This is a genomic window from Blautia segnis, assembly GCF_014287535.1.
Taxonomy (GTDB): Bacteria; Bacillota; Clostridia; order Lachnospirales; family Lachnospiraceae; genus Blautia_A; species Blautia_A acetigignens.
The window spans coordinates 57,672-115,342 of the sequence record NZ_JACOOT010000009.1 but is presented as its reverse complement, the minus strand read 5'-3'; the positions used below and the strand labels follow the sequence as shown (position 1 = coordinate 115,342).

The window sequence follows — 57,671 nt, the reverse complement described above, 5'->3', positions numbered from 1 at the left end:
CATCTGCACATCGCAAAGTGCACTGATCAGCTGTTCCTTCATTCCCGGAACCTTTACAAAGTATGTAAACAGCTTCTTCTCATCATCTGTAAGAGTTTTCTCCCTCGGAATAATATCTGACGGATTATTTTTCTTCTTCGGCTGGATGGAATCGATGAACTGCTCCAGTTCCTCTTCCTCACTAAGAGGTGCCTTCTCAGCTTCTTCTTCCTCATCTTCAGACTCGTATTCGGAATCCTCGTCATACTCATCGTCTTCAGAATCATCATCCACTTCTTTCGCATCCTCTACGGCTGCAATATTGGGAACTTCGTCTTCATCCTGTCCCATGCTTTCCTTAAGCATATTGGCAATGAACTCGTCCTCAGACATAGCTTCATCTGCATTTCTGCGTCCAGCTGGTCCGTTCATGAATTCATCCTCTGCTGCCTGAAGATCTTCCTCACTTAAAAATTCCTCTTCTTCAAGCTGTACAACAGGTTTTTTCTTCTTATGGGATTTCTTCGGAACTTCTTTTGCAGCCTCTGCAATTTCCTCGTTCTCTTCCTCTATTTTTGCTTCATCCGGATGCTCGTCCGGAATCTCAATTCCCTGTGCGGATGCAGCAGCAAGGATGGTATCCTCAAGATTGAAATCCTTCAGATCAGCTTCCGGCTTCTCTTCTTCCGCTGCTTCCTCTTTTTCTTCAGAGTCATCGCCAAAAAGATTATTCTGTGCAGGTGCCTTTGGAATTTCCACTTCATCCGGATTCATATTCTTCATGGATTCCGGAATATTCAGGGTCGGCATTTTCAGAGGTGCTGCCTCCTGGGACTCCTCTTCTGTTTCTGTGGTGTCCTGCTCTGCTTCAACCGATTCTTCTGCAGTTTCTTCAGCATCTGTTTCTGCTTCAGCAACTTCCTCTACAGCTTCTTCTGTATCCTCAGTAGTCTCAGGCTCTTCAACACTTTCACCTTCCGCAGCCTCATCTGCACTGCTGTCGGCATCAGCCTCAGAATCCTGCTCTGCTGGATTCTCCTCAACTTCAACCTTTTTCTCTTCTTTCACCTTTCCGGTCTCCGGCTCAAGCTCCGGTACGCTTGCGTACTCTTTCTCAGTTGCTGGATCACGGAGCATTTCTTCCTGAACTTCTTCGCTTGTCACAGAAGAAGCCATGCTGTCTTCTGTCTCTTCCATCTTGCGGCTTCCGAAAATATCGCGAAGACCTTTGGAAATCTTATCCTGGAGACTCTCCACCTCATCCAGCTCTTCAGACTTGATCTGAATGCTCTCGATTTCCTGCTCACCTGATTTAGTCTGAGGCTCAGCAGACTTTTCTTCTGCCTCTACCTTGATGCTGTCCACATCCTCAGGCTTCAGAAGCTTGGGCACAAACTGCTGCTCATAGCGCTCTTTCTCTTCACCCTTAAGGGCACCCATACGCTGCTTCAGGTCCATGGCTTTCATAACATAGCTGCCTTCATTAAACCAGAGGATGATCTCATTGCAAAGCTCAAGACATTTCTCTTTGTCTCCGTCCTGATAATACAGTTTGGCAAGCTCATAGGACCATTTCTCGGTAAATTCCTTCTCCTTATAGTCCTCCAGAACCTTGATCTGCTCTGCGAGAGGTGCTTTCTTCTCTCTCAAAATTTTGTACTTCAGAATGTACTGGGTATTGTCATTCGGCGCAACCTCTCTATACTCCTCATAGTATTCCACCGCATCGGAAACATCTCCCATTTTCAGTGAAACCTCTACCAGGCGATAAAGAATATTCTTGCCAATAGAAGCTCTGTGATAAGCAAGGAGGAAAATTTCCTTACTGTCCTCATAGCGCTTATTGGCTGCGTAAATCTCACCAACCACACAAAGTGTCCGAACATTTTTTACCCGGCGCCAGTCAATGCTGTCGACTACATTCATAGCGCCTTTATAATCTTTCTGTTCTACTAAATGGTTAATCTCTTCAAGTTTAACCCGAAATTCTTCTTTATCCAAAATTTTCACCAACTTTCCATAGTTACTGCAAGTTTAGCATAACCTATTCTACTTCGCAAGCTTATTTATGCGGCAAATAAACCTGTCCCGCCACAACATGAAAAACTTTATTGATCTGAAACTGATGACTGATAAAATCATCCAGGCCAGTGCATGTGATCATGGTCTGGATATCGTGTATGCTTTCAAGAAGATAATTCTGCCTGCTGCTGTCCAGCTCGGAAAGCACATCATCCAGAAGCAGTACCGGTTTGTCGTGAACGATCTTCTCCACCAGATAAATCTCCGAAAGCTTCAGGGAAAGCGCAGCCGTCCTCTGCTGCCCCTGTGAGCCATACTTGCGGATATCAATTCCATTTACCGAAACCATCAGGTCATCCCTGTGCGGTCCCGAAGATGTCATTTTCATCCGAAGATCCCGGTCACGGTTCCGCCAGAGACTCTGCTCCAGCTCTTCACTCTCCACACTTGGCTCATAGATCACTTCTATATTCTCAATGCCGCCAGTAAGATTCCGGTGAATTTCCCTGATGATCTCATTCAGCGCTTCCACGAATTCTCTTCTTTTTTCAATAATTTTCCGTCCATAGGTAACCAGCTGCATGTCCCATACATCCAAAGTGGAACCAAGTTCTGGCTGCCTGTACATGTCCTTCAGAAGCTTATTTCTCTGATTCAGAACGTGGTTGTAGTCTGCAAGATCCGTGAGATACAGCTTATCCAGCTGGCAAAGCTCTGCATCCATAAACCTTCTTCGCTCTCCCGGTCCGTTTTTGATAATGTTCAGATCCTCCGGGGAAAAGAAAACCAGGTTCACCACTCCCAGCAGTTCCCTGGCCTTCTTGATGGGAAGTCCGTTGATTGCCACACCTTTGGCTTTATTTTTCCGAAGGTGCATGTCGATCTTGTAGGTCATGGAATCCTTTCCTACCATCATCCGGATATGGGATTCCTCCTGGTCAAACCGAATAATTTCTTTATCCTTGCTTCCTTTGTGGGATTTGCTCGTCCCGCAAAGATAGACAGATTCCAGAATGTTTGTTTTTCCCTGGGCATTGTCCCCGTAGAAAATATTCGTTCCTTTGTCAAAAGAAAGCTCCAATGACTCATAGTTTCGAAAATTGCTTAATTTTATGGATTCAATATAAGCCATATTACTCGTTTCCTGACAGAACCTTCACATCCTGGCCGTTATAGGAAATAACGTCACCGCCATAAACCTTGCGGCCTCTTCTGGTGTCCACTTCTCCGTTTACTTTCACAAGCCCGTCGTTAATCACATATTTGGCTTCAACACCATCGGAAACAAGGTCAGCCAGTTTCAGTGCCTGGCCCAGCTTGATAAATTCATCTCTGATTCTGATTTCCAAAAATATACCTCCTGCTGCCCTTTCGGCAGCCTTTCCTGTCTTACCAAAAGCCAGCTTTATCTTGCCTGGTTCTGATTTATATTAACTGGTAAGATTAGATATGTGTAAGTTTCCTCTTCATCTCTGATAAAGCACGGTGCCTTCGGGTTTACCAGATAAATGTCGATCATTTCATCATCAATAACCTTAAGGGCATCGATCAGGAACTTGGGATTAAATCCAATCAGGATATCTTTTCCCTCTTTCTCAATATCAATGTCCTCATTCATGGAACCCATAGCGGAATCAATCTTCAGCTCCATATTGTTATCTGTGATATGAATAATGATTGGTTTCTTGTCTCCCTCTCTTACAAGAAGTGTGGCACGATCGATACAATCCAGAAATTCCTTTTTGTTTATGGAAAGCTTGGTCTCATAATCACTGGAAAGCATCTGGTCAATACGGAAATATTCGCCCTCGATCAGACGGGAAACTACCATTGTCTGGTCAAATTCGAATAAAATATGGTTATTTGTAAAGTAAATACTTACCACATCATCCATTTCTCCGGATAAAATCTTGCTGATCTCGTTCAGAGTCTTGCCAGGAACCACAACTTTGCGGTCAGAATAGTCTTTCTTGAGAGGCATTTTGCGGATCGCAATACGGTGTCCATCCAGGGAAACAATTTTCAGACAATTGTTCTTAATTTCAAACAGCTCACCAGTCATTAATTTGTTGTTATCGTTGACTGCAATTGAGAATATTGTCTGATAAATCATATTCTTTAATGTATATTGAGAGATAGTTAATGGGTCATCTCGCTCAATCATCGGTAAATATGCGAAATCTTCACCAGATTTTCCTGGAATATTGAATTTTGCTTTCTCACAAGTGATGGTTGCAGTGTATTTATCATCTGTTTTGATGGTAACATCGTTGTCTGGAAGTCTGCGGATAATCTCATAAAAGATCTTTGCATTCAGAGCAACCATACCTTTTTCTTCTATAGAACCTTCAACAATTGTTTCGATTCCAAGTTCCATGTCATTGGTTGTAAACTTGATCTGGTTAGCAGTTGCATCAATCAGAATACATTCCAGAATTGGCATTGTTGTTTTGGAGGGTACAGCTTTTAATGAAATGCTGACGCTCTTCAACAGGTTTGTTTTGGAGCAAATGATTTTCATAATGTGTATAACTTCCTTTCTGGAGAAAATGGGTTTTTCATTAAATATATTTAAGAAGATATCCGCAGTATCCGCCGTAGGGGGTGTGAATATGTGAAAAACTCCCTTCCGCCCAGTGATTAAAAGGGTTTCGGATATGGATAACTTCGTGTAAAACTATTGGATTAGGGTGTGAATAACCTGTGTAAAACCACATTCGCGATTTTTAAGGCAAAAGTTATTCACATTAATACACATAGTATCAACATCTTATACACATGAAATGTGGAAAAAATGTGTTAAGTTTGTGGATTAATTTTTTTCTTTAAAGTATCGATTGTGCTCTGCAGCTGTTCGTTGGTCTGGAGCTCCTTTTCAATCTTCTCAACACCGTGCATAACGGTTGTATGGTCACGATTTCCAAGATACTGTCCTACATTTTTCAGCGGGATCGCCAGAATTTCGCGGCAAAGGTACATGGCAACCTGCCTTGGCATAACAATCTTGGAACTTCTCTTATTTCCGCAAAGGTCTGCAGTGCTTACATTATAATGCTCTGCTACCATAGATATAATGTAGTCTGCGGTAATCTGTTTGGTTTCATTGGGGGCGATGATATCCTTCAGTGCCTGCTCGGCCAGCTCAAGAGTTACCTCTTTTTTCTCAAGCTTTGCATATGCAACTACTTTATTAAAGGCACCTTCCAGCTCACGAATGTTGGATTTGATGTTATTGGCAATATATTTGATAACATCTTCGCTTACGTTGTAGCCGTCCATGTCTTCCTTCTTATGAAGAATAGCCATTCGGGTTTCGTAATCCGGTAAAGTAATGTCTACGATCAGGCCCCATTCGAATCTCGAACGGAAGCGCTCGTCTAAAATCTCCATATCCTTCGGCGGTTTATCGGAAGATATGATAATCTGCTTGTTAGCACTGTAGAGACTGTTAAATGTATGGAAAAATTCCTCCTGAGTGGATTCTTTTCCTATAATAAACTGAATATCATCAATAAGAAGGACGTCGATGTTACGGTATTTCTCACGGAATTTGCTCATAGCGGTATTGTTTCCGTTACGGATCGTCTCGATTAGCTCATTGGTAAATTCCTCGCTGGTAACATAGAGAACCTTGCTGTCATCATCATTTTCAATAATAAAGTGGGCGATGGAATGCATAAGGTGGGTCTTGCCCAGTCCTGCTCCACCGTAGATAAACAGCGGATTGTAGGTATTTCCCGGAGATTCCGCTACGGCCAGGGCTGCTGCCTGTGCCAGCTTGTTGTTACTGCCCACAATAAAGGTATTGAATGTATATTTCGGGTTCAGATTTGCTTCTTCGCATCTGTCCTTAAAACGGTTATTCTGATCAGGTGTGGATTCGGAAGTGGATTTCTTGGTGGGAACATCTTCTGGAAGGATAAATTTAACTTCACAATCCGTCATTCCGGTAACTTCGCTTATTGTAACCTGCAGAGGCAGCTTATAATTCTTATTAATATAGCTTAAACGTACCTGATCAGATGCGATAATGGTAACCACGTTTCCACTTACATCGAAAACCTTCAGGGGTTTCAGCCAGGTATCGAAGCGAACATCGGAAAGATCGTGCTCCTTTTTCACAATTTCCAGGATTTCATCCCATTTTTCTATTACTGTGCTCATGTTTTCCTCCCGTAACACATCTGATTTATAAACATATCGAGGGAAATAATCGGTTTCCCCGATACAGAAGCCATTAAAGGACATAAATATCCTTATATATATTATAATAAATCACGTTTTTTAGCAATGAGAAATTCTTATATAAATAAGAAAATTATGCACATTTTCCGGATTTTTTACGAAAAAATGGAAGAGTAATCCACATAAAGGTGGAAGACCTGAGGAGATAGGGTAAAAATGTAGCAGAACGCGGAAAAAAAGAAAAAATAAAGGAAGAATCGTGTAGAATTGTCCACAATACATCCACAATTAAAGAAAAATACAGTGGATAATGAAAAATTCCCATGGAAAACCAGGAGGATATCTTGTGAATAACCTGCAAAGTTATCAACATTTTGTGTGTGGATAAATGTGGATAACAAGGTTGATAACTAAACTGGTTACCATAACATGGTTTTACAGGTTTCAATAATTGAAATTTATGTGCATAACTCTATCCACTGTCGAAACCCCTCGAAAGATGCTGTTTTTTGTAATAAATGCGTAAAAATCAACATTAAAAAGTGGATAGTTTTGCAGAAAATCCACGGGTTATCCACAAGTTATCCACAAAATGTGGATAATGTTACGTAAACCTCAAAATTAGGACAAGTTATGCACAGTGTGGATAAATAAGTGGATAACTAAAAATATATAAAAATTTTAATTTTGCAAGAATTTTTGCTTGACGAGGGACGCATTTATGAATATAATTGAAATGATGTTCTGATTAGGTTAATAATTTTAAATTCCATATAGATAAAGGAGGTGCTTTACCTATGAAAATGACATTTCAGCCGAAAAAAAGATCAAGAGCGAAAGTCCATGGCTTCAGAGCTCGTATGAGCACAAAAGGCGGACGTAAAGTATTAGCTGCCAGAAGATTAAAAGGAAGAAAGCAGTTATCTGCTTAAGACCGTTAAGACCGCAGTTTCTGTGGTCTTTTCTTCTATAAAGAAATAATCAGAATATGTCGCCTTATACAGCTAAGATAAAGCGAGTGCGGCATTATGAAAATAAGCAAAAGGAGAATCAGATGGAATACTCAGACTCCTTAAAGAAAAATAACGACTTCCAAAGAGTATACCGAAAGGGAACATCACAGGCAAATCGGTATCTGGTGATGTATGTGCTTGAGAACCATGACAGGCACATGGAGAATCGTCTGGGAATATCAGTAAGCAAAAAAGTAGGGAATAGTGTGGTACGCCACAGAGTCACCAGACTGATCAGAGAGAGCTATCGCCTGAATGAGAGATCATTTCGTCAGGGTCTGGACATTGTAGTGGTCGCAAGGCCAAATGCCAAGGACAGGACCTACCAGGAGATCGAGAGTGCACTTATGCACCTTGCAGGAAGAATGAAGATCCGCCGTGAGGCTGAGGTTCATTCAGAAGAATCAGAGAACGGATCAGGTCAGGCAGGAGAGCAGTAGTACTTGCAGATCGTTCCGTGGGAGGGTCATATTATGAACAGATGGAAACCTAAAAATATTATGATCAGATTGATTCGTCTCTATCAGAAATATATATCGCCGATGAAGAGAACAAAATGTCCTTATATTCCCACATGTTCTCAATATGGTTTAGAAGCAATCGAGAAATATGGTGCGCTTAAGGGCGGGCTTCTTGCAGCGTGGAGAATTCTGCGCTGTAATCCTTTTTCACATGGTGGATACGACCCTGTACCATAAAAGGTGCTGTAAAGTGTTCTTTTTACAATGATAGATTTATAAGACAATATTTTTACAATAAAAGTACAATAAATGACATTGTAAGCCGGAATTATATACAGCAAAACATTGACAATTGAATAGTTAAAGCCTAGGAGGAAACAAACTTGGATATGATTTTATTAACGAAGAGCAGTATTCCTATTATTGGTCAGCTGGCTTCAATTATGGGCTGGATCATGGATGGAATTTACAGAGTCCTGGATCTGGTGGGTATTCAGAACCTGGGTCTTTGTATTATTATCTTTAGTATTATTATCTATTTGCTTATGACACCGTTGCAGGTTAAGCAGCAAAAGTTCTCTAAGTTAAGCAGTGTTATGCAGCCAGAGCTTCAGAAGATTCAGAAGAAATACAAAGATAAAAAAGACCAGGCATCCATGCAGAAAATGCAGGAAGAAACTCAGCTTGTATATCAGAAATACGGTGTTTCACCTACCGGAAGCTGTGTTCAGCTGTTAATTCAGTTTCCTGTCCTGATGGCATTATGGCAGGTAATTTACAAAATTCCGGGTTATGTTGGAAGCGTAAAGACTGTATTTACAGGTCTTGTCGATCAGATTATTGGCGTAGGCGGATATACAGATCTGATTCAGAATTTTATTACAGACAATAAAATGACCCGTGTACAGCTTGCATTGGATAATGGTAAGGCTACCAGTGATTCTGTGATTGACTTCCTTTATGCATTGTCTCCTTCTCAGTGGAAGGATCTTGCATCTATGAATCAATTCAGCGGATTTTCAGACACTATTAATACTACAGCTGCTGAGATTTCAAAGATGCAGAACTTTTTCGGACTTAACATTGCAGACCAGCCATTGAATTACATTAAGGCTGCTTTTGAAGGAGCTTCCATAGCTCTGGCAATTGCTGCAATTATGATTCCTGTTCTTTCATGGGCTACTCAGGTGATAAGCTATAAGCTTATGCCGCAGGCAGCAGCTTCTGGTGACAGTAATGATACTATGCAGGCTTCCATGAAGACTATGAATACAGTTATGCCGCTTATGTCAGCTGTATTCTGTTTTACTTTCCCGGTAGGTCTTGGTATTTACTGGATTGCCAGTGCAGTTGTAAGAAGCATACAGCAGCTGGTGATCAACCGCCTGTTGGATAAGATGGACATTAATGATTTGATTAATGAAAACATGAAGAAGCTTGAAAAGAAGCGTACCAAAGAAGGACTTCCACCGCAGAAGATTACCAATCAGGCAAATCAGTCTACAAAAAATATTAATACCAAGATTGACAAAGGCTCCAGCAATGCAAATGCAGAAGAAAGAGCCAGAAAAGTTGAGGAATCCTACCAGAAAGCAAGAAATGCGAAGGCTGGAAGTATTACAGCAAAAGCAAATATGGTCAGGGATTTTGACGAAAGAAACAAGAAGAAGTAACGGTCGGGAACGGAGGGTTTCATAGATGGAGGAGTTTATCCAGTTTTCAGCAAAAACGAAGAATGAAGCAATCACCAAGGCGTGTATCGAATTAGGTGTGTCCAGTGATCAGCTGGATATTGAAGTGGTTTCTGAAGGTAGTTCCGGATTTTTTGGTATCGGAAGCAAACCGGCAATTATCAAAGCACGCAAGATCAATACTGTTTCTGAAGAGGATGAAATACAGGAAATCGTAGATACTGTTAAGGTTGATGCGATTAAAGAAGAGCACAATAAAAAGCCACCTAAGGCTTTTGCAAAAGCTGAGAAGCCGGCTCAAAAGAGTGAGATGGTGAAAGAAAAAGCTCCTGTAAAAGAGCCGAAAGAGCCAAAACCTTTTAAAGATACAAAGGAAAAACAGCCGCGCCCTGCAAAAGAGAAAAATTTTAAAGAACGTCCGGCAAAAGAAAAACCTGTAAAAGAAAAAATGCCAAGAGAAGAGAAGCCAAAGCAGTCCAAGCCTGTTGAGATCATCACCGATCCGGCTGAGATTAAAGACATTGAGGACAGAGCAATTGCATTCCTTCGCGATGTATTTGCATCCATGAATCTTGGCGAAGTGGAGATCACTTCCAAATACAACACAAATGACGGATGCCTTGAGGTTGCATTTGAAGGAGAGGATATGGGAATCCTGATCGGTAAGAGAGGACAGACCCTTGACTCCCTGCAGTACCTTACAAGCCTTGTTGTAAACAAGGGCAAGACCAATTATATCAGGGTGAAGCTTGATACAGAAGATTACCGCAGACGCCGCAAGGAGACTCTGGAGAATCTTGCAAGAGGAATTGCCTACAAGGTTAAGAAGACAAGAAAGCCAGTTGTACTTGAGCCAATGAACCCATATGAGAGAAGAATCATTCACTCAGCACTTCAGGGCAACAAGTATGTGGAGACTGTCAGCGAGGGCGAAGAGCCATACCGCCACGTTGTAGTAAAATTAAAAAGATGGTAAATGATTAAGTTATTCCAGGTGAAAGATGGAAGAACGGAAGCATTAGGCTTTTGTTTTCATGTCTTTCCCTGGGATAATTTTTTTTGTATAATAAGAGAAGCAATCAAACATGGAGGAAATCACATGAATACAACAATTGCAGCGATATCTACTGCTGTGAGTGCTTCGGGAATCGGAATCATCCGAATCAGCGGCCCGGAAGCCATGGACGTTATATCCCGCATTTACCGTTCCAAGGGCGGGAAAAAGAAGATCAAAGAAGTACCCACCCATACCATTCACTATGGCTATATTTATGATGGGGAAGAAGCGGTAGATGAAGTTCTGGTTATGGTTATGCGCGCGCCCAAAACATTCACAGGAGAAGATACCGTAGAAATTGACTGTCATGGCGGTGTCTATGCCATGAACCGTGTGCTGGAGACCGTCCTGAAAAACGGTGCTAAAATAGCCGGCCCGGGAGAGTTTACCAAGAGGGCATTCCTCAACGGCAGACTGGACCTTTCCCAGGCAGAGGCTGTTATGGATGTGATCCAGGCGAAGAATGAATATGCCCTGAGAAGTTCCATGAGCCAGCTGAAAGGCTCTGTCCAGAAGACAATCAAGGAGATCCGGAATGATCTGATTTATGAAATTGCTTTTATTGAGTCAGCACTTGATGACCCGGAGCACATCAGCCTTGATGGATATCCACAGAAGCTTCTCGGAATTGTGGAAAAAGAACAGAGATCCATCGACGGCCTGTTGAAAACTTCCTCAGACGGAAAGATCATCCGAGAGGGAATTGAGACTGTTATCGTAGGAAAGCCAAATGCCGGCAAGTCTTCCCTTCTGAACCTTCTGGTTGGGGAAAATAAGGCCATTGTAACGGATATTGAGGGAACCACAAGAGACATTCTGGAAGAGTACATCACTCTTCATGGAATCACGCTGAAAATTGTGGATACTGCGGGAATCCGTGAAACCCAGGATGTAGTGGAGAAAATCGGCGTATCCCGTGCCCGTGAGGCGGCAAAAGATGCGGACCTGATCTTGTACGTGGTTGACAGTTCCACACTTCTTGACGAAAATGATGAAGAGATCATAGAGATGCTGAAAGGCAGAAAAGCCATTGTGCTTTATAACAAAACAGACCTTGCGTCTGCAGTAAGCATGGAGGCGCTGGAAGAGAGAACTTCTCATCCAGTGATTCCCATTTCTGCCAAAGAAGAGACTGGAATCACCCAGCTTGCTGAGACGATTAAGTCCATGTTTTTCAGCGGAAAGATTTCTTTTAATGATGAGGTTTATATTACCAATGCCCGCCACAAGGAGGCACTGGAGGAGGCAGCCCAAAGCCTTTCCATGGTGCGAAGAAGCATCGAGGACGGCATGCCGGAGGACTTCTTTTCCATTGATCTGATGGCTGCCTACGCAAGCCTTGGAAAGATTACAGGAGAGGAAGTTGGCGAGGATCTGGTGAACGAGATCTTCAGTAAATTCTGTATGGGAAAATAATGGATGTGTAGATTATACGAGGAGATTGATCATGAAAACACTGGAAGAAAATTATGACATTGTAGTGGTTGGTGCAGGTCATGCAGGCTGTGAGGCAGCACTTGCAGGCGCAAGACTGGGGCTCGATACCATTATGTTTACAGTCAGTGCAGAGAGTATTGCACTGATGCCCTGCAATCCCAATGTAGGGGGCAGCTCTAAGGGCCATCTGGTACGTGAACTGGATGCCCTGGGCGGCGAAATGGGAAAAAATATTGACAAGACCTTCATTCAGTCCAAAATGCTGAACTGTTCCAAGGGTCCGGCTGTCCACTCCCTTCGCGCCCAGGCCGACAAGCAGGCATACAGCAACGAAATGAGAAAGACTCTGGAGAATCAGGAGAACCTGACTATCCGCCAGGGAGAAGTAACCAAGCTTCTTGTTGATGATGGGAAAATCACCGGAGTGAAGACTTATTCTGGCGCAGTTTACCACTGTAAGGCAGTTGTTCTGTGTACCGGAACTTACCTGAAGGCAAGATGTATTTACGGTGATGTAAGCAATTATACAGGCCCCAATGGACTTCAGGCGGCAAATTATCTGACCGATTCCCTGAAGGAGCTTGGAATCGAAATGTTCCGTTTCAAGACCGGAACACCTGCCAGAATTGCAGGAAATACCATTGATTACAGCAAAATGGAAGAACAGTTCGGTGACGAAAGAGTGGTGCCGTTTTCCTTTTCTACAGACCCGGAGGACGTGCAGATTGAGCAGAAATCCTGCTGGCTGACTTACACCAATGAGACTACCCATGATATTATTCGCGCGAACCTGGATCGTTCCCCGCTGTATTCCGGTATGATCGAGGGAACTGGTCCACGTTATTGTCCGTCTATTGAGGATAAAGTAGTTCGTTTTGCAGATAAAAAGAGACATCAGGTGTTTATCGAGCCAGAAGGCATGTACACAAATGAAATGTATATTGGCGGTATGTCAAGCTCCCTTCCGGAGGATGTGCAGGAGGCAATGTACCACAGCGTACCAGGCCTTGAGCATGCCAAAATCGTGAAAAATGCTTATGCGATCGAGTATGACTGCATCAATCCAAGACAGCTTTATCCAACACTGGAATTTAAGAAAATCAAAGGACTTTTCAGCGGCGGGCAGTTTAACGGAAGCTCTGGATACGAGGAGGCAGCAGCCCAGGGACTGATCGCAGGCATCAATGCGGCCATGGAAGTACTGGGAAAAGACCAGCTGATCCTGGATCGTTCTGAGGCTTATATCGGCGTTTTGATTGATGATCTGGTTACCAAAGAAAACCATGAACCGTACCGTATGATGACCAGCCGTGCAGAGTATCGTCTGCTTCTCCGTCAGGATAATGCGGACCTGAGACTTCGCAAAAAAGGCTGGGAAGTAGGTCTTGTGGATGATGAAACCTATGCAAAAGTAGTGGAAAAAGAGCGCCTGATCAAAGAAGAGATCCAGCGTGTTGAGAATACAAATGTAGGTATGACAGAGGCTGTTCAGAGCCTTCTGGAAAGCAAGGGAAGCACCCCTTTGAAGTCCGGAATCAGCCTTGCTGAACTGATCCGCAGACCAGAGCTTTCTTATGAGGATGTGGTTCCTATTGACAAGAATCGACCGGAGCTTGCCTGGGATGTGCAGGAACAGGTGAATATTAATATTAAATATGACGGCTATATTCGCCGCCAGATGAAGCAGGTAGAGCAGTTTAAGAAGCTGGAAGCTAAGAAGATTCCTGAAAATCTGGACTATGAGAAAGTAAAGAGCCTGCGCATTGAGGCGCGCCAGAAACTGGAACTTTACAGACCGGTTTCCATTGGACAGGCATCCCGAATTTCCGGCGTTTCCCCGGCTGATATTTCGGTACTGTTAGTGTATATGGAGCAGTACGGGAAGAATCATTAATTTGGTACGTTTTAACGGATAAAAATAAAAAGCAGTTTAACGTAAGGAGACATATATGGAATACGATTTAACTCTCTTTGAGAAAGGCCTTGAAGAGCTTGGAATTACCCTTTCCCAGGACCAGAAAAAGCAGTTTATCACCTATTATGAGTACCTTGTGGAGAAAAATAAGGTGATGAATCTGACTGCAATTACCGAGTATGAGGAAGTAATTCTGAAGCATTTCCTGGACAGCCTTTCGATTGTAAAGGTAAGTAATTTTGACCAGAATAAGCTTGCAGGAAAATCTGTCATTGACATTGGAACCGGCGCCGGATTCCCTGGAATTCCACTGAAAATTGCCTTTCCGGAGCTGAAGATTACCCTTCTGGATTCCCTGAACAAAAGGGTAAATTTCTTGAATGAGGTAATTGAAATGCTGGGGCTTAAGAACGTAACCGCAGTCCACGGAAGAGCTGAAGACTACGCCAAACAGAAAGAGCACAGGGAGAAATACGACTTCTGCGTCTCCCGCGCTGTAGCCAATTTAAGTACTCTTTCCGAGTACTGCATCCCCTTTGTAAAAGAAGGCGGAAGCTTTATTTCCTATAAATCCGGTAAGATCGACGAGGAACTTACCCAGGCCGAAAATGCCGTAAAAATCCTCGGCGGCAAAGTTCAGGACGTGGTAAAATTCCCACTTATGGACACTGATATGGACCGTTCTTTCGTCGTAATCAAGAAGGTAAAACCAACTGCAAAGAGGTATCCAAGGAAGGCTGGATTGCCCTCTAAAGAGCCGCTGGCGTAAGTCTTAAAAAGAAGATTCCGGGCAGATTTTGCTGCCTGGAATTTTTTACTTTCCAAAACACATTTCCAACACAAAATAATCACACTTTTCTCACACAATCATCTAAATTTCCTCACAGTTTGTACATAGAATTATCATAGAAAGTTGTCAGGGATACTCCTGATGCTTGCAACTTGAAGGAGGTAAAGAAACTTGATTGAAGTAAAAAATCTGGTAAAACGCTATGGCGACCATACCGCTGTAGACCACCTTTCTTTTGAAATTGAGAAAGGTAAGATTTACGGATTTCTGGGTCCTAACGGCGCCGGAAAATCCACAACCATGAATATGATAACCGGATATATTGCATCCACCGAGGGAACAGTAGTAATTGATGGTCATGATATTCTGGAAGAACCTGAGGAGGCAAAAAAATGCATCGGATACTTACCCGAAATGCCGCCCCTTTATTTTGATATGACAGTTCTGGAATATCTGAAATTCGTTGCAGATCTGAAGAAAATTCCGAAAGCTAAAAAAGCATCCATGATCGAAGAAATTATGGATATGGTAAAAATCACAGACATGAAAAACCGTCTGATCAAAAACCTTTCCAAAGGTTACAGACAGAGGGTTGGTATTGCACAGGCTGTGCTTGGATACCCGGAAGTCATTATTCTGGATGAGCCAACGGTAGGCCTTGACCCGAAACAGATCAACGAAATCCGAGAGCTGATCAAAGGCCTGAAAAAGAAACACACCGTAATCTTAAGCTCCCATATTCTTTCCGAAGTCAGTGCAATTTGTGATTACGTGCTGATTATTTCCCATGGAAAGCTGGTAGCCAGCGATACACCTGAGAATCTTGGAAAACTGGCAGCAGGCTCCAACAACCTGAATCTTCTTGTCAAGGGTCAGAAAGACACCATCAGAGCCGCTTTAGAGAGCGTAGAAAGCGTGAAAGAGGTTACGGTTAAGAAAGATACAAAGAGCACAGAAGAAGGCGTATACAGCGTCACAGTGGGCACAGAGGAGAATACGGATGTACGTGAGAAAGTATTCTACAGCATGGTAAATGCTGACTGTCCGATCCTTGAAATGCAGTCTAAGAAAGTATCTCTGGAGGAGATTTTCCTTGAACTTACGGAAAGTGAGAAGAAAGATAAAAATCCGGAGAAAAAGAATTCAGGAAAGCCGTTTTTTAAAACCGCTGCAGATGCAGAAAACTATCTGAATGAAAAAGATTCTGGGGAAAGTGAAGCAGAAGAAAACGGATCCGATGAGGAAAAGGAGGAAGAGTAAACCATGCTTGCTATTTATAAAAGGGAGCTGAAAAGCTACCTGACTTCTATGGTTGGATATCTGTTTATGTTCTTTGTACTGCTTATTGCGGGAATTTATTTCTCCGCATATCAGCTTACAGCAGCATATCCAAAATTTGAATACACATTAAATGCTATGACCTTTGTGTTCCTGATCGCAGTGCCGATCCTGACCATGCGTGTACTTGCTGAAGAAAGAAAACAGAAAACCGATCAGCTGCTGCTGACCTCTCCGGTATCTGTGTTCGGCATTGTAATGGGAAAATATCTGGCACTTGTTACCATTTATGCAATTCCTGTTGCAGTTCTGGCAACTTATCCGCTGCTTATGTCAAAGTTCGGAACAGTAGCTTTTGGATCCGCATACACAGCGCTCCTTGGATTTTTCCTTCTGGGCTGCGCAAACATTGCAATCGGCGTATTTTTCTCAGCAATTACTGAGAGCCAGGTAATTGCTGCGGTTCTGACTTTTGTATTTTTGTTCGCATTTTATATGATGAACGGTATTTCATCCTTCTTTTCACAGACCGCAATGTCCACATGCGTAACATTTGGACTTCTGATCATTGCATTGAGCCTTATGATTTACAGCATGATCAAAAATGCAGTGATCTCAGGTATTATTTGTGTAGCTGGCGAGGCTGTGCTGGTGATTATTTATGTAGTAAAATCCAGCGTTTTTGAAGGTGGAATCCAGAAAGTACTTGAAGTATTTAATTTAAGCTCTCACTTTGAAAATTTCACAAACAGTATTTTTGATGTGACTGGAGTATTGTACTTTGTATCTGTAATTACAATCTGCATATTCCTTACCATGCAGACAATACTGAAGAGACGCTGGAATTAAGGAGGTGGGAAGAAATGTTTTTTAGTAAGAAAAATAATAACAATAACAACATAAACGAAGAAAATACGGAAAGTGTAGAGAAGATAGAAAACAATAACAATAGTAGCAAAAAACAAAGGAAAAAGTTTAAAGATACAATTAACAAAAAGTATCTGAAAAATGGAAGCTACAGTTCTATTATGATTGTTGTATTTGCTGCTATCATTATTGTTATAAATATGATAGCTGGAAATCTTCCTTCTAAATACACCCGGCTTGATATCAGCTCCGAAAAACTTTATACAATCGGAGATGAAACAAAAGCAATGCTGAAGGATCTGGACAAAGATGTGATCATATATCAGATTGCCCAGAGCGGAAGTGAGGACGAAACCATCAGCAACCTGCTTCAGAGATATGCAGATGAGTCTGATCATATTACTGTAGAACAGAAGGACCCGGTGGTAAATCCGAAATTTATCAGTGAATACACAAGTGATAATCTATCATCCAACAGTCTGATTATTGTATGCGGTGACAGGAATAAAGTTGTAAATTATAACAATATATACGAATCATCCCTTGATTACAACACATACAGTTATAAGACAACAGGGTTCGATGGAGAAGGACAGATTACAAGTGCCATTGCATATGTAACCAGCGAGAACCTGCCGGTGATGTATACATTAGAGGGACATGGAGAGCAGGATCTGGATTCCACAGTGAAGGAAGACATTGAGAAAGCCAACATGGAGATTAAGTCCCTGAATCTGCTTACAGAGGGAAGCGTTCCAGAGGATGCGAGCTGTCTGTTGATTGATGCGCCTACAACCGATATCTCAGAAGATGAGAAAACAGCGCTGATCGAGTATCTGGAAAATGGAGGAAAAGCAATGATTTTCTCTGATTACACCGGACAGGAAATGCCGAATTTTGACGCTGTACTTGAAAATTATGGTGTAAATCGAGTAGATGGCCTGGTGTTTGAGGGAGATTCCCAGCACTATGCGGCACAGATGCCATATTATCTGGTACCTACCATAAATAGTACAGACATTACTTCTGATCTTGTTTCTTCTGGATATTATATTCTTATGCCATACGCACAGGGAATTCAGAAATCAGAAGATGTAAGAGATACTGTAACGATTGAAAGTCTTCTCACAACCTCTGATAGTGCTTATTCCAAGACGGATGTGAACAGCGGAACTCTTTCAAAAGAAGATGGAGATGTTGATGGTCCGTTTGATCTGGGTGTAAGCATTACAGAGACTGTTGATACTGATAAAGAAACGCACATTATTTATTATTCAACATCAAATTTACTTCAGAGCCAGGTGAACCAGATGGTTTCCGGCGGAAATGAGAAACTGGTAATGGCTTCCTTAAGTGCTCTTGTTGACACGGAGGACAGCACAACAGTCTCTATCCCGTCCAAGAGCCTGGAAGTATCTTATCTGACTTTGACAGCATATGATGCAAGCTTCTGGAAGATCTGTGTGATTGGTTTGATTCCGGGAGCATTCCTGTTAGTTGGATTTATGATCTGGTTAAAGAGGAGAAAAGCCTGATGAAGAAAAAATCTGTAAATCTTATTACAGCAGTGGGCGTTTTGGTTGTTCTCAGTGGAGCTTACGTAGGTGTAAAAACCTACGTGGCGAAGCAGGATGCCGAAGAGGCAGAAGCCGATGAGGAGGAATCTCAGGAGATTATTTCCATTGCGTCCGATGATGTAAAATCTGTTAAATTTGTAATGGATAAAAAAGAAGTTACTTTTGAGAAAGATGGAGATTCCTGGGTGAAAAGCGATGAGACTGCTTTTCCTGTAGACCAGGATAAAATGGATACTCTGATCAGCTCCCTGAGCTCTGTGAAAGCGGAACGAACACTGGAAGATGTGGAAGACGCTTCTGAGTACGAGCTGGAGCAGCCGGAAAATACAATCACAGTGACAATGGAAGATGGAAGTGAAACGGTTATTCGCGTTGGCATGGAGAATGATTCTACCAGCCAGGAATACATTGACCTGGATAAAGATTCCTCCACTGTTTATGTAGTTAGCAATTCCACATTCCAGTCCTTTGAAGGAACCTTGTATGACTTTGCTGAGAGCGGAACTTTCCCAACAGTGGATTCCTCCACAATAAGTAAAGTGTCTGTGGATGGAAAAGATTCTTCCTATAGCATTGAAAAGGATGAAAATAACTTCTGGAATATAACAGAAAACGGCAACACGGAAAAGGCAGATTCTGCAAAAGCTACATCCCTGACAAGTGCCGTTTCTGGCATGGCATATGCAAGCTTTGTTAACTACGACTGCTCAGATGAAGAGCTTTCTCAGTATGGTTTGGATAAGCCTTATGCTGAAATTACGGTGGATTATCAGGAAGAAGTCGAGAAAGACTCCGCTGATGAGAAAAATGAGGCTAAAAACGGCTCAGAGGACGCTACAGAGGCACCTGAGAATGCGAACCAGGATGAGAAAAAAGCTGCCGATTCTGAGGAGAGCACGGCGGATGACACAGCAGAAAATGATGATGCAGAAAGTGCGAACGATACAGATACAGACGAAGCTACTGCGGATTCCGAGGGAGATGTAGAAGAGGCTGTAGATGAAGCTGACACAGATTCTGAGGAAGAGGTTGAGACCGAGATGGTTGATCGCGAGCTTGTGATTCAGGTTGGCGATGAGTCATCTGACGGCGGACGATATGTACGCGTAAATGACAGCAATGAAATCTATACAATTTCAGAAGATACGCTGGACACCTTCCTGGGAAAAACAGCTGCCGATTTCTGGAATCTGACAGTAAGTTATCTGTCAGTTAATAACCTGGAAACATTGGATGTAAATTACAAAGGTGATGAGTACACTGTAAATGTTTCACGTGAAACATCTTCGGAAGAAGAGGAAAGCAGTGATGAGGCTGATGTAGATAACAGTACAGATGACAGTGCTGAGGATGCCTCAAGTTCCGCGACTGTAACATTGTCCTATAAATTGAATGGCGCCGAGCTGGACGGTGCTACATTTACCACTTTCTACAATAAACTGATCAACCTGGCTGCACAAAAACGACTTACTGACAAATTTGAGTCAAACGCAGACCCTGAAATGACAGTAGATTTCACAGATGTTGACGGAAATAAAACAACCGTAGAATATTACTCCTACGATACCAATTACTATGCTGCCGTTACAGATGGAAAAACATATCTGATAAACAAAATGACAGTGAAAGAATTATTCCAGGCATTTGAAACTGTTGCAGGGATAGAGGAGAACAGTACAAGCGATACGGATGATAACGCTGAAGAAGAGGGTACTGCTGCTTCTAATAGCCTGGCGGAAGACGAAACAGATGCTGCAGAATGATAGACTGCGAAAACGGGTTGGATAAGAACTAAAATAATTTGATGTAGCTGGCTTTTGATGCGGCAAATTTGAAGAGCTTCGATGTAAAACTAAGATGCTAGTTTTGCATCGGAGCTCTTTTACTCTTTTGGGTTTCGCAAAAAAATAGACATTCTGCGGAAACTTACTTTTGCATCGCGGAATGTGTTTTACTATCATGCATCTTTACTGTTTTTGAATAATTGCGCGTCGCATTCTCGTTACTTCCGGTGATGAGTTAGACGCGCAAATTTTTTTACAAAAAACAGAACAAACGTTTACACAAACAGATACATATGATATAATATTTATATGGAAAAGATATATTTGATATAGATATAACAAACTTTCATATGGTAGGGGATATGGCTGTTCTTTGCAGTATCATCTTGTCTGGTGTACAAAATACAGAAAAAGGTTTTAAAAAATGGAATCGATACAGAATGTAAAGAAATGTTACAGGATCTTGCAGAAGAATATAAATTTCAGATCCTGGCAATGGAGGTGATGCCGGACCATATCCATCTGCTTGTTTACATCGAAGGACAAAAGGAAAAAGAAAAAAGCCTGACAGAAGAAATGGTTTGTTGGAGGAAAAGAGATGCAGACAGTATCCAGCTATGGCGTAGAAGTACGAAAACAGAATATCCCGATCCGCCAGACACTGGGACTCTATCGGTCTGCGGTCAGCTATCTGACAGAAATATATGAGCAGGTGTGGGAAGAACTGGAAGAGATCCCGGAGGCTAAAAGGCGTTTTAATGCCGCATAGCATCTGGTGCATACTACGAAAAAAACTGCACGTTTTGATTTTGACTTCCGCTTCCCGAAGATGCCATCCTACCTCAGAAGAGCTGCAATCCGGCATGCATTGGGAAGTGTATCTTCTTACAAAACACGGATGGATCTGTGGACAAAGTCAGGGGAAAAAACAGGGATGCCCAAACTGGTGTATGAGAATCATGCCATGCCTGTTTTTTACCGTGGTGTCATGTACAGAGAGGGAGCAGAAGGAAAAGAGGAAGCATATCTGAAATTGTATGATGGCCATGACTGGAAATGGTTTTGTGTGCGTTTAAACCATACAGATATGGAATATCTTCGTAAGAACTGGTCGGGGAAAAAGGCATCTGCCCCCGATACTGGAGAAAAGACACCATAAATATTTCCTGCGTTTTTCCTATACGAAAGAAATAACACTTACAAAAACACCGGTAAAAGAACAGGTCATCTGCAGTGTGGATCTGGGGATCAATACCGATGCAGTCTGTACCATTATGCGGGCAGACGGAACTGTCCTGGGAAGAAGATTTATCAATCATCCCAGTGAAAAAGACTGGATGTATCGCACGCTGGGACGGATCCGGAAGTTCCAGAGGGAACACGGCTCTGCGCAGTCACGGGGAAGATGGGCATATACGAAACGCCTGAATATAGAGCTGGGAAAGAAGATCGCAGGTGCAATCATAAGATATGCAGAGGAAAACCATGCAGATGTGATCGTATTCGAATATCTGGAAATGCAGGGGAAGATATCCGGAGAGAAAAAACAGAAACTGCATCTGTGGAGAAAACGGGATATCCAGAAACGCTGTGAACATCAGGCACATAGAAAAGGGATGCGGGTATCCAGAGTCTGCGCATGGGATACAAGCAGGCTTGCATATGATGGCTCCGGAAGGGTATCCCGTGACCCGAAAAACCACAGCCTCTGTGTATTCCAGACCGGAAAAAGATATAACTGTGATCTGTCAGCATCGTATAATATCGGGGCAAGATATTTTATCAGAGAACTTTTAAAACCCCTTCCGGCAACGGAAAGGTCTTTACTGGAGGCAAAAGTCCCTTCAGTAAAGCGTAGGATCTCATGTGTATATGCGGACTTAGGAGAATTATTTTTAGAAATGGAACTTTTAAGAGCAGCATAAACACAGGCAGATATACAGCGGACTACCTGTGATGTTGGAACCTGCCATATCTGGCATGGAAAAGCGCATGACTGCGCATATCCTAAGTTACAGGCGTATCCGCCGATATTTAGCCTTGTCGCTTAAAGCGACTGAGGAGCACGCGACTTTAGTCGTGTGAAATCCACTTACAAAGTACGAAAATAATGTCGGAAAATATATTAAAAGCACGAAAATGTGGACTGCCACAATAAAAGAATAATAAAAGTACTAAAAATAGCACTTTTGAAAGCAAAAGAGATAAAAATAGGACTTGCAAAAGAAAATAGCAATGAAAATCGACATAAAATAAAAGCGTCAGAACATACGCCTTACTAATAAGCGCGCAGGGAACGTTACATTAGAATACGCCTGAAAGATTATTCTTGCGTTTCACGTGCTTTGTTTCACAGAAAAACTTTTCTAGGCACAATCCAAAACACATTGTGCAAACAACAAACAAAACAATGAGGAAATATAAAAATAATAACAAAATACGTGCAGCCTAATTAGGAAAAATAATCCTGCCAAAAATAAAAAAATATCAATATATTAGATGAAATGCGCAAAGAAAGAGATAAATAGCGAGAAAAAGATAATATTATGATGAAAATACATATCACAAAATGTGCAAAAGATAAGAAAATGAATAAGTGAACAATGAAAAAGTCTTGAAATGTTATTAAAAAACATTTCAAGACTTTGAAATAACAAAAGAAAAAGCGAGTATTGTTATATAAAAAATAAATGGCGTTAATCGAAAAACGCCCCAACCTGTTCGAGAAACGCTTCTACGTTTTCAATATGTGGGAAATGCTTGGAATAAGGAATGGTTGCGGACTCAATTGCTGGATTAGCTTTACAGTAGTCTTCTACAATTCCTGCACCGTTTGACTCGTCTTCGCCTTCTACAATATAAATACTGTTATCCAGTGTGCTGAGGGCATGACGAATGTTAATATTCATATATTTAGCACTTTGGCTTGAATATAAATACTTGGCATAGTAACCACCCTTATGAGCAGCTTCGTAGTAAGCGTCCAAAACATCACCATCTACGTGGAATGGATTGTAGTAAAGCTTATCCAGGAAGAAATCACTAATTGTTTCACGTGAAACATTTATATGATAAATAAAGGTTCCAAACACTGGCAGTTCTACGAGAAATTTAAATATTTTGTCTTTCTGAGTAGGAATCTGGGCCAGGGAAGCCATACTTACAGGATTGACAAACATAATTTTATTAATGTTTTCTTTGTCATATGCGGCAGCAGTAGTAACAAATGAACATGAGAAGCCACTGGCAATTATATCAGTCTTTTCTTTAATAACATTCTTGATAAAATCGCAGATGACCTGTACAAAGAGGAAATTAGTGTATGTAATTCCAGCTTTTTCAGAACGTCCGCATCCTAACAAATCGAGAGTATAAACTGTATGCTCCTGGGCAAGATGTTTCTCAACACGTGACCATTCATATCCACTTGCACCAGGCATGGCATCGTGGATCAAAAGAATAGGAGAACCGGTGCCTTTCTTTGTATAATATATTTTTCCGAAACGCCATTTGTAGTAGTTGTGGTTGGAAAAATCGAGCATTTCTTTTAATTGTGAAGAGGCAACAATCACTCTATTGGACAGATGGATGACACCAGCAGCGATAGTGGTTAAGGCAGCCAGAGTCAAAAGTTTGTGTTTACTTTCTTTCATTTTTATAGAGAACCTCCTTTGAATTTGTATGTATATTATACGCCTTACAGGTGAATTTTACAATAATTTTGTGGGATTTGTACACTCTGCGGTTGATATCTAAAAGGGCGGCTTAGTGAAGCAATCGTTGCCCGGACGCGAGTTCACAAGGTATATTCATCGCAGGTCGTCGCAACACTCCGCCAAGCTAACTGTCAACTGCGACTAAGCATCTCAGGAGAGCCTTCGATGCTAAGTCTCCGTAGACAGTGGATCTCGTCTACGTTAAGACCGCTCCTGAAATGACCTGCTCACGAATATACCTTGCGAGCTCACTGGTTACTGGTAAGGGGAATGCGCTAAAACGATACTTTTTCACTGGCGCTGGGGAGAGTTTTAACCAATACACAATATCTGCCCGTTATTATTAAGTGGTCATTTCGGGAGTAGAGATAAAATCTGAAGAATTTAATTAAGATCCGTTGTTCTATGCACAGTAATATCAAGTGTTCTTACAGGATGTTATGTAGCCGATTATCTTGGAATCAGTTTTAGCTGTAACTTTAAGCCATAACATTTCATGCGCATTGCATTCACTTCTGTGGAGCAATAGATTTCAACAACCAGATTTCCCCCGGAACACCTGGGGGAAAGCGTCCGCCTTGATTACCTAAACCGCCCTTTTACAAAGTATTGAGCCTATCATTAATAAATATCACCTACCCGTTTGAATTACATTCAAAGTGGGTATAATAATTTTAAAGATAAAAATAGACAATATTTTTACAAAATAAAAAGGCATTTTCTATGTTTCACGTGAAACATTATGTGGCACGATAATTTTAAAAGTGTTATAATAGCAATAGTTCTATGATAGGATTGAAGAAACTATGGAAAAGTGAAGCAATTCGAAAATCTTATGAAAGGGAGGGTTGATATTGGGCAGAACGATTGCAGTTGCAAATCAGAAAGGCGGCGTTGGTAAATCAACAACAGCGATTAACCTTTCGGCATGCCTTGCAGAACAGGGAAAGAAAGTTCTGACGATTGACATGGATCCTCAGGGAAATACTACCAGTGGATTAGGTGTTGACAAAAATGCAGTAGAAGATACCTTATATGAACTTCTGGTAGGACAGTCAGATGTTGAGACAACAATTGTAAAAGATGTAGTAGAAAATGTGGATTTAATACCGTCTAATGTAAATCTGTCTGGAGCAGAAATTGAGTTGGTCGGTATCGACAATAAAGAATACATATTGAAAGAGATTACAGATAAAGTAAAGGACAATTACGATTATATTATTATCGATTGTCCGCCATCTCTCAATATGCTCACCATCAATGCACTTACAGCAGCCACATCCGTACTGGTTCCAATCCAGTGCGAGTATTACGCATTGGAAGGTTTGTCACAGTTGATACATACAATTGATCTGGTCAAAGACAGACTGAACAACAACCTGGAAATCGAAGGCGTTGTATTCACTATGTATGATGCGCGCACCAACTTGTCACTGCAGGTAGTAGAGAATGTTAAGGAAAATCTGCAGCAGAATATTTACAAGACAATTATCCCAAGAAATGTCAGACTGGCAGAAGCTCCAAGCTATGGACAGCCGATCACGATTTACGATCCCAGATCTACCGGAGCAGAAAGCTATCGCCTTCTTGCAGAAGAAGTGATAAACAGGGAGGTTGAATAATGGCAGTCAAGAAGAAAGGACTTGGAAGAGGACTGGATGCTCTTTTCCCTGAGAAACCAGCAGAGAAGAAACCAGTACCAAAGCCCATTACAAAAGAAGTAAATCCAAAGCAGGAGGCTGAGAGTGTAAAAACTACAGTCCCCGCTTCAGACAAAAAAGAAATGACTGCAGATGCGCCGACAGAAGTAAAGAAAACAGAAATGCTTGTGAAAATCTCGAAAGTAGAGCCGAACAGAACTCAGCCAAGAAAACAGTTCGATGAGGATGCTCTGGTAGAATTATCAGAGTCCATTAAACAGTTCGGTATTTTACAACCGCTTCTGGTATCTGACAAAGGTGACTACTACGAGATCATTGCAGGCGAGAGAAGATGGCGAGCTGCCAAGCTGGCTGGCCTGAAAGAAGTTCCGGTTATTATCAAAGAGTTTAACGACCAGCAGGTTGTAGAGATTTCCCTGATTGAGAATATTCAGCGGGAAGACTTAAACCCGATTGAGGAGGCAATGGCCTACAAACGCCTGATCAATGAGTTTAAACTGAAACAGGACAGCATTGCTGAGCGAGTTTCCAAGAGCAGAACTGCAGTAACCAATTCCCTTCGTCTTCTGAAGCTGGACGAAAGAGTTCAGCAGATGCTCATTGACGAGATGATCTCAGCAGGACATGCCCGTGCCATCCTTGCTATTCCTGACAAGGACAAACAGGCAAGCGTGGCAATGAAGGTTTTCGACGAGAAGTTAAGTGTTCGCGAAACAGAGAAACTTGTGAAACATATTGTTGAACCGCCTAAGAAAAAAGCGGAAAAGCAGGTAAATACTGCGGAAGATGCAATATACGAAAGCCTCGAGGAGAAAATGAAGGGAATCGTAGGAACCCGGGTTTTCATCCACAGAAAGAAGAACAACAAAGGTAAAATTGAAATTGAATATTATTCCAGAGACGAACTGGAAAGAATCATTGAATTATTTGAATCAATAAGATAAGGAGTGTGCATGAGCAGTATTTTTGACAGCCTGGGAATGGACCCTGGCATCATTATTATTTTACTGTTGATTCTGACAATCGTTCTGGCTGTAAATGTATTCAGCAGCAAGATGCGGATCAGCCGCCTGGAACGTAAATACAAAGTGTTCATGAAAGGCAGTGACGCACAATCTCTTGAAAAAGTATTTGTACGCAAATTTGCCCAGATCGATCGTCTTTATGAAGCGAAAGAAGATCATGAACATGACATCAATCTGATCAAACACCATCTGGAAACCATGTTCAGTAAATATGGCGTTGAGAAGTATGATGCATTTGATGACGTTGGAGGTAAACTGAGCTTTGCGCTTGCACTTCTGGATCAGGATAATTCAGGTGTTATTCTGAATGCAGTGCACAGCAGAGACAACTGCTTCCTTTATCTGAAAGAAATCGTAAAGGGAGAGTCCTATGTGATGCTGAGCCAGGAAGAACTGGAAGCTTTACGAAAAGCTGTTAATTTCGGTCTGGAAAATATTGAGAAAGATGAATAAGGTTTTCTACAGAAACTTTCCTATATAACAGAGATTGAAGCAGCAATAAGAAATCAGCAAAAAATAATAAACAGGCATGTCGCCCGCCGGCGGTATTGTCTATATAATTCACAAATAAAAGAAATGAAAAATAACAGATACAAAAAACGTATCAGTACAGGAGGAAGACATGTTAGACATTAAATTTGTGAGAGAGAATCCGGAAGTGGTAAAGCAGAACATCCGAAACAAATTCCAGGACAGTAAACTGGAACTGGTTGACAAGGTTCTGGAGCTGGACAAAGAGAACCGTGAGATCAAACAGGAAGTTGAGGCACTCCGTGCAGAGAGAAATAAAATTTCCAAACAGATCGGTGCTCTTATGGGCCAGGGCAAGAGAGAAGAGGCTGAGGAAGTTAAGAAACAGGTTGCTGCGTCCGGCGAGCGTATCGAGGAGCTTTCCAAGAGAGAGAAAGAAGTAGAGGAAGAGCTTCTGAAAGATATGATGGTAATCCCGAACATCATTGATCCATCTGTACCGATTGGTAAAGATGACAGCGAGAACGTAGAAATTGAGAAATTCGGTGAGCCGGTTGTCCCGGACTTCGAAGTTCCATATCATACAGAGATTATGGAAGCTTTTGACGGAATCGATCTTGACAGCGCAAGACGTGTTGCTGGTAACGGATTCTACTATCTGATGGGCGATATTGCAAGACTTCATTCCGCAGTTATCGCATATGCCCGTGATTTCATGATCAACAGAGGCTTCACATACTGCGTACCGCCGTTCATGATCAGAAGCAACGTTGTTACTGGCGTTATGAGCTTTGCTGAGATGGATGCCATGATGTACAAGATTGAGGGCGAAGACCTTTACCTGATCGGAACCAGTGAGCATTCCATGATCGGTAAATTTATCGACCAGATCATTCCGGAAGAAGAGCTTCCGAAAACTCTTACAAGCTATTCTCCATGCTTCCGTAAAGAGAAAGGTGCTCACGGACTTGAGGAGAGAGGTGTATATCGTATCCATCAGTTCGAGAAACAGGAAATGATCGTAGTTTGCAAACCAGAAGAGAGCAAAATGTGGTTTGACAAGCTGTGGCAGAACACAGTAGATCTGTTCCGTTCCCTGGATATTCCGGTTCGTACACTGGAATGCTGCTCCGGTGACCTGGCAGACCTGAAAGTGAAATCTCTTGATGTTGAAGCATGGTCTCCAAGACAGAAGAAATACTTCGAGGTAGGAAGCTGCTCCAACCTTGGTGATGCACAGGCTCGTCGTCTGAAAATCCGTGTAAATGGAAAAGATGGCAAGAAATATCTTGCACATACCTTAAATAATACAGTAGTTGCTCCGCCAAGAATGCTGATCGCATTCCTTGAGAATAACCTGAATGCAGATGGAAGCGTAAATATTCCAGTTGCACTTCAGCCATACATGGGCGGAATGACAAAAATCGAGAAAAAGTCTAATAAATAAGACTTAATTTGACAAGAAACAACAAAGTCCGTAAAACAGAACTTTAAACTGAATTTCTGCTTTGCGGACGAAAAATAAAACAGTCACAAACGGCAGAAGAGAACATATCATATCGTACAAAAACATTATGAAATAAGAAGCCTAAATCATAGAATAGGGAGGTGATAGTGTGCACAGTTATTTAAGAGCTGTTGGCTTTTCGAAAGTGAAGTCACGCAAGGAAATGCAGGAAATTATCCGGGATGTGATGAGTACTTACGATGAAAAAATTGCGGTAGAAAATCATCCAGACGGAGTTTTTGTGGAATATTCCAAGAATTATGGCTGCGACTGCGGAATTACAGTCTGTGGGCAGTATGACGAGGAAAATGAGTTTCACGTGGAATATACATTTCCATTTTTTCGCGGCACAGGAATCACGACCCAGGAGCATGTAGTTGTGGAAAGACATTCTGAGAAAGAGTCCTATGCAGGTGCATGCGATGATTTGCGTCTTGGTGTGACTTTGATCTTTTATCTGCAGAATCCGGCAGAATATATGCTGGAGAAATATAAGGGAAATTTACGTGAGGGACAGCCGCTGACCATTACCGGACTTGCAAGAGAAGGAAAGATTCTTTTCCCGGTGCAGAAGGATAAGGAAGCTGTGAAAGTAGAGCGGGAGCTGACAAAGAACCGCAATAACCTGATCGCAGCAGCCAGAAACGGTGATGAGGAGGCCATGGAAGACCTTACCATGGAAGATATGGACACGTATTCCATGATTTCCGAGCGTATTGTGACAGATGATGTATTTACCATTGTAGATTCTTATTTTATGCCTCATGGAATCGAGTGTGACCAGTACAGTATTATGGGAGAAATCCTGGAATATGTCACATTCAAAAATATTCTCACAGGCGAAGAATTATGCCAGATGACAATTGAGTGCAATGATATTCAGTTTGATGTCTGCATAAACAAAGCCGATCTTCTTGGAGAACCGGAAGTTGGCCGGCGTTTCAAGGGATTGATCTGGCTGCAGGGACAGCTGCATTTTTAAGTAAGAACACCGCATGGGAAAGAAAAATAATTAAGATTTTCAGCAGAAGCCGACAGGGAACAAAAAACTCTGTCGGCTTTGTTTTAGATTGACAGCGGATTTGGGCGGGGAATATAATTGTAAAAAAGAGCAGTAAACTATCTGGAGATTTTATGAAAGTACAAATGTTTGAAAGTAAATCACCTTTTAAAGGACAACAAATAAAGCTAGGCCTGGCTGCTGTATTGGGATCTGCCGCGTTTCTGCTGGGAGGCTGTTCCCAGAACTTGGGGATAAATTCAGGAACAGATCAGGCTCAGGCGGAAGAAGAATCAGCAGTGGTGGATTATACCTGTATTTCCAACCCGGACAGCGAGAAAAAAATTACTGTTTATTTTATATCTGGCCGTCTGTCTGGCCATTATTGTGGCCGCGTACTTCCATCTCAGCAGAATTGCCCGGAAGTATAATACCGAACATCTGGAACTGATCACAAGCCTGTATGCGGAAAAAATGAATGATTCCATGGAATACCTGCAAAATTATGTACAGGAAGATGTGAAAATGATTCAGTCCATGGAAGGGGAGACACCGAAAAAAATTCTGGAGCGTCTGCAGAAGAATCTGGATCAGCAGGCACTGGAATCAGAGCAATCCTTTAATTCAGATCCCTATCAGTCCAGCCAGACTGGAAATATGATTATGACAGTTTTTGTCCCGGTGAAGGATTCCTCGCAGATTCACAGTCTGTATGTGTCTATTATGATAGAGAACCTCAGACAGCTGGGAGTTTATGAACTGCTTCAGGGAAAAATCAGTGTTCAGCTGTTAAATGCGAATTCACAGAATTATGTTACCTGTATCAGCAGCGGTGATGTCAATGCATCGGGAAGCTGGAAAAAAAGGATAAACAGCTTTATATGGGACTGTCCGCTATAGATTTTCTTACCGGAATCCTTAACCGCCGGGCATTTCAGAAGTCTGTGGAAGATGAAATGTATAAAAAGACGCCGGGGGTTTTCATTTTTATTGATGTGGATAATTTCAAAAGCTATAACGATATATATGGACATAATAATAGAGACTTCTGCCTGAAGCATTTTGCAGAAACCATGAAGAAGTGTTTCCCTGCGGAAAGTATTATCGGCCGATATGGCGGTGACGAGTTTGTAGTTTATTTAAAGAACCTGACGTTGGAAGAAGTGCAGAACTATATGGCAGATTTCCAGAGGATGATTTCTCACTTGACGCTTCCAACCGGCGAACAGGTGCAGCTGTCAGCCAGCGCCGGCGGAGCCGCTTTCCCAGATCAGGGCGAAGATTTCATCTCCCTGTGCCGAAACGCCGATTCCGCGTTGTATAACGTGAAACAAAATGGAAAGGCTGCGTTTAAGATGAAAGAGAAGTAAGTTAAGCAGACTTATAGATAATCGCCGAGCCACCTTGAAGCGAGTGGCCCGGCGATTATACCCATTTAATCAATTTCATAAATTTCTTTACTGAATTTATAACTTTAGAAGACAAATATGCTTTTGAGAGTTTCTTTTTGGTGTAAGACCATACAGAAGAAGTTTTGGTTTTATCTATCAGCAGTGCAGTAAAAAATCTTTCCCAGCTGACAAAGTCCTTGCTTTCTATATAGTCTTCCGGTTTTTGCAAAATATTTTGCACATTTATATTTGGTATAATATTGCAGGAGAGCAACAGCCATTCAAAAGATTCCGGCGCATATAGCGCCGCATTTTCGATGTTATTTAGATATACATTTAGCTCACGCATTTCAGAACCAAAAGCAGCTCCATCAGCTATAATAAGTTTTGTTCCTTTTATATCTCGATTTTCTTCCAGCTTTTGAATGATATTTGATTTTCCATCTGCTGAAATACAAGTAATCTTTTGAGCTTTTGCTAATTCAGAAAAAAATTGGTAACCGGAATTGGAATCTTCTGTAATTATCATTTGCGGAACTATGGTAGTTTCTGCGGAAATTTCACCGTATAAATGATACAGTTCGTTATAAGTCTGTCTGGTATTATGGAATTTGCCGGATTCACGAAAACCGTATATTTCATTAATGCTGTAGGGAAGCGTTGGAAGCTTTTCGCGGGTTGCAATTACGAAATAGTTATCAGAACCTTGTACCAGTTCTGCAAATTTTTTTGACTTTAGAAAACGATTTCCCTCATCAATAAATATGATGCTATCTGAAATTTCTTTTAATTCTCTTTCCCAGTCTTCACTATCAATTGTACGGCATGCACGGTCACAAGAGAGTTGTACTCCGCTGTCAGCACCGTATCTTCTGTAATCATGAATGAGATCAATTAATACGGTTTTTCCTGAACCACTGTCTCCTGTAAGAATTGTGATATTTCGTTTTATAATAAAATCATATTTTACTTTTCGTGATTCAACAATTATTCTATGAGAACCTTTCATGCTTATCACTCCGGTTTCATTTCATTTAGATATTTACTGGCTATTGGAAGCAGTTCACGCATGGAATGGACAAGTTCGCCTCCGTTTTTTACTTTTATTTCAAAGGCAGTATTTTTTCCAAAGTCCATCATATGCCTGAGATTAATTGTTATGTCCTTGATCTTTCCAATTTCTAACAGCCATTTTGCGCAATTATCACCACATGCAGATGCATTAAAAATTTTGTCTGGCTCATTTAGAATCAATAACAAAGTCTTGACTCCGCCAGATAATCTTTCTGGTGGGATTTGTCCCAGAACAGGACTGCTAATACATTCACTGCTTAAAATATTTGAGTGATCAATATCTTCAACCATTTTTCTGGCAAGTTCTGTTTCAAACCATTCCGGATCATAAGTATTTTTAAAATAAACATTCGTATTGTAAATACTTTGCGGTTCGTCTCCGTATATGATTGTCAGCATATAATGCCTCCGATGCAGATATAAATTTTGAGCTGTCAGTCTGGGAAAAACAAAAAGCGAGTGAAATTCCAACACCTCCGTTGGAGTTTCACCCGCTTTCCTAGATAAGCGTCCCGTGCGGGAATCGAACCCACAGCTAGCGCTTAGGAGGCGCTTGTTTTATCCGTTAAACTAACAGGACAAATCTGTAGGTACAATTGTACTATATTTAGAAACAAATTACAAGGTTTTTCTTTCGTGAGGAAATGGCAAAACGGATAAAAATAAATTAGGAAACCTGTTGAAAAACAATTGCAATTAAGAGAGATATTGTATACAATGTTCTAAACAAATCTATAAATGGGCAAAGCAGTCGAAAGACTGTGACGCAAAACTATAGGGCCTGTAAAATGGCAGCCAGCTGCAGAATAATCAGGATAGGATCACATACTATGGCGAATGCTGCAGTATGTGTTTTTTTATATAGATGGAGTAGAGTGAAAATGAAGAAACAGTTATATAAAGAGGAACTTTTGTATTCCGTTGAGGAACCGTAGCTTAGTGAGGAAGCCTATTCTGCAATACAATCAACAATTTACCACAATCACGCCGTTGGTTTTATTGCAGGATATTATGATGAAAATTTGACGATTGCTTATATCAGTGAATTTTTCCTGCATAATCTTGGGTACAGCTATGAGGAATTTATGAACAGAACCTCTGGATCACTGAAAAATGTGGTTTATGGAAAAAACTGTGCTTATATTGAAAATGATCGGTTTCGATATATCAGCGGTAAGGGCGAAATGCAGATGCAGGAGAATCTTAAGCTTGTCAGCCAGGTGATCAAATTGTGGCAGCTATGGCGTCTAAGTTTAAGACGGTTTCCAGTGAGCTTACCCTGGAAGAGGCCTTTTCCCCGGAAAATATCAGGAGCAGGCTGAAAAAGCCGGAGGATATTTACCGGTTCGAGTACTGCACAATGAATGAGAAGCAGTTTAAATCCATAGCAATTTCTCCGCTGGCATGGACTGAAGGGGAGAACAGGCAGGCGGCAGCAATCCGTTCTCTCCACAAACAGGACGGAAAAACCATCCCCATTGTAGCCATGACAGCCAATGCTTTCGCAGAAGACATTTTGCTTGCCAAAAACGCAGGCATGAACGAACACATCTCCAAACCTCTGGATATGACACGGCTCAGGGATGTGCTGAGACGGTGGCTGTAGAGACGTATTTTCTCGAAAAGAAAATCAGAAGTCAAGCAAAATGTAATGGCGCGAATCCATTTAAACTGATATAATCAAATTACCTGAAAAACAGAGGACTGCGATGATGAAGCAGTCAAGTAAAAAATGGAGGGGGAAGTTTTTATGATTACAGATTATGCGGACAAGCTGCATCTTTATGGAGATTTGCAGGAGTATGCAGACATGGTTCTGGCATTTATTGAGAAGCAGAAGAAGGAAAATCTTCCGGCGGGCAGATATGATCTGGAAAATGGTGTGTTTGCCTCTGTGCAGAGTTATACTACAAGACCGTTAGAGGGCTCACAGATGGAATCCCACAAGAAATATTGTGATTTACAGTATCTAATAGAGGGAAAAGAGAAAATCTACTGGGCTTCTTTGCGGAACCTTACAGTGGGGAATGACATGACACCGGAGAGTGATTCTATTCTTTATGTGGCTGGTCCATGGCAGGGGTATACGGTACTGGAGCCGGGAATGTTCGGCTTCTATGCACCGGATGACGGACACATGCCAGGAGTTGCAGCAGACGAGCCGGCACCTGCGAAGAAAATTGTGTTTAAGATTCCAGTGAAATAAGCTGTTTGTGACGGAAGGGAAATACAATATAATTTCTTATTGAAAAAACAGGAACCATATAATATGCTGCTTATAAGTATCATGCTTGTAAGTAGCATTTTTATAATGACATATTATTTGAGGAGTTGTACAAAAGAGGGGGCATAAATCGTGAAAAATCCATTGCATTATCAGATTTCAGAATATGACTGCGGACCCACATCCATGTTGAATGCGATTATTTATCTGTTTGACAGGGATGAGATTCCGCCGGAGGTGATCCGAAATACCATGCTTTACTGTCTGGACTGCTACAGCAAAGAAGGCATTCCGGGAAAAAGAGGTACATCCAGGGCGGCCATGATGTTTCTTTCCAATTGGCTGAATGAGTTTGGGAACCTTGGGATGATGACGGTAAGCAGTGAATATTTGTCGGGATCTGAGGTGTACATAGGTCCGGGGAGCAGGATTAACCAGGCACTGAGTCATGGCGGGGCAGCCGTGGTAAGACTGTTTCTGGATGAACCCCATTATGTGCTCCTTACCGGAGTGAAGGACGGCAGTATTTTGCTGTTTGATCCTTATTATTGGGATGAGCCTTACGAGGAAAAAGATATCCTCATTGATCTGGAACATCCAAGAGCATACAACCGGGAAGTGCCTTTCCGGTATTTCAACCGTGAAGAAGACGTCCTGTATGCCCTTGGAAAAGTAAATGCCCGGGAGGCTGTGCTGGTTTATAATGAGAAAACCAGAGTGCCGGTGGAAGAGGTTATTGAGTACTTTATTTAGTAAAATTGGAAAGATACTACTTATGAGTATATTACTGGTAAGTAGTATCTTTTTGTATTCTGATGATTAACTTTACGGCGCAGAACTCTTCTGCGTCAGCGGATGTTCCCTGTAGTACATCCTGGTAAAGTTCAGGAATTTCTGCATATCTCCGCTGATGTATTTTCCCTTTTTCCAGACCATTCCAATTTTTACGCGAACAGGCGGATTAAGGGGAATGCCGACGATCCCGGAGCTGGCAAATTTGTCAGTCATGCTGGTATAAAGGAAGCAGCCGTATTTTCCGGTTTTTACAAACTGCAGGGTCGTGTAGATCTGGCTGCTGCGCATGACGATATTAGGCGTGTAGCCGTCCATTTCGAACCGTGTTTTTAACAGCTGGTTCTGCACGGAATCAGCGTTGAAGAAAACCATATCTTCTTTTGACATTTCTTTGGTAGTAACCGATTTTTTGTCCGCCAGTCGGTGGTCTTTACTCACACAAAAAACAACCTGGTCATTTGCCAGAACCGCATTATGGAATTTATCAATATTATACTGCTCCATATTAACCAGAGCCAGATCCAGGGTGTCATCCTGAACCAGATTGCAGGCGCGGACAGAGCCGTATTCTTCCAGAACGACAGCAATTTCCGGATGCTCCCGGCGAAAGGCAGTGAGCAGTTCCGGAAAAAAGACCGTGCTCAGCATGGGCGGAATCCCGATGCGAAGAGGCGGTTTCACTCTTGCCATGCTGGAGTAGTCAGCCTGAAGCTCGGTGCAGTACTGAAGAATGTAGGTGGCTTTTTCGTAAAGTGCCTCTCCCTCCTGGGTAAGGATCAGCTGATTTCCTTTCCGGTAAAAAAGACTGATTCCAAATTCGATTTCCAGGTCACGGATGGCTACGGACACGGTGGGCTGGGTGACATATAATTCTTCGGCTGCTTTGGTGATGCTGTGGCAGCGGCTGGCAGTGCAGAAGTAGCGGAGTTGATTAAGAGTCATAATAGGCACCTCTAAATTACATTTTTCTTCTGGTAATCTTCATTGTAACCTGTGCACTGACAAACTTTATGTCAAACACAGCAACTACCGCATTGATGATTCCAATTGCAGTCTCCCTTGCAAACAACCTTGGAGCAGATCCAAGAGCAGTGGTTATCGCGACTGTAATCGCAGGCTCCTGTGCATATGCAACACCGATTGGAATGCCTGCAAACACCATGGTAGTAGGACTTGGAGGATATAAATTCAAGGATTACGTGAAATCAGGCTTGCCGCTGATTCTGGTATCCTTTGTGATCTGTATGATCTTACTGCCGATCCTTTTCCCGTTCTATCCGTAAGAGATGAGAAAATAAAGCAGGAACTATACTGCTTTAGATAAATAATAACCAAAAATCAAATGCCAAAAATATCAACCATTTAATAATCAGGAGGTAAATCATGACTAAAGAAAATGGAGTTAAAGTATTAACAGACATGGTAGCAGATTTTGTTGCCCATATTGGAAAAAAATTACCGGATGACGTAGTAGCAAAGCTGGAAGAGCTTGGTTCCCAGGAAAGCGCAGCACTTCCAAAGGTACTTTATGAGACAATGACCAAGAACCAGGGACTGGCTGTAGAGCTGAACCGTCCGAGCTGCCAGGATACAGGAGTTCTTCAGTTCTGGCTGAAATGCGGAACAAATTTCCCTTACATCAATGAGCTGGAAGCACTTCTCAAAGAAGCAGTTGTACAGGCTACTTTTGCAGCTCCTTTAAGACACAACTCAGTAGAGACCTTCGATGAGTACAACACAAAGAGAAACGTTGGAAAAGGAACTCCGACTGTATGGTGGGATATCGTTCCGAACAGTGATAAATGTGAGATTTACGCATACATGGCAGGCGGCGGATGTACTCTTCCGGGAAAAGCAATGGTACTTATGCCAGGCGCAGGCTATGAGGGCGTTACCGATTTCGTTCTGGACCAGATGACAACATATGGACTGAATGCTTGTCCTCCGCTTCTTGTTGGCGTAGGTGTAGGAACCTCTGTAGAGACCGCAGCCCTTAACTCCAAGAAAGCCCTGATGCGTCCGATCGGTTCTCACAATGACAACGCAAACGCAGCAAAAATGGAAAAGCTTCTGGAAGACGGAATCAACGCGATTGGCCTTGGACCGCAGGGAATGGGCGGAAAATATTCTGTAATGGGAGTAAACATTGAGAAAACAGCTCGTCATCCATCCACAATCGGTGTTGCAGTAAACGTAGGCTGCTGGTCACACCGCCGCGGTCACCTTATTGTAAATTCTGACCTTACAGTAACCTGTGATACACATTCCACATGGAAATTCAACGCATAATCGGAGGGAAAAATCATGATCGAAATCAGAGGAGATAAAAAAGTTCTTATTACACCAATCAGTACAGAAGACCTGGCTGATATCAAAATCGGCGATATTGTTTGGCTGGACGGAGATCTGATGACCTGCCGTGACGTAGCTCACCGCCGTCTGGTTGAGTATGGAAGAGAGCTTCCATATGACATCAAAGACAAAGCAATTTTCCATGCTGGTCCTATTGTCCGCAAGATTGAGGGAACAGAGGATGATTACGAAATGGTTTCTGTTGGACCGACAACTTCCATGCGTATGGAGAAATTCGAGTATGAATTTACCAAATTAACAGGCGTAAGAGTGATCGTAGGAAAAGGCGGAATGGGCCCGAACACAGAGCGCGCATGTAAGGAATTTGGTGCAATCCACTGCGTATTCCCGGCTGGCTGTGCAGTAGTAGCTGCAACAGAGGTTGAGAAGATTGTAGAGCATCACTGGGATGAGCTTGGAATGCCGGAGACTTTATGGTGCAACAAGGTAAAAGAATTTGGTCCGCTGATCGTATCCATCGATGCACAGGGACGCAACCTGTTCGAAGAGAACAAGGTAATTTTCAACGAGAGAAAAGAAGCTGCAAAGCAGGCTATCTATCCGGAAGTTAAATTTATCAAATAAAAAGCTTACACAAAATAAAGGAGGAGAAAGGCAATGCCAATGACAGCCCCGGGAAAGTTTGACAGTAATGGAGCATGGGACGGATTTCACGGAGAAATCTGGCAGGAAGAAATCAATGTCCGTGACTTTATCCAGAAAAACTACACACCATATGATGGTGACGAGTCATTTCTGACAGGTCCTACATCCAGAACAGAAAAGTTATGGAACCATGTTCAGAAGCTTCAGAAGGAAGAGCGCGAGAAAGGCGGCGTGCTGGAATGTGAAACAGAAGTGGTTTCCGGACTTACCGCATATGGTCCTGGCTATATCAGTGAGGATATGAAGGATCTGGAACAGATTGTAGGTCTTCAGACAGACAAGCCGCTGAAACGTGCATTTATGCCTTACGGTGGAATCCGTATGGCAGTGCAGGCAGCAGAAACATGTATGATGATGTAATCCGTATGCACTTGGACATGAGGATGAGGAGCGCAAGAATAACCTGGTTCAGATTCTGGACGGATATTTTGCACAGGATGCCCATCACCTGAATGTAAACGTATTTGGCACAGAGAAATTGATCGATGCAATGGAACATCCGGAAAAAGAGGAGTATCAGAATTTTACCATCCGTGTTTCCGGTTATGCTGTGAAGTTTATTTCCTTAACAAAGAAACAGCAGCTTGATGTTATTGCACGTACCTGCCATAAGACACTGTAGGAATCAGGCTGGGGTCAAAAAAACCAGCTGATAACGGCATAGTCAGGAGTGCTGCGAATGGGACCACAGGAAATGCTGGACAGAGCTGAAGTGAAAAACAAGTGGCAGCTTACGCCGCTGAAAAACTTCAAATCGCCCCGTCTGACAGAACGTATGTGGCGTACAGCTCTGGTAGTGTTGATTACTTCTGTTATTTATGAATATCCTTTGGGAGGGCGAAATCCCTGTTTTGCACTGATCGGTGCAGTGTACGGGGTGGGAAGCCAGTTTGAGGAGGGCTTCCACAATGGAATTAACCGGGTGATCGGAACTCTTGTAGGCGGTCTTCTGGTAATTCCCTTTCATAGGCTGTATACCAGTCAGCCTTTTGGAATACCTGACTGGATATGGCTTGTAACAGGGCTTTGTCTTGTACTCTGGTGCAATTTTGCACTGGGTGCAGATTCTGCAATTCAGCCTGGAATCGTCATTTATTTCGTTGTTATGTTTACAGTCGGAAAAGAAAGGGTTTTTCTATACACAATCGCAAGAACCGTACCATGAGGGAAAAAGAACGTGAAAACTTTGGTACGGATGATGATAAAAATTTCTCCGCTATCGTTTCAAAAATAAAAGATAAACACCTCTAACGTATTGATTAAAGGGTAAGATGAAAAAGGAAAGCAGTCGGCAGGTCACAACCCTATACAGGGCCTGGCGGCTGTTTTTTGTGTCCCGTAGAAGCGGCTTTCTTGTATAAGGGTATGTACGAAATTCGGATAAGGTGATATAGTAAGAAAAAGTATGTTTTCGAAAAAATTATGATGAATTTATCAGGGCGTGAAAAACACAAAGGGGGAACAGCATGGATATTTTAGTTGTGATCGATATGCAGAATGATTTTATAGACGGGGCGCTTGGCACGCCAGAGGCGGAAGCAATTGTGCCCAATGTGGTAGACAGAGTGAAGAATTTTAATGGACTTGTTCTGGCTACAAGGGATACACATGGCGGAGATTACCTGCAGACCCAGGAGGGCAGAAAGCTCCCGGTGGAGCATTGCATCCGGGGAACCTATGGCTGGGAAATCCGCGAGGAGATCGCGGAACTTCTGGAGTCCGGTCCCATTGACAAGCCTACTTTCGGCAGTGAAACTCTTGGAAAAGTTCTGAAGGAGTTCAATAAATCAGAAGCCATCGACAGCATTACACTGGTGGGACTTTGCACCGACATCTGCGTCATCTCCAATGCCATGCTGCTCAAAGCATTTCTTCCAGAGGTGCCGATTATTGTAGATTCCCTCTGCTGCGCAGGAGTAACCCCGGAAAGCCACGAGAGAGCACTGGAAGCCATGAAGGCCTGCCAGATCGAGGTAATTTAATTGGCGGATTGCGGACAGGAATAAAATTGGGTATACTTTTTTATAAATGACAGATGGAGGAGGTGTTTGTATGAAGAAAAGGTTTTGCACTACAGGAACATGTATTCCGGAAAAGAATTATATGGTAGATATCAGTGGCAGAATTGACCGGATTATCAGTGAATACATTGAAAACGGGCAGTATTTTACCATAAATCGTGCAAGACAATATGGAAAAACAACCACACTCTATTTGCTTGAAAAAAGATTAAGGGAGAATTATATTGTATTGAGTCTGAGCTTTGAATCTGCGGATGAATATTTTCAGTCACTTTCCAGTCTGGCAGAAGGTCTTATGCTGGATATAGGCGATTGTTTGAAAGAACAAAATGCGGATGAGAAAATAGTAGAAGAATGGTATCAGCCTATTTTGGAAAAATTTCCCTTGCGCTCGTTGGGAGCAAAGATCAGTTCCCTGTGTAAAGCGTGCGGTCAGCCAGTGATCCTTATGATCGATGAGGTGGACAAAAGCTCAGATAATCAGATCTTTTTATCATTTCTTGGGCTTCTTCGCGAAAAGTATCTTCGTATGCAGCAGGGAAAAGATCAGACTTTCCAGTCGGTTGTTTTGGCAGGCGTATATGATATAAAGACTTTGAAGGTGAAAATACATCCTGAAGAAGAGTCAAAATATAACAGTCCATGGAATATTGCAGTAGATTTTGATATAAGTATGGACTTTTCCATCCAGGATATTAGAGCTATGCTGCTGGAATATGAGAGTGATTTTAAAACTGGAATGGATATAGAGCAGGTAAGTGAATTTTTGTACAATTATACTTCCGGTTATCCATATCTGGTGTCACGGCTTTGTCAGCTAGTGGATGAAAGAGTTTCGGGAAGTGAGCTTTTTCCTACTAAGAAGGAAGGCTGGAGTAAGGATGGGCTTCTTACGGCGGTGAAGATGCTGTTGGGAGAAAAGAACACACTATTTGACGATATGGTGAAAAAGCTGTCAGATTATCCGAAATTGAAGGAAATGCTCCAAAGTATTTTGTTTGGCGGAGTAAGTTTCCCATTTAAGATTGAAAATCCATTAGTTAATCTGGGAGTGACTTTTGGATTTTTAAAAGATAGGAATGGGCTTACTGCAGTATCCAATCGAATTTTTGAAACACAATTATATGATTTGTTTTTGGCGGAAATGGCGATTAACAGTGAATTGTATAAGGATGCCGGGATAGAACGTAATCGATTTATTGTGTCCGGAATGCTTCAGATGGATCTGGTGATGGAAAAATTTTGTGAGCATTATGAAGAAATATATGCAGAAAACGATCAAAAATTTATAGAGGAAAATGGAAGAAAACTTTTCTTACTTTATTTAAAACCTATTATAAATGGAACGGGAAATTATTATATTGAGGCCAGAACCAGGGATAGCAGAAGGACGGATGTAATCGTTGATTATAAGGGAAAACGCTTTATAATTGAATTGAAAATCTGGAGGGGAAACGAATATAATACCCGTGGAGAGCAGCAGCTTTTTGAATATTTGGAATTTTATAAGATGGAAAAAGGATATTTGCTGAGCTTTAATTTTAATAAGTCTAAAAAGACCGGAATCCGGGAAATCAGTTATGAGGGGAAACGAATTTTGGAAGTGGTTGTTTAGTAAAATAATCGCGGATTCTGCCAATTTCATTGACAAATGCAAAATATTATATTAAACTCAGTTTGCATGATTTTAGTATAAAAATTTAATAAAGAAACCATTTTGGTGCCTGCCACGTTTTTGTAAAACGCGGCGGAGTAAACGGGAAACAGGTGAGAATCCTGTGCTATGCCGTAGCTGTAACAGTCGAGTATGCTTTTATATCCACTGAGTAATCGGGAAGGGAAAGCAGTATGATGACGCTGGAGCCAGAATACCGGCCGGAATGAAGAACTTTTGCTGCGAGTCACAGTATAGAGGTTGCGTGTAATAGAAATATTATGCCGTTAAGCCGCTGTGTCTTCAGCGGCTTTTATTATTGAAAAAACAGAGAGGACAAAGGTAAATGGCTGAATTACTGAAGGATATTCAGACATACTGGGACATGAGAGCTGGCGGATTTTCTGATGCCAGTATGGAAGAGCGAAAGACAGAACCGGGAAAGCACTGGGAAAATATTTTCCGCAATTCTCTGGAAGAAGGGTGCACGGTACTGGACGATGGCTGCGGTGCCGGATTTTTTACCACCTTGTTAGCGTCTATGGGATATCAGGTAACTGCCGTGGACTACAGCCCCAAAATGCTGGAAGAAGTCAGAAAAAATCTGGATGCGGAAAATCTGAAGGCGGATCTTAAGCAGATGGATGTACAGAATCTGGAATTTCCGGACAACAGCTTCGATGCAGTGGTGTCAAGAAATGTATTCTGGAATCTGGAGCATGCGGATAAAGCCTATGAGGAAGTAAGCCGGGTTCTGAAAAAAGGCGGAATTCTGATTCTGGAAGATGGAAATTACTACCGCCATTATTTCAGCGAGAAATATGAAAAGATGTACCAGGAATTTCAGAAGCTGTACGGTGACGAAGAGGATCAGGGCTGTCACGCACGCCATAACAAAGAAAATGTAGATTTCCATATTATGGAAGAAATTGCGAAAAAACTGCCCATGAGCCAGGTTGACCGCCCGGCATGGGATTTTGGTAAACTGGTAGACCTGGGATTTCGCAAAATACAGGTAGAAGTTTCTGGCAGTCCGCTGCCAATGAGCTTTTGCATTGTAGCACAGAAAGGCTGAAAAAGTGAAAAAAGAAATTTGTAAGCGACTAGTTTCACTTGTAATTATCCTGTTTGGACTTTCCATTATGACCTTTGGACTTACATATATTCTGCCATCCAATCCGGCAGAGCAGCTGGCGGAATCCATGGGTGCTGGTCATGACAGAGAAGTAATTGCAAAGATTGAAGAAAAATATGGATTAAACAAATCCTTCGGCGAACAGTATATAAGCTGGCTGAAGGGAGCTTTACACGGTGATTTCGGAATGTCGGTAAAGTATGCACAGCCGGTCTCCCAGGTGCTTGGAAGAAAGCTTCCCAATACCATTAAGCTGGCAGTTGCTTCTTTTATTCTGATGCTTCTGATTTCTTTTCCGCTGGGAATTTTATCAGCAGTGTATAAGGATAAGGCAGCAGATTATATTATCCGGTTTATGTCCTTCCTTGGAATTTCACTGCCAAGCTTCTGGGGCGGTATGATGCTGATCTATCTGCTGGCAGTCAATCTGCACTGGCTTCCGGTTGGCGGATCAGATTCCTTCAAAAGCCTGATCATGCCAGCCATCACCTTATCATTAAGCATGAGCGCATATTATATAAGGCGAATCCGGGCGGTAATGGTAGAGCAGATGAACGAAGAATACATCAATGGCTGTCAGGCCAGAGGCGTGGGAAGATTCCGCACCATCTTTTTCCATGTGCTTCCCAACTCCTTGCTTACAGTAGTAACCATGCTGGGAATGTCCTTCGGCGGCCTGCTTGGAGGAACCATGATCGTGGAAACGGTTTTCAGCTGGAATGGAATTGGAAGTGCGGCTGTGGCTGCTATTTCCGGAAGAGATTATCAGCTGATCCAGGGATATGTTATGTGGATGGGATGCATTTACGTTCTGGTAAATCTTTTGGTGGACATTTCATATCAGTGGCTTGATCCAAGAATCAGGAGAGGAGCCGTACAGCATGAAGAGTAAGAAAAAAATATGGATCCGTTTTGGAATTTCGGCAGCATTTGCAGTGATTTTCCTATTGTTTGCGTTGTTTGCCGGGAAATTTGCTCCATACGATCCTCTTGAAACACACTATACCGATTTATTGAAAGCACCTTGCAAACAGTATCTTCTGGGAACAGACCAGATGGGAAGAGATATTTTTTCTAGAATCCTCTATGGAGGAAAAACTTCTCTTCTGATTGCCTTTGCAGTGACTGCGATTATTTCAGTTGTGGGAATTCTGGTGGGAACAGCAGCCGGTTTCTGGGGCGGCGCGTTTGATGCAGTGTTGATGCGTCTTTCCGATATGCTCATGGCTTTTCCAGGATCAATTTTCACAATTGCACTGGTTAGCTTCCTGGGAACAGGACTTCCCAATCTGATCCTTGCAATGACCCTCACTGGATGGACTTATTACGCGAGAATCAGCCGTTCCCTGGTTCTTTCCATAAAGAACAATACCTACATAGAACAGGCCAGACTGGGCGGAGCCAACAATTTCCGCATTATGACAGGCTACATTATCCCAAATGTTATGCCTTCCCTTCTGGTAAATATCACCCAGGATATTGGAAGCAAGCTTCTGACGATTGCAGGACTTTCCCTGTTAGGACTTGGCTCCCAGCCGCCTACGCCGGAATGGGGCTACATGCTTTCAGAAGGAAAAGATTATATGTATTCAGCGCCCTGGATGCTTATGGCACCGGGAATGGTAATTTTGATAAATGTTATTATATTCAACTTATTGGGAGACTGTATTCAGGATCTGATGAATCCCAAAGGAAAAAAATAATGATGTTTACTTTCCGCCCCAGAGGTTGGAAGGATGAACATAGATAAAGTAAACATGCACATAACAACAGGAGGAGAAAAAACAAAATGAAAAAACGGTTAATGTCTTTATTATTTGCAGGAGTTATGGCTTGCAGCGTAATGGGAAGCGGTGTTACAACATTTGCTGCTGACAACGACAGCCACATCAATCTGGCACTTTTCACTTACATTGAAGGTATGGATCCGGCAACAGACTGGTGCGGATGGAACCTTACCCGCTGCGGTGTTGGTGAGACACTTGTAACTGTAAACGAGAACATGGAGATTGTTGGACAGTTAGCAGATGAGTGGGAGCAGACAGATGACACAACCTATCGTTTCCATATTCGCCAGGGCGTAAAATTCAGCAATGGTACAGAGTTAACACCTGAAATCGTAAAAGATTCCATTCAGAGATCTATCGACAACAACTCCCGTGGAGGAGACCTTAAAATCGCAAGCATCGATGTTGACGGAGAATATGTAGTATTTACAACTGACGGAGAGTACAGCGCATTTGTAGCACAGCTTACAGAGCCTATGACTGTTATCGTTGACACCACTGCTGACACCAGCAACTATGACACAATGCCGATCTGCACAGGTCCGTACGCAGTATCTGAGTATGTATCTGAGGAGAAAATCGAGCTTGTTGCAAACGAGAATTACTGGGACGGAGCACCGGAGATCAAGAGCATCACTGTAAAGAATATCGGAAGCGATACAAAGGCAGATGCAATGCTTTCCGGAGATATCGACCTTGCACAGGGACCGGATGCTACTTCCCTCAGCCGTGTTGAGAACAATGATGATATCAACATCGTAAAAGTAACCGGTACCAGAGAGAACGACTTCGAGTTAAACTGCCGCGAAGGAAATCCTCTTTCCGATAAGAACCTTCGTCTTGCATTATCCTATGCAGTAGACCGTGACGTTGTTGCACAGGTTGCAGGAAACGGATATTCTTCTCCAATCGGAACTGCATTCCCGCCGTCTGTTGGTTATGATTCTGACAAAGTAACTGCACAGACCTATGACCTTGATAAAGCAAAAGAGTGCCTTGAGGCAGCTGGATACAGCGATACAGACGGAGATGGAATCGTAGATAAGGACGGAGAGAATCTTTCCCTTACAATTTCTATTTCCAACGGTTCCTCCACTGCAGTCAGCGAGACTCTGCAGGATATGTGGAAACAGATCGGTGTAGACGTTCAGATCGAGATGCTTGAGAACGTAAGCGACAAGCGTGCAGCTGGTGATTTTGATATGCTGGTATCCCCGAACTGGCAGACTGTAAATGCTGGTGACGGACAGAAATATCTGATGAACCGCTGGTCTGATGGCGGAAGCGACAACTACAGCGGATATCACAGCGATGAGTTCCAGGCAGTTCTGGACAAGCTGGATGCTGCATTTACCCAGGAAGACCGTGTAAGCGCATTCGTAGAAGCACAGCAAGTTCTTGCTGATGACGCTCCGGCAATCTGGATGTATGCAAATGAGAATGTAACTCTGGTAAACAGCAAAATCGAGAATGTAACTGTATTCCCGATTGACTATTATCTTGTAACAAATAAGTGGACACTTGCTGAATAATTATGGATATTCTGAACATTGAGAACTGTACGATCAGCTACCAGGGGCAAAAGGCCGCTGTAGACGATGTTTCCCTTTCCATCGGAGAGAAGGAGATTGTCAGCATTGTAGGTGAAAGCGGCAGCGGAAAAACAACTTTAATTCGCGCGATTCTGGGAATCCTGCCTCCTGGAGGCAAGGTAACAGACGGAAAGATTTTATTTCAGGGAAAAAACATTCTGGAATTGGATGAACGCTCCCTACAGAAAATCCGTGGAACGGAAATTGCAATGATTTTCCAGGATGTTGGAGCTTCCCTGGATCCTATCCGTATCGTGGATTCTCAGTATCGGGAGTCAATTCTGGTTCATCGCAAAATGCCGAAGGAGGAGTGCCGCGGACTGGAGAAAAAGATGCTGACAAAGATGCATCTGACAGATCCGGAACGTGTGCTTAGCTCTTATCCCTTTGAGCTTTCTGGCGGAATGAAGCAGCGCGTGGGAATTGCCATGTCAATGACTGCAAGGCCCAAGCTGCTGCTTGCAGATGAGCCCACTTCTGCTTTGGATGTAACGATCCAGGCAGAGGTTGTAAGAGAAATGAAAAAGCTTCGTGAGCAGTATCAGGCAGCGATCATTCTTGTAACCCACAACATGGGAGTTGCTTCCTACATTTCAGATAAGATTGGAGTTATGTGTCAGGGAAAACTGGTGGAGTTCGGAAAGCGGGATGATGTGATTTTCCATCCGAAGCATGAATACACCAGAAGTCTTTTGGCAGCAGTGCCAAGGCTGGAGGGAAAACGATTTGCAAAGTAATGAGATTCTTCTGGAAGTGATGGATCTGAACAAAACATTTCCGGTAAAAAAAGAAAAACTGTATGCAGTAAATCATGTTAGTTTTTCCCTTCAGAAGGGCGAATGCCTGGGAATCGTAGGAGAGAGCGGCTGCGGGAAAAGTACCCTGGCCAGAATGATCGCCGGGATCACTCCGACTTCCGATGGAAAGGTTTTGCTGGAGGGAAAAGATTATATCGGATTGAAAGGCGGCGAGAAAAGGCGTTTTCGCCGCAATATCCAGATGGTATTCCAGGATCCTTTAAGTTCATTTAGTCCAAGAATGAAGGTGGGAACCTATCTTATGGAAGCCAGGCGGAACTTCGATGGGATCAGCAAAGCAGAAGGTCTGAAAGAAGTGGGCAGACTGCTTCAGGAGGTTGGACTTCCAGAAGAATTCGTCAGCCGCTATCCTCATGAGCTTTCCGGCGGTCAGCTGCAGAGAGTGGCAATTGCCCGTGCGATTTCCATTCAGCCCAAGCTTCTGATCTGTGATGAGGCAACAGGGGCGCTGGATGTCTCCATACAGAATCAGATTGCGCAGCTGCTGGTAAAGCTTGTAGAGGAAAAGAACATTGGCTGTCTGTTTATCGGCCATGATCTGGCTCTGGTAAGGAGCGTAAGCCAGCGGATCGCAGTGATGTATCTTGGCAGGATCGTGGAGCTTCTGGAAAGCGAAACCCTTGGTGAGAAGGCTATGCATCCGTATACAAAAATGTTGCTGGGTTCTATTTTTGATGTGTACTGTGATCAGAATGAAGAGATTGCAGCGCCAAAGGGCGAACCTCCCAGCCCTCTGAAAATCCGGAAGGGCTGTGCCTTTGCAGAGCGATGCAGTTGGTGTTCAGAGAAGTGTAAGGAAAACGTACCGCCTCTGCAGGAAGTAGAACCGGGACATAAGGTGGCTTGTTTTCAGTTCACGGAATAAGAAATAATATTCAGGTGTTTTTAGAAAAAGGTTGTTCGAGAGCGTATCGAACAACCTTTTTTATGCCTTGCAGTGCAAGCTTCTGATGGATAAGAAATCAGGTGTATTTCTTTAAAGCCACGACCGCAACAATTTAGTGCCGTTTAGAACCTGCTCGAGAAGGTACAGGGCACCCTGGCAGCCAACGTATGTTTTGGGAATTACGTGAATGTATCCGGAGCCGGGATTGGCTGTTTCAATTCCGAAAATGTTATTGCTGTAGGTATTTAATTCCACAATAGTGTTTGCGCCGGCCAGGAGAAGCACATTATTGACAGCTGCAATATCCTGTTCCAGGGCATCTTCACAGTGAAGCTCCTGAAGCTTTTCCCGGATCAGATTTTCTGTATGGCACTGGGTGTAAAGAGGATGGATCGCCTTTGGTTTAATGCCAAGATAACCGGAAAGGAAATCTACATACCCACAGAGGACAGAAGGTTCTCCTTCTGCTGCATAACGAAGATCTTTGGGGAAACCGCTGCTTCCCATGCAATGTGCAATGTAGTAGAAAGCCCGGGCGCGGTTTTCTTCAATGTCATCTAATGCGGCGGTGCAGTCTGTGCCCAGCAGTTCTGAAATTTCCCGGACAAATTTCTCTGTAAGATCAAAGCCGATGGGCATGCCTCCTGTTTCGTAAACCGGTGCATTAAAATGAGTGCGAAGGTACTCGGCTGTTTTTTTGCACCGTTCCGGACAGAGAATAATATTAGCATCTGCTTCCCCAATGGTACGGAAATCGGAGACCGGGCAGTTGATGCCAACTGCTGTATGAACTTCAATGCCGCACAGTTTTAATAGTCTGGTGATTTCTTTAAGGCCGCCTTCCGGAAATTTCTCATGGGAGTCAAAGCCGAAAAGATTTACACGGGGAGTGGCGGTATCTTTGTTCCCAGATGAAGTCCGGTCGCATAAAAGCTCCATCAGGCGAACAGTGGTCTCATCATAGCCAATCATGGAATTCTCTGAAAAGGCAGGAGATTCAATGAAAAGGTGGGGAATCTGAAATTCACTGCTGATCTCATCAAGCTCTGGTTCTAAGGCTTCTCCCAGAAGAGAAGTGCCGGGTGTCTGGATCACAGTAAAAAGGTCGTATTTTCTTTCCGCAAAAAAATCATTCAGCGCACGGTGCAGCTGTTCCCCGGTTCCGAAAATGTAGTCTGTGTAGCGCAGATTGGTTGCCGGAGTGCGGGCGCTTCCCACACAGTACTGGCTGCGCAGCAGGTGGTCATCCATGGCGTCCTCCAGCTGAAGTTCCCCGCGAAGACTCCACAGGTCAGATCTTCGCACTACAGAATCTACGCCGCTGAAGGTGTAGTAAGTTTTGCAGCCAATAGGACCATTCAGGATTACAAGGTTGTTTCGGATTCCTTCACAGGCGGAGATGGCACCTGTGATGTGATCAGCGACAGAGTTTCTCAAATATTGATTTGTCATGCTTCCACCTTCCTTCTAAAGAGTTTTCAAACAGCTGGCTCCACCGCAGGGCGCATTCGGTTCCTGCGAAGAAGCCGGAACCAACGTCCCGGGACAGATTTGCTGTGAAGATATCAGCCGGAATACAGGCCTGGGCAATGGAATGATTGAGTATGATAAGGTCCGGCTTCTTCTCTGCTATGGATTTTTTCAGGGATTCCAGATTTCCATCCCAGTCCTTTGAGAACTGGTGTCTCCAGTCGATAGTTCTGTCCTCCTTGCTGCCGATGAGGATGGAGTCTACTACATTCCAGTCAAGATCGCGGGACAGCTCAAAGATCCAGTCGATAATTTTGTTGTTCAGGAAAAAGAGTACTTTTTTATTTTTATACAAAGGCTTCAGTGCATCAATCTGGTTGCGGTACTGAAGCTGTTTTTCTGCGATTACCTGCTCTGCTTCTGCAGTTTTGCCATAAAGTCTTCCTACCATGCGCAGCCAGTCAGCGGTTTCCGAAAAGCCTCTGGGAAGTTCCCCGTCCAGAAATTTGCAGCCATATTTCTCTTCAAATATGTTCTGCAGCTGATGGCCCAGCTCATCATAACGGGCCATAATGGAATAAGGTGCTTTCTTAAACTGGCGAATGTTTTCCATGAACTCAGCGCAGAGAAAACGGCAGTTGATGCGGATGCCCATTTTTTCCAGCATGTCCTGAAGATCCATAAAGTTCTTGTCGGTTTGGGAGGAGATGGTGGGTTCATAGACAATGTTGATGCAGTCTGGTTCTGGTGTCACATCAGAATCCACAGCTTCCAGGGCCAGGGTTTTGTAGCAGAGAGCCATGCCGTCATTGTAGTCTCCGGCTTCGATTCCGTCGGTGTGGATGATATACATATTCACTCCAAGAGTTTTCAGTTCTTTTTGAAGAGGAACCAGGTCATCTCCGCTTAATCCAGGAATGCAGGCGGTAACAGCGATGATATTGCGGATCCCCCGCGCTGCCATTTCCAGTGCTTTCTGCCGGGCATGGTCTATGCCGCCATATACAGCATCATTTACTGTGATATCCGTGTTTTCGAACTGTCTTGGGACAAAGGCGGGATAGAGGATTCCACGTTCATATAAGCCTCTCCTGGCGTAGCTGCTGAAGCCATTGATGGCATACCAGGTGCAGCTTTTGGGGGCATGGCCGAGAACGGCGGCATCTTTTATGTGGATGGCAAGGTCAACTGCGCCCCGGTAGGCACAGCCGTATAAAGGAACACGGCTAAACGGGTCAGACAGTGCCCGCTTCTTGGTTCCGGAAGGCGCAGCTGGTGTTGGGGGAATCACAACTGCAGGCTTCTTTTCCTGGACAGGTGCTGTGGCCTGGGAAGGGGTGTCGCCGCGCATAAATAATTCCATCTGCTCTTCGGATAATGGCTGAGCAGGATAAAGCCTGGGCTGGTTTAAAAGCTTCCCTGCAAGTTCGAGGAAAATCTTGGCTTCTGTGCTGTCTGGATCCTTTTCTACAAGAGTCATGGCTTCTTTTTCTGCCTGGGCAAAGCTGCTGCTTCTGGGGATGCGGGCAAGAATGGGAAGGTGCACAGCCTGTGCGAAATCTTCTACCCGTTTGCTTTCGTCGCCTACGCCGCGGCTGTTGTAGATGATTCCGGCAATCTGGCTGCCATTTGGATTCAGGTTTTTGATTCCGCAGAGAATGTTATTGGCGGCATAAATTGCCATAGATTCTCCGCTGGTTACAAGAAAAACGGCATTGGCATACTGTCTGCGGACAGGAACGGCAAAGCCGCCGCAGACAACATCACCAAGCACATCATATACGATCTGGTCATAATGCTCCATGGCGTGGAACTGGTTGAGAAAATCAAAAGCGGTCAGGATTCCGCGTCCGGCACAGCCCATTCCAGGTCTGGGACCTCCTGCTTCCACGCAGCCAGTGTCCAGAAATCCTGTCATTAACACATCATCCAGCTTTTGTTCGTCTTCAGGGGTATTTAAAAGATAGTCCAGAATGGTGACAACCTTTCTGCCGTGGTGCAGAAGACGCGTGGAATCGTGTTTGGGATCGCAGCCGATCTGGAGTACTTTGCTGCCGCAGGCCGCCAGGGCAGCACTCAGATTGGCGCTCATGGTGGATTTCCCGATTCCGCCTTTTCCGTAAACTGCAATTTGCATGATGTTCCTCCTCTGTGTATTTTTACTGTGTATAAGGATATCATATAGGGGTGGCGGATACAATGTCTGCATGGGAGAAAAAGGCGTTTTTTCCAGAGCTGCGGCACATTTTCTGGCATGGAAATATTCTTATAAAACCAGTTGAACTTAAAGGTCAACAGTTGTAAAATTTATTTATAAAACTGACCTGGACAGCTTTCTGACATCAGAAAAAAAGCCATGATGTTAGAAGGCTGTTTTTATATTTTGTTTTGGAAAGAAGATGGTGGAAAATGAGGGTGAAAGGGTTATGAGGAAGCGAGTAATGGCGCTGGTCTGGGGGATTTTGCTGGTGCTGATGACGGCTTGCGAGACGTTTGCAGCGGCTGTGCCGCAGGAAGATACGCCGGAGTATAAGATTGGATTTTATGCGTTTGACTGCTATCATATGTAGGATGAGGACGGGAGACGTTCCGGTTACGGTTATGAGATGATGCAGGATGTTTCCAAATATCTGCAGTGCACGTTTTCTTATGTAGGCTATGACAAGACCGCAAAGGAATGCGAGGAAATGCTGCGAAGCGGAGACATTGACATTTATACTGCAGCAAGGAAAACGGAGGAAAGAGAAACGGAATTTGCTTTTTCCAAGCATCCGGCGATTACAGCGACCACATGCATGAACGTGAAGGTGGGCAACACGATGTAGTGGCCGGTGACTATTCTACCTACAATGGCCTGCGCATCGGTCTTCTGGCACGGCATACCTATAACGACAGCTTCAAGGAATTTGCCAAAGAAAAAGGCTTTGACTGTGAGATTATTTATTATGAAACTCCTACAGAGCTTACCGATGCACTGATCAATGATGAGGTGGATGCGCTGGTAAACAGCTACATCCGCATTCTGGAAGATGAGAGTGTGATAGAGAACTTCGGACAGACCCCATATTACATAATGGCCCGCAGGGAAGACCAGGATTTGATCGACCAGATCGACAATGCCATTGACTGCATGAACCGGGAAACACCGAACTGGAGAGCGGAACTGTACAACAAATATTACGGTTTCCAGAATCAGAATACGGAGTTCACAGATGAGGAGACGAAGCTTCTTGCAGAGCTTCAGGAGTCCGGTGACGTGGATGTCTGGATGGATGTGGACGGCAGCTACGATAAGGAAGGAACCTTTGCGTACAAAACCACAGATCCTTATCTGACCACAACCGTATCGGTTCTTAGAAAGCGTGGCTCCTCCAGTAAATTCCAGAAGCTGGCAATGGTAAGCAACAATATTTCCATCAGACAGATTATCTCCGAGATGTGGCCGGAGGTAGAAGTTATAACCCTGGAAAACAATGAAGACTGTGTTGAAGCAGTTACAACAGGCAATGTGGACGGTGCGCTGCTTATGAGCTACACAGCCCAGGAACTGGCGAGAAATGATGTACAGAATCGTTTAAGCGTAGATATTGTTCCAGGTGCCGCCCTGAGCATGGAAATGGGAGTCAATGCCAGGGATGATTACCACTTTTATGGACTCTGGGAAAAAGCGCTGGCAGATATTTTCCGGCAGCTTGGCGAGGAGATTGTACAGAAAAACACGGAGGCGGTAACAGAAACCAGCATAGTGGCATTCCTGTTTGATAATCCCGTTTATCTGATGGTGGTGCTCGCAGCGATTTTCCTGATTCTGTTTTTCGTTATTCTGTCAGTGCTGTCTGTGAAGAGTAAAAATAAACAGCAACGTATTGCGGCAGAGCTTGCAGCAGCACTTACGTCTGCCAAAGAAGCCAATGAGGTCAAGCAGAATTTCTTTTCCAAGATGAGTCATGATATTCGGACTCCGCTGAACGTGGTTCTGAGAATGACGCAGATTGCACAGAAGTATAAGAACGACAGCGCAAGGCTGGAGCGGTCTCTGTAAAACATTACTACAGAAGGCAATTATCTGCTGACGCTGGTGAATTCCATTCTGGATATGAACCAGCTGGAATATGGATATATTGAATTTCACTTATAATACCTGGATCTTACTTGGGCTGTTTGCGGCCAGTCTGAACAGCATTGGGATCTCCTATAAGGTGGGATATTCGGTGGCGATTGCCCTTCGGTACATCCCGGATATCCAGAGGGATTATCACAGCATCAGCCAGGCACAGCAGGCACGAGGCGTGGAGCTGGGAATAAATGAGCACTTTTTTGCAAGGCTGAAGAACTCAGTGAATATCCTTCTTCCGCTGATCCTTACCAGCCTGAACAGAATCGACACCATTTCCAACGCCATGGAGCTGCGCGGCTTCGGCAAAGACAAAAAACGAACCTGGTACACCAGACGCCCCTTTGCAAGAAGGGATTTCATTGTACTGGGAATCGGCGTCCTGCTGCTGGTGATCAGTTTGACAGTGACGATAAAGTTGGGAAGATTTTATAATCCATTTGTTTGATAAGAGGGTTTTATTTTTGAAAATGGCTTCAGATCTGTCGGGAGATGGATTTGGAGCTTTTTTAATTGTAAACGGGTGGGGGAAATGATAGAATCATGGGATAGGAAGATTTATGACAAAGGAGCAAAAAGGTTATGAACTTAAAGCATATTTTTGAATCAACAGACTTCGTTCATGCAAGCGGAACGAAGGAGGAACTGCAGGTTGCAGAGTTTCTGAAGAGCCAGTGTGAGGAGCTTGGAGTGCCTGCGCATCTGGAAGGATTCCGGGTGGCAATGGGAGACATTGAAGAGGTTCATCTGCTGGCGGATGGACAGGAGATTCCATGTAAGGCTCTTAGTTGCTGCGGAAGCGGAGTGGTGGAAGGGGAGCTTTATTATATGCCGGGAATGGATCCGGTTTCCCTGGCTGGTGCAAAGGACAAAATCGTGCTGTTGGATCAGGGCGTTGGATTTTTCAGCTACCATGATCTGATGAAAGCTGGGGCGAAGGGACTTATTTTCCAGTACGGAAACGTGCATTATCCAAATACAGATATTGACCAGCGAGATCTTCGCGAGGCTGCAGTTGGGGAGGAGCGCAAGGTGCTTTGCGCTATGATCCATTCCGGCCAGGCTATGGAGCTTGTGAAAAACAAGGTGAAAAATATCCGCCTGGAAATTTTCCAGCATGAGTATGACGGGGAATCCCACAATGTAATTGCGGAGATTCCAGGAAAAAGAGAGGAATACATCGTGCTTAGTGCACATTATGATACCACCTCATTGTCTCACGGCGCTTATGATAACATGAGCGGCTGCGCGGGTCTGCTTGGAATTATGGAGCAGCTGAAGGATAAGGAACTGAACTATGGACTGCGGTTTGTATTCTGCGGCAGTGAGGAGCGCGGACTTCTGGGTTCTAAGGCGTATGTTCGCGACCATGAATCTGAACTGGAAAAAGCGGCGCTGAACATTAACCTGGATATGATCGGAACTTACCTGGGAAAATTCATTGCATGTGTTTCTGCAGAGGATAAGCTGGCGCATTATATTTCTTATATGGCAGCAGAGGTGGGATTCCCGGTAGAGGCGAAACAGGGCGTTTATTCCAGTGACTCTACTCCATTTGCGGACAAGAGTGTTCCGGCCCTTTCCTTTGCCCGTCTTGCAAGCTCCAATGTGGCACCAATCCACTGCCGCTATGATTTGATGGAAGTGATGTCTATGGAGCAGCTGCAGAAGGATATTGATTTCCTGGCGAAGTTCACAGAGCGTTTTGCCAATGCAGTTGTGTGTCCGGTTTCCAGAGAGATTCCGGAGAAAATCAAGACAGAATTGGACGAGTACCTTTTCAGAAAAAGAAAAGAGCAGTAAAAAGATGAAGTACAAGGTTATGGAAATTCAGGAAGACGTGGATTTCGGCTGTGAGGAGAGAAGTGAGGGGTCTCCGGTTATGGCAGTGGTGCTTCTTAGAGGCGAGGACGGAAGCGAAATGATGACCCGCCAGGCGGACCAGATGCTTTATGACGGGGGAATTGAGGAAGGGGATTCAGTTGTGTTTGATGAGAGATATGAGCTGGTGAAGCTGCTCTAGAGCCTTTTTCAAGCACGCTCTAGAGCTATGAAATCGGGAGGGACATTGTATGAATGGGGAAATAAAAGTTGCGGTTTGCGATGACCTGGAAGAAGACCGCCAGGTTCTTGTGAATCTGCTTTCTGAGTATACAGACAAGAACAATTTATATGTGAAAATCCAGGAATTTACTTCCGGTGAGGCATTTCTGGCTTCGGATACATCGGAGTATTCTTTGGTTTTTATGGATATCTTTATGGACGGCATCAATGGAATGGAAACTGCCAAAGCCCTGATCGTCAGGAACAGCCGGGTGCAGATTGTGTTTGAAAGCACCAGTACGGAATTTGCAGCGGAAGCTTTTGACATCGAAGCGCTCCACTACCTTGTGAAGCCTGTGAAAAAAGAAAAGCTTTTCGGAATCCTGGACCGCTTTTTCGACAGCGTTTACTCCCTGAGGACTGTGAACGTGAAAGTAGGACGGCTGGAAGAGAGCATTTATCTTTCCGACATCCTTTATGTGGAGGCCGATGGAAAACGGGCAAAAGTCCACACCAAAAAAGGCGTGATGGAGGTATCCATGTCTGTTGCAGAGCTTGAGAGGGTTTTGCCGGAAAAAGAGTTCTGCCGCCCTATCCGTTGGGCGCTGGTTTCCATGCGGGAAATTGCGGCAATGCCTACCGATGTGCTGAAATTATCGGATCAGACAGAAATTCCCATCAGCCGTTTAAAGCGCAGGGAAATACAGGAAACCTTTGCGGATTACAGCTGGCGAAGCACCAGACGCCGCATGCGGGGAAAAACAGGATAATTTTATAGTTTTTGGAAAAACATCAGGAGGAATAAGGATGGGACATCTATATTTTGTGAGACACGGGCAGACCATCTGGAATGTAGAAAATAAGATTTGCGGTGCTACAGACATTGCGCTGACAGAATTTGGTCATGAGCAGGCTGTGGAGACCGGAAGGAAGATTGCGGAAGAGGGAATTAAGGCAGATGAGATTCTGTACTCACCGCTGATTCGTGCGGCAGAAACTGCAAGATATATTTCCGAAATCACCGGAATTCCAAGAAGAGTGGAGCCAAGGCTGATTGAGCAGAATTTTGGAAAATGGGAGGGCACGCCAAGAAACGGTGCGGATTTCAAAAAGGCGAAAGAAATTTTCGCCTGCAACTATGAAGGTGGGGAATCCATGCTTCATCTGGCACAGAGAATTTATAATCTGCTGGATGAGATCAAAGCAGAGTCCGGGGAGAAGACTTATATTCTGGTGGCACATAATGGAATTGCCAGAATGGTGCAGTCCTATTTCCATGATATGACAAATGAGGAATATGCAGCATTTGGAGTAAAGAACTGCGCGGTTGTGCGTTATGATTTTGACGAATAGGAGGAAATGACAGAATGGGTAAAATTATCGATCTTTCAGCAGTTATGGAAAAAGAGGAGAAGCTGGAGCAGATTGCGGATTATATGGGAGAACTGAAGGATGAGTTTGCAGCGCTGATCCAGGAGTTTGACGAGGACGGCGCAGACCAGAGAAAATTGGATACTCTTACTGAGGCGCTGGATGCACTGGAAGACGCTTACGATATGGTAAATGAGGTTTTATAAGAAGGATAAACCCTAAGAACAAAAGGTTTCGGAGCCCTGGTATTTTAATTTTATCCATTAAATCCTAAAAACCTATTGACATAGTGGGTTAATAGTGGTAATATCCATTCAACGGATGAAAAAGCAATATGTACCACAGTTGAAAATAATATTTTGCCAGTATAAAAAATGCAGTTTTGGCAGATACGGCAGGGCAGCCGGGAAAGGAATGGATATGGCATACTATAAGGGAACACTTGGATTAATTGGAAATACTCCGCTTGTTGAGGTAACAAATATCGAAAAGGAACTTGGACTGGAAGCTACCGTTCTTGTGAAGCTGGAATACTTTAACCCGGCAGGAAGCGTTAAGGACAGAATTGCCAAGGCTATGATCGAGGATGCAGAGCAGAAGGGAATCCTGAAGGAAGGTTCCGTTATCATCGAGCCTACTTCCGGAAATACCGGAATCGGTCTTGCATCTATTGCAGCAGCTAAGGGATACAGAATCATTCTTACCATGCCGGAGACCATGAGTGTTGAGCGTAGAAACATTCTGAAAGCATACGGCGCAGAGCTGGTTCTGACCGATGGAACCAAGGGTATGAAGGGTGCCATTGCCAAGGCGAACGAGCTGGCAGCGGAGATCCCGAACAG

At 43.3% G+C, this 57,671-nt stretch carries 57 protein-coding genes, 1 tRNA gene, 5 pseudogenes and 2 riboswitches (2 of these 65 cut by a window edge); of the genes and pseudogenes, 51 read left to right on the top strand and 12 right to left on the bottom strand.

What is annotated here, in order from left to right:
• From H8S54_RS03960 to dnaA, 5 genes are all read right to left on the bottom strand, one after another.
• A protein-coding gene (locus H8S54_RS03960) for a P-loop NTPase family protein (RefSeq protein ID WP_243176625.1) crosses the window boundary here: on the bottom strand, positions 1-1,980 show its 5' portion. 651 nt of this gene lie to the left of the window's left edge; the window shows 1,980 of its 2,631 coding nt (coding positions 1-1,980); its start codon is at positions 1,978-1,980; its stop codon lies off the left edge, out of view.
• 61 nt (positions 1,981-2,041) lie between these two features.
• A complete protein-coding gene (gene recF / locus H8S54_RS03955; RefSeq protein ID WP_021924415.1) occupies positions 2,042-3,133 on the bottom strand; it encodes a DNA replication/repair protein RecF in 1,092 nt (363 codons plus the stop codon).
• A gap of 1 nt (position 3,134) precedes the next feature.
• Positions 3,135-3,356, bottom strand: a complete 222-nt coding sequence (locus H8S54_RS03950; RefSeq protein WP_408610255.1) for an RNA-binding S4 domain-containing protein — start codon at positions 3,354-3,356, stop codon at positions 3,135-3,137.
• 50 nt (positions 3,357-3,406) lie between these two features.
• On the bottom strand, positions 3,407-4,522 hold the full coding sequence (gene dnaN, locus H8S54_RS03945; RefSeq protein ID WP_021924413.1) for a DNA polymerase III subunit beta: 1,116 nt from the start codon (positions 4,520-4,522) through the stop codon (positions 3,407-3,409).
• A gap of 278 nt (positions 4,523-4,800) precedes the next feature.
• Entirely contained in the window at positions 4,801-6,165 is a 1,365-nt protein-coding gene (gene dnaA, locus H8S54_RS03940; RefSeq protein WP_117849613.1) for a chromosomal replication initiator protein DnaA, read from the bottom strand.
• An 818-nt stretch (positions 6,166-6,983) separates the two neighbouring features.
• Here dnaA and rpmH point away from each other — a divergent pair.
• From rpmH to H8S54_RS18090, 16 genes and pseudogenes are all read left to right on the top strand, one after another.
• The gene (gene rpmH, locus H8S54_RS03935; protein WP_005423866.1) at positions 6,984-7,118 is read left to right on the top strand and encodes a 50S ribosomal protein L34; all 135 of its coding nucleotides are present in this window, start codon (positions 6,984-6,986) and stop codon (positions 7,116-7,118) included.
• Between the two features lie 122 nt (positions 7,119-7,240).
• The gene (gene rnpA, locus H8S54_RS03930) at positions 7,241-7,639 is read left to right on the top strand and encodes a ribonuclease P protein component (RefSeq protein ID WP_186900961.1); all 399 of its coding nucleotides are present in this window, start codon (positions 7,241-7,243) and stop codon (positions 7,637-7,639) included.
• Positions 7,640-7,672: 33 nt separating this feature from the next.
• On the top strand, positions 7,673-7,897 hold the full coding sequence (gene yidD, locus H8S54_RS03925; protein ID WP_021925157.1) for a membrane protein insertion efficiency factor YidD: 225 nt from the start codon (positions 7,673-7,675) through the stop codon (positions 7,895-7,897).
• A gap of 152 nt (positions 7,898-8,049) precedes the next feature.
• Positions 8,050-9,333: a membrane protein insertase YidC gene (yidC, locus tag H8S54_RS03920; RefSeq protein WP_186900971.1), complete on the top strand. Its 1,284-nt coding sequence runs from the start codon at positions 8,050-8,052 to the stop codon at positions 9,331-9,333.
• Positions 9,334-9,358: 25 nt separating this feature from the next.
• Positions 9,359-10,327 (top strand): RNA-binding cell elongation regulator Jag/EloR, encoded by a 969-nt coding sequence (jag, locus tag H8S54_RS03915; protein WP_117849610.1) that lies wholly within the window; start codon positions 9,359-9,361, stop codon positions 10,325-10,327.
• Positions 10,328-10,450: 123 nt separating this feature from the next.
• The gene (gene mnmE, locus H8S54_RS03910) at positions 10,451-11,824 is read left to right on the top strand and encodes a tRNA uridine-5-carboxymethylaminomethyl(34) synthesis GTPase MnmE (RefSeq protein WP_117849671.1); all 1,374 of its coding nucleotides are present in this window, start codon (positions 10,451-10,453) and stop codon (positions 11,822-11,824) included.
• Between the two features lie 31 nt (positions 11,825-11,855).
• Positions 11,856-13,739: a tRNA uridine-5-carboxymethylaminomethyl(34) synthesis enzyme MnmG gene (gene mnmG / locus H8S54_RS03905; RefSeq protein WP_186900960.1), complete on the top strand. Its 1,884-nt coding sequence runs from the start codon at positions 11,856-11,858 to the stop codon at positions 13,737-13,739.
• Between the two features lie 55 nt (positions 13,740-13,794).
• Positions 13,795-14,529, top strand: coding sequence for a 16S rRNA (guanine(527)-N(7))-methyltransferase RsmG (gene rsmG / locus H8S54_RS03900; protein WP_186900959.1), 735 nt, complete (start codon positions 13,795-13,797; stop codon positions 14,527-14,529).
• A 192-nt stretch (positions 14,530-14,721) separates the two neighbouring features.
• On the top strand, positions 14,722-15,810 hold the full coding sequence (locus H8S54_RS03895) for an ABC transporter ATP-binding protein (RefSeq protein ID WP_117849603.1): 1,089 nt from the start codon (positions 14,722-14,724) through the stop codon (positions 15,808-15,810).
• A 3-nt stretch (positions 15,811-15,813) separates the two neighbouring features.
• On the top strand, positions 15,814-16,677 hold the full coding sequence (locus tag H8S54_RS03890) for an ABC transporter permease (RefSeq protein WP_021925132.1): 864 nt from the start codon (positions 15,814-15,816) through the stop codon (positions 16,675-16,677).
• Between the two features lie 14 nt (positions 16,678-16,691).
• Positions 16,692-18,230 (top strand): GldG family protein, encoded by a 1,539-nt coding sequence (locus H8S54_RS03885; protein ID WP_186900958.1) that lies wholly within the window; start codon positions 16,692-16,694, stop codon positions 18,228-18,230.
• Complete coding sequence (locus H8S54_RS03880; protein ID WP_186900957.1) at positions 18,230-20,035, top strand: DUF4340 domain-containing protein; 1,806 nt, start codon at positions 18,230-18,232, stop codon at positions 20,033-20,035. The genes H8S54_RS03885 and H8S54_RS03880 overlap by 1 nt, the downstream gene beginning before the upstream one ends.
• A gap of 358 nt (positions 20,036-20,393) precedes the next feature.
• A pseudogene (tnpA, locus tag H8S54_RS19535) lies at positions 20,394-20,587 on the top strand (IS200/IS605 family transposase); the annotation flags it as partial.
• A gap of 67 nt (positions 20,588-20,654) precedes the next feature.
• The gene (locus H8S54_RS18100; protein ID WP_243176633.1) at positions 20,655-20,825 is read left to right on the top strand and encodes a hypothetical protein; all 171 of its coding nucleotides are present in this window, start codon (positions 20,655-20,657) and stop codon (positions 20,823-20,825) included.
• Positions 20,826-20,990: 165 nt separating this feature from the next.
• Entirely contained in the window at positions 20,991-21,215 is a 225-nt protein-coding gene (locus H8S54_RS18095; protein ID WP_243000120.1) for a hypothetical protein, read from the top strand.
• Positions 21,216-21,291: 76 nt separating this feature from the next.
• Positions 21,292-21,981, top strand: coding sequence for an IS200/IS605 family accessory protein TnpB-related protein (locus tag H8S54_RS18090; RefSeq protein WP_243000119.1), 690 nt, complete (start codon positions 21,292-21,294; stop codon positions 21,979-21,981).
• Between the two features lie 771 nt (positions 21,982-22,752).
• Here the strand turns inward: H8S54_RS18090 and H8S54_RS03865 are convergent.
• A complete protein-coding gene (locus H8S54_RS03865; RefSeq protein WP_021926596.1) occupies positions 22,753-23,709 on the bottom strand; it encodes an alpha/beta fold hydrolase in 957 nt (318 codons plus the stop codon).
• A gap of 917 nt (positions 23,710-24,626) precedes the next feature.
• On the opposite strand from H8S54_RS03865, the gene H8S54_RS03860 reads away from it, so the two are divergent.
• The 8 genes from H8S54_RS03860 to H8S54_RS03825 all read left to right on the top strand — a co-directional run bounded on the left by H8S54_RS03860 (position 24,627) and on the right by H8S54_RS03825 (position 30,806).
• The gene (locus H8S54_RS03860; RefSeq protein ID WP_021926597.1) at positions 24,627-25,394 is read left to right on the top strand and encodes a ParA family protein; all 768 of its coding nucleotides are present in this window, start codon (positions 24,627-24,629) and stop codon (positions 25,392-25,394) included.
• Positions 25,394-26,377, top strand: coding sequence for a ParB/RepB/Spo0J family partition protein (locus H8S54_RS03855; RefSeq protein WP_021926598.1), 984 nt, complete (start codon positions 25,394-25,396; stop codon positions 26,375-26,377). The genes H8S54_RS03860 and H8S54_RS03855 overlap by 1 nt, the downstream gene beginning before the upstream one ends.
• Positions 26,378-26,386: 9 nt before the next feature.
• The gene (locus H8S54_RS03850; protein WP_021926599.1) at positions 26,387-26,911 is read left to right on the top strand and encodes a DUF4446 family protein; all 525 of its coding nucleotides are present in this window, start codon (positions 26,387-26,389) and stop codon (positions 26,909-26,911) included.
• Positions 26,912-27,080: 169 nt separating this feature from the next.
• Positions 27,081-28,376, top strand: coding sequence for a serine--tRNA ligase (gene serS, locus H8S54_RS03845; protein WP_117849593.1), 1,296 nt, complete (start codon positions 27,081-27,083; stop codon positions 28,374-28,376).
• A 169-nt stretch (positions 28,377-28,545) separates the two neighbouring features.
• Positions 28,546-29,418, top strand: a complete 873-nt coding sequence (locus H8S54_RS03840; RefSeq protein WP_021926601.1) for a DUF3881 family protein — start codon at positions 28,546-28,548, stop codon at positions 29,416-29,418.
• A 152-nt stretch (positions 29,419-29,570) separates the two neighbouring features.
• The gene (locus H8S54_RS03835; protein ID WP_021926602.1) at positions 29,571-29,867 is read left to right on the top strand and encodes a hypothetical protein; all 297 of its coding nucleotides are present in this window, start codon (positions 29,571-29,573) and stop codon (positions 29,865-29,867) included.
• 43 nt (positions 29,868-29,910) lie between these two features.
• The gene (locus H8S54_RS03830) at positions 29,911-30,336 is read left to right on the top strand and encodes a hypothetical protein (RefSeq protein WP_186900956.1); all 426 of its coding nucleotides are present in this window, start codon (positions 29,911-29,913) and stop codon (positions 30,334-30,336) included.
• Entirely contained in the window at positions 30,318-30,806 is a 489-nt protein-coding gene (locus tag H8S54_RS03825; protein ID WP_186900955.1) for a GGDEF domain-containing protein, read from the top strand. The genes H8S54_RS03830 and H8S54_RS03825 overlap by 19 nt, the downstream gene beginning before the upstream one ends.
• A gap of 55 nt (positions 30,807-30,861) precedes the next feature.
• Here H8S54_RS03825 and H8S54_RS03820 read toward each other — a convergent pair whose 3' ends face one another.
• The 3 genes from H8S54_RS03820 to H8S54_RS03810 all read right to left on the bottom strand — a co-directional run bounded on the left by H8S54_RS03820 (position 30,862) and on the right by H8S54_RS03810 (position 32,481).
• On the bottom strand, positions 30,862-31,836 hold the full coding sequence (locus H8S54_RS03820) for a P-loop NTPase family protein (RefSeq protein WP_117849585.1): 975 nt from the start codon (positions 31,834-31,836) through the stop codon (positions 30,862-30,864).
• Between the two features lie 5 nt (positions 31,837-31,841).
• Positions 31,842-32,300 (bottom strand): DUF4869 domain-containing protein, encoded by a 459-nt coding sequence (locus H8S54_RS03815; protein WP_021926607.1) that lies wholly within the window; start codon positions 32,298-32,300, stop codon positions 31,842-31,844.
• A 109-nt stretch (positions 32,301-32,409) separates the two neighbouring features.
• Positions 32,410-32,481, bottom strand: a tRNA-Arg gene (locus H8S54_RS03810).
• Positions 32,482-32,632: 151 nt separating this feature from the next.
• Positions 32,633-32,708: riboswitch (cyclic di-GMP riboswitch) on the top strand.
• Between the two features lie 424 nt (positions 32,709-33,132).
• On the opposite strand from H8S54_RS03810, the gene H8S54_RS18085 reads away from it, so the two are divergent.
• The 3 genes from H8S54_RS18085 (at position 33,133) to H8S54_RS03795 (ending at position 34,878) form a co-directional block, all read left to right on the top strand.
• A complete protein-coding gene (locus H8S54_RS18085; protein WP_243176623.1) occupies positions 33,133-33,507 on the top strand; it encodes a response regulator in 375 nt (124 codons plus the stop codon).
• A gap of 144 nt (positions 33,508-33,651) precedes the next feature.
• A complete protein-coding gene (locus tag H8S54_RS03800; protein ID WP_186900954.1) occupies positions 33,652-34,107 on the top strand; it encodes a YhcH/YjgK/YiaL family protein in 456 nt (151 codons plus the stop codon).
• 150 nt (positions 34,108-34,257) lie between these two features.
• A complete protein-coding gene (locus tag H8S54_RS03795; protein WP_021925343.1) occupies positions 34,258-34,878 on the top strand; it encodes a hypothetical protein in 621 nt (206 codons plus the stop codon).
• Between the two features lie 72 nt (positions 34,879-34,950).
• On the opposite strand, the gene H8S54_RS03790 is transcribed toward H8S54_RS03795, so the two are convergent.
• Positions 34,951-35,862 carry a LysR family transcriptional regulator gene (locus tag H8S54_RS03790; RefSeq protein WP_021925342.1) on the bottom strand — a complete coding sequence of 304 codons (912 nt, stop codon included), beginning with the start codon at positions 35,860-35,862 and terminating at the stop codon, positions 34,951-34,953.
• Positions 35,863-35,885: 23 nt separating this feature from the next.
• Here H8S54_RS03790 and H8S54_RS03785 point away from each other — a divergent pair.
• The 14 genes and pseudogenes from H8S54_RS03785 to H8S54_RS03720 form a co-directional block, all read left to right on the top strand.
• Positions 35,886-36,203: pseudogene (locus H8S54_RS03785) on the top strand (SLC13 family permease); the annotation flags it as partial.
• A 100-nt stretch (positions 36,204-36,303) separates the two neighbouring features.
• Positions 36,304-37,209, top strand: a complete 906-nt coding sequence (gene ttdA, locus H8S54_RS03780; RefSeq protein ID WP_186900953.1) for a L(+)-tartrate dehydratase subunit alpha — start codon at positions 36,304-36,306, stop codon at positions 37,207-37,209.
• A gap of 15 nt (positions 37,210-37,224) precedes the next feature.
• Positions 37,225-37,857 (top strand): L(+)-tartrate dehydratase subunit beta, encoded by a 633-nt coding sequence (ttdB, locus tag H8S54_RS03775; RefSeq protein WP_186900952.1) that lies wholly within the window; start codon positions 37,225-37,227, stop codon positions 37,855-37,857.
• Between the two features lie 39 nt (positions 37,858-37,896).
• A pseudogene (locus H8S54_RS03770) lies at positions 37,897-38,283 on the top strand (pyruvate formate lyase family protein); the annotation flags it as partial.
• A gap of 25 nt (positions 38,284-38,308) precedes the next feature.
• A pseudogene (locus H8S54_RS03765) lies at positions 38,309-38,560 on the top strand (glycine radical domain-containing protein); the annotation flags it as partial.
• 57 nt (positions 38,561-38,617) lie between these two features.
• Positions 38,618-39,103: an aromatic acid exporter family protein gene (locus H8S54_RS03760; RefSeq protein ID WP_021925284.1), complete on the top strand. Its 486-nt coding sequence runs from the start codon at positions 38,618-38,620 to the stop codon at positions 39,101-39,103.
• Between the two features lie 301 nt (positions 39,104-39,404).
• Complete coding sequence (locus H8S54_RS03755; RefSeq protein WP_021925283.1) at positions 39,405-39,920, top strand: cysteine hydrolase family protein; 516 nt, start codon at positions 39,405-39,407, stop codon at positions 39,918-39,920.
• A 70-nt stretch (positions 39,921-39,990) separates the two neighbouring features.
• Positions 39,991-41,574 (top strand): AAA-like domain-containing protein, encoded by a 1,584-nt coding sequence (locus H8S54_RS03750; RefSeq protein ID WP_186900951.1) that lies wholly within the window; start codon positions 39,991-39,993, stop codon positions 41,572-41,574.
• An 86-nt stretch (positions 41,575-41,660) separates the two neighbouring features.
• A riboswitch (cobalamin riboswitch) is annotated at positions 41,661-41,853 on the top strand.
• 106 nt (positions 41,854-41,959) lie between these two features.
• Positions 41,960-42,688: a class I SAM-dependent methyltransferase gene (locus H8S54_RS03745; RefSeq protein ID WP_186900950.1), complete on the top strand. Its 729-nt coding sequence runs from the start codon at positions 41,960-41,962 to the stop codon at positions 42,686-42,688.
• A gap of 4 nt (positions 42,689-42,692) precedes the next feature.
• A complete protein-coding gene (nikB, locus tag H8S54_RS18535; RefSeq protein ID WP_021925280.1) occupies positions 42,693-43,640 on the top strand; it encodes a nickel ABC transporter permease in 948 nt (315 codons plus the stop codon).
• Positions 43,630-44,451 carry an ABC transporter permease gene (locus tag H8S54_RS03735; RefSeq protein WP_021925279.1) on the top strand — a complete coding sequence of 274 codons (822 nt, stop codon included), beginning with the start codon at positions 43,630-43,632 and terminating at the stop codon, positions 44,449-44,451. Before nikB ends, H8S54_RS03735 begins: the two co-directional genes overlap by 11 nt.
• A gap of 86 nt (positions 44,452-44,537) precedes the next feature.
• Entirely contained in the window at positions 44,538-46,067 is a 1,530-nt protein-coding gene (locus tag H8S54_RS03730) for an ABC transporter substrate-binding protein (protein ID WP_021925278.1), read from the top strand.
• A gap of 2 nt (positions 46,068-46,069) precedes the next feature.
• Complete coding sequence (locus tag H8S54_RS03725; protein WP_207725586.1) at positions 46,070-46,864, top strand: ABC transporter ATP-binding protein; 795 nt, start codon at positions 46,070-46,072, stop codon at positions 46,862-46,864.
• On the top strand, positions 46,854-47,810 hold the full coding sequence (locus H8S54_RS03720; protein ID WP_021925276.1) for an ABC transporter ATP-binding protein: 957 nt from the start codon (positions 46,854-46,856) through the stop codon (positions 47,808-47,810). Before H8S54_RS03725 ends, H8S54_RS03720 begins: the two co-directional genes overlap by 11 nt.
• 111 nt (positions 47,811-47,921) lie before the next feature.
• Here H8S54_RS03720 and H8S54_RS03715 read toward each other — a convergent pair whose 3' ends face one another.
• Together H8S54_RS03715 and H8S54_RS03710 are read right to left on the bottom strand one after the other, a co-directional pair.
• On the bottom strand, positions 47,922-49,283 hold the full coding sequence (locus H8S54_RS03715) for an oxidoreductase/nitrogenase component 1 (RefSeq protein ID WP_021925275.1): 1,362 nt from the start codon (positions 49,281-49,283) through the stop codon (positions 47,922-47,924).
• On the bottom strand, positions 49,249-51,438 hold the full coding sequence (locus H8S54_RS03710; RefSeq protein WP_021925274.1) for a nitrogenase component 1: 2,190 nt from the start codon (positions 51,436-51,438) through the stop codon (positions 49,249-49,251). Before H8S54_RS03710 ends, H8S54_RS03715 begins: the two co-directional genes overlap by 35 nt.
• 289 nt (positions 51,439-51,727) lie before the next feature.
• Between H8S54_RS03710 and H8S54_RS03705 the strand changes: the two genes are divergently transcribed.
• From H8S54_RS03705 to cysK, 10 genes and pseudogenes are all read left to right on the top strand, one after another.
• On the top strand, positions 51,728-51,871 hold the full coding sequence (locus H8S54_RS03705; protein WP_178105249.1) for a hypothetical protein: 144 nt from the start codon (positions 51,728-51,730) through the stop codon (positions 51,869-51,871).
• Positions 51,872-51,883: 12 nt separating this feature from the next.
• Positions 51,884-52,126 (top strand): annotated as a pseudogene (locus H8S54_RS18415) (transporter substrate-binding domain-containing protein); the annotation flags it as partial.
• Entirely contained in the window at positions 52,126-53,343 is a 1,218-nt protein-coding gene (locus H8S54_RS18410; protein WP_186900949.1) for a transporter substrate-binding domain-containing protein, read from the top strand. The pseudogene H8S54_RS18415 and the gene H8S54_RS18410, both read left to right, overlap by 1 nt.
• Positions 53,344-53,413: 70 nt before the next feature.
• Entirely contained in the window at positions 53,414-53,863 is a 450-nt protein-coding gene (locus H8S54_RS03690; RefSeq protein ID WP_330600077.1) for an energy-coupling factor transporter transmembrane component T family protein, read from the top strand.
• 134 nt (positions 53,864-53,997) lie between these two features.
• Positions 53,998-55,218: a M28 family metallopeptidase gene (locus H8S54_RS03685; protein WP_021925269.1), complete on the top strand. Its 1,221-nt coding sequence runs from the start codon at positions 53,998-54,000 to the stop codon at positions 55,216-55,218.
• A gap of 4 nt (positions 55,219-55,222) precedes the next feature.
• On the top strand, positions 55,223-55,438 hold the full coding sequence (locus tag H8S54_RS03680; protein ID WP_021925268.1) for a hypothetical protein: 216 nt from the start codon (positions 55,223-55,225) through the stop codon (positions 55,436-55,438).
• A gap of 49 nt (positions 55,439-55,487) precedes the next feature.
• Entirely contained in the window at positions 55,488-56,228 is a 741-nt protein-coding gene (locus H8S54_RS03675) for a LytR/AlgR family response regulator transcription factor (RefSeq protein ID WP_021925267.1), read from the top strand.
• 37 nt (positions 56,229-56,265) lie between these two features.
• Positions 56,266-56,811, top strand: coding sequence for a histidine phosphatase family protein (locus H8S54_RS03670; RefSeq protein WP_021925266.1), 546 nt, complete (start codon positions 56,266-56,268; stop codon positions 56,809-56,811).
• 14 nt (positions 56,812-56,825) lie between these two features.
• Entirely contained in the window at positions 56,826-57,035 is a 210-nt protein-coding gene (locus tag H8S54_RS03665; RefSeq protein WP_021925265.1) for a hypothetical protein, read from the top strand.
• 214 nt (positions 57,036-57,249) lie between these two features.
• Positions 57,250-57,671: the start of a cysteine synthase A gene (gene cysK / locus H8S54_RS03660; protein ID WP_021925264.1), read on the top strand. 508 nt of this gene lie beyond the right edge of the window; the window shows 422 of its 930 coding nt (coding positions 1-422); the start codon lies at positions 57,250-57,252; its stop codon lies beyond the right edge, outside the window.

What these genes read in the sequence shown, in the direction of transcription:
- recF (WP_021924415.1), bottom strand. Translation starts at nt 3,133, where the DNA reads ATGGCTTATATTGAATCCATAAAATTAAGCAATTTTCGAAACTATGAG.
- dnaN (WP_021924413.1), bottom strand. Translation starts at nt 4,522, where the DNA reads ATGAAAATCATTTGCTCCAAAACAAACCTGTTGAAGAGCGTCAGCATT.
- dnaA (WP_117849613.1), bottom strand. Translation starts at nt 6,165, where the DNA reads ATGAGCACAGTAATAGAAAAATGGGATGAAATCCTGGAAATTGTGAAA.
- rpmH (WP_005423866.1), top strand. Translation starts at nt 6,984, where the DNA reads ATGAAAATGACATTTCAGCCGAAAAAAAGATCAAGAGCGAAAGTCCAT.
- rnpA (WP_186900961.1), top strand. Translation starts at nt 7,241, where the DNA reads ATGGAATACTCAGACTCCTTAAAGAAAAATAACGACTTCCAAAGAGTA.
- yidD (WP_021925157.1), top strand. Translation starts at nt 7,673, where the DNA reads ATGAACAGATGGAAACCTAAAAATATTATGATCAGATTGATTCGTCTC.
- yidC (WP_186900971.1), top strand. Translation starts at nt 8,050, where the DNA reads ATGATTTTATTAACGAAGAGCAGTATTCCTATTATTGGTCAGCTGGCT.
- jag (WP_117849610.1), top strand. Translation starts at nt 9,359, where the DNA reads ATGGAGGAGTTTATCCAGTTTTCAGCAAAAACGAAGAATGAAGCAATC.
- mnmE (WP_117849671.1), top strand. Translation starts at nt 10,451, where the DNA reads ATGAATACAACAATTGCAGCGATATCTACTGCTGTGAGTGCTTCGGGA.
- mnmG (WP_186900960.1), top strand. Translation starts at nt 11,856, where the DNA reads ATGAAAACACTGGAAGAAAATTATGACATTGTAGTGGTTGGTGCAGGT.
- rsmG (WP_186900959.1), top strand. Translation starts at nt 13,795, where the DNA reads ATGGAATACGATTTAACTCTCTTTGAGAAAGGCCTTGAAGAGCTTGGA.
- H8S54_RS03890 (WP_021925132.1), top strand. Translation starts at nt 15,814, where the DNA reads ATGCTTGCTATTTATAAAAGGGAGCTGAAAAGCTACCTGACTTCTATG.
- H8S54_RS03885 (WP_186900958.1), top strand. Translation starts at nt 16,692, where the DNA reads ATGTTTTTTAGTAAGAAAAATAATAACAATAACAACATAAACGAAGAA.
- H8S54_RS03880 (WP_186900957.1), top strand. Translation starts at nt 18,230, where the DNA reads ATGAAGAAAAAATCTGTAAATCTTATTACAGCAGTGGGCGTTTTGGTT.
- H8S54_RS18100 (WP_243176633.1), top strand. Translation starts at nt 20,655, where the DNA reads ATGCAGACAGTATCCAGCTATGGCGTAGAAGTACGAAAACAGAATATC.
- H8S54_RS18095 (WP_243000120.1), top strand. Translation starts at nt 20,991, where the DNA reads ATGCCCAAACTGGTGTATGAGAATCATGCCATGCCTGTTTTTTACCGT.
- H8S54_RS03865 (WP_021926596.1), bottom strand. Translation starts at nt 23,709, where the DNA reads ATGAAAGAAAGTAAACACAAACTTTTGACTCTGGCTGCCTTAACCACT.
- H8S54_RS03855 (WP_021926598.1), top strand. Translation starts at nt 25,394, where the DNA reads ATGGCAGTCAAGAAGAAAGGACTTGGAAGAGGACTGGATGCTCTTTTC.
- H8S54_RS03850 (WP_021926599.1), top strand. Translation starts at nt 26,387, where the DNA reads ATGAGCAGTATTTTTGACAGCCTGGGAATGGACCCTGGCATCATTATT.
- serS (WP_117849593.1), top strand. Translation starts at nt 27,081, where the DNA reads ATGTTAGACATTAAATTTGTGAGAGAGAATCCGGAAGTGGTAAAGCAG.
- H8S54_RS03835 (WP_021926602.1), top strand. Translation starts at nt 29,571, where the DNA reads ATGAAAGTACAAATGTTTGAAAGTAAATCACCTTTTAAAGGACAACAA.
- H8S54_RS03830 (WP_186900956.1), top strand. Translation starts at nt 29,911, where the DNA reads ATGAATGATTCCATGGAATACCTGCAAAATTATGTACAGGAAGATGTG.
- H8S54_RS03825 (WP_186900955.1), top strand. Translation starts at nt 30,318, where the DNA reads ATGGGACTGTCCGCTATAGATTTTCTTACCGGAATCCTTAACCGCCGG.
- H8S54_RS03820 (WP_117849585.1), bottom strand. Translation starts at nt 31,836, where the DNA reads ATGAAAGGTTCTCATAGAATAATTGTTGAATCACGAAAAGTAAAATAT.
- H8S54_RS03815 (WP_021926607.1), bottom strand. Translation starts at nt 32,300, where the DNA reads ATGCTGACAATCATATACGGAGACGAACCGCAAAGTATTTACAATACG.
- H8S54_RS03800 (WP_186900954.1), top strand. Translation starts at nt 33,652, where the DNA reads ATGATTACAGATTATGCGGACAAGCTGCATCTTTATGGAGATTTGCAG.
- H8S54_RS03790 (WP_021925342.1), bottom strand. Translation starts at nt 35,862, where the DNA reads ATGACTCTTAATCAACTCCGCTACTTCTGCACTGCCAGCCGCTGCCAC.
- ttdA (WP_186900953.1), top strand. Translation starts at nt 36,304, where the DNA reads ATGACTAAAGAAAATGGAGTTAAAGTATTAACAGACATGGTAGCAGAT.
- ttdB (WP_186900952.1), top strand. Translation starts at nt 37,225, where the DNA reads ATGATCGAAATCAGAGGAGATAAAAAAGTTCTTATTACACCAATCAGT.
- H8S54_RS03760 (WP_021925284.1), top strand. Translation starts at nt 38,618, where the DNA reads ATGGGACCACAGGAAATGCTGGACAGAGCTGAAGTGAAAAACAAGTGG.
- H8S54_RS03755 (WP_021925283.1), top strand. Translation starts at nt 39,405, where the DNA reads ATGGATATTTTAGTTGTGATCGATATGCAGAATGATTTTATAGACGGG.
- H8S54_RS03750 (WP_186900951.1), top strand. Translation starts at nt 39,991, where the DNA reads ATGAAGAAAAGGTTTTGCACTACAGGAACATGTATTCCGGAAAAGAAT.
- H8S54_RS03745 (WP_186900950.1), top strand. Translation starts at nt 41,960, where the DNA reads ATGGCTGAATTACTGAAGGATATTCAGACATACTGGGACATGAGAGCT.
- H8S54_RS03735 (WP_021925279.1), top strand. Translation starts at nt 43,630, where the DNA reads ATGAAGAGTAAGAAAAAAATATGGATCCGTTTTGGAATTTCGGCAGCA.
- H8S54_RS03730 (WP_021925278.1), top strand. Translation starts at nt 44,538, where the DNA reads ATGAAAAAACGGTTAATGTCTTTATTATTTGCAGGAGTTATGGCTTGC.
- H8S54_RS03725 (WP_207725586.1), top strand. Translation starts at nt 46,070, where the DNA reads ATGGATATTCTGAACATTGAGAACTGTACGATCAGCTACCAGGGGCAA.
- H8S54_RS03715 (WP_021925275.1), bottom strand. Translation starts at nt 49,283, where the DNA reads ATGACAAATCAATATTTGAGAAACTCTGTCGCTGATCACATCACAGGT.
- H8S54_RS03710 (WP_021925274.1), bottom strand. Translation starts at nt 51,438, where the DNA reads ATGCAAATTGCAGTTTACGGAAAAGGCGGAATCGGGAAATCCACCATG.
- H8S54_RS03705 (WP_178105249.1), top strand. Translation starts at nt 51,728, where the DNA reads ATGAGGAAGCGAGTAATGGCGCTGGTCTGGGGGATTTTGCTGGTGCTG.
- H8S54_RS03690 (WP_330600077.1), top strand. Translation starts at nt 53,414, where the DNA reads ATGGATATATTGAATTTCACTTATAATACCTGGATCTTACTTGGGCTG.
- H8S54_RS03685 (WP_021925269.1), top strand. Translation starts at nt 53,998, where the DNA reads ATGAACTTAAAGCATATTTTTGAATCAACAGACTTCGTTCATGCAAGC.
- H8S54_RS03680 (WP_021925268.1), top strand. Translation starts at nt 55,223, where the DNA reads ATGAAGTACAAGGTTATGGAAATTCAGGAAGACGTGGATTTCGGCTGT.
- H8S54_RS03675 (WP_021925267.1), top strand. Translation starts at nt 55,488, where the DNA reads ATGAATGGGGAAATAAAAGTTGCGGTTTGCGATGACCTGGAAGAAGAC.
- H8S54_RS03670 (WP_021925266.1), top strand. Translation starts at nt 56,266, where the DNA reads ATGGGACATCTATATTTTGTGAGACACGGGCAGACCATCTGGAATGTA.
- H8S54_RS03665 (WP_021925265.1), top strand. Translation starts at nt 56,826, where the DNA reads ATGGGTAAAATTATCGATCTTTCAGCAGTTATGGAAAAAGAGGAGAAG.